Annotated in this window: 27 protein-coding genes (1 of these 27 running past the window's edge); 10 read left to right on the top strand and 17 right to left on the bottom strand. The window is 77.0% G+C overall.

What is annotated here, in order from left to right:
• The 3 genes from ACF1AK_RS22670 to ACF1AK_RS22660 all read right to left on the bottom strand — a co-directional run.
• Positions 1-1,546: the 5' portion of a LuxR C-terminal-related transcriptional regulator gene (locus ACF1AK_RS22670; RefSeq protein WP_391500627.1), read on the bottom strand. The gene continues 1,313 nt to the left of window position 1, outside the view; only the first 1,546 of its 2,859 coding nucleotides appear in the window; its start codon is at positions 1,544-1,546; the stop codon falls past the left edge of the window.
• Positions 1,547-2,002: 456 nt separating this feature from the next.
• Positions 2,003-2,662: a response regulator gene (locus ACF1AK_RS22665; protein WP_391500626.1), complete on the bottom strand. Its 660-nt coding sequence runs from the start codon at positions 2,660-2,662 to the stop codon at positions 2,003-2,005.
• Positions 2,659-3,885 carry a sensor histidine kinase gene (locus ACF1AK_RS22660; RefSeq protein WP_391500625.1) on the bottom strand — a complete coding sequence of 409 codons (1,227 nt, stop codon included), beginning with the start codon at positions 3,883-3,885 and terminating at the stop codon, positions 2,659-2,661. The genes ACF1AK_RS22665 and ACF1AK_RS22660 overlap by 4 nt, the downstream gene beginning before the upstream one ends.
• A gap of 324 nt (positions 3,886-4,209) precedes the next feature.
• Here ACF1AK_RS22660 and ACF1AK_RS22655 point away from each other — a divergent pair, with 324 nt between their 5' ends.
• From ACF1AK_RS22655 to ACF1AK_RS22645, 3 genes are all read left to right on the top strand, one after another.
• Positions 4,210-5,703: an alpha/beta hydrolase family protein gene (locus ACF1AK_RS22655; protein WP_391500744.1), complete on the top strand. Its 1,494-nt coding sequence runs from the start codon at positions 4,210-4,212 to the stop codon at positions 5,701-5,703.
• A gap of 232 nt (positions 5,704-5,935) precedes the next feature.
• Positions 5,936-6,361: a hypothetical protein gene (locus ACF1AK_RS22650; protein ID WP_391500624.1), complete on the top strand. Its 426-nt coding sequence runs from the start codon at positions 5,936-5,938 to the stop codon at positions 6,359-6,361.
• 34 nt (positions 6,362-6,395) lie between these two features.
• On the top strand, positions 6,396-7,361 hold the full coding sequence (locus tag ACF1AK_RS22645) for an LLM class flavin-dependent oxidoreductase (protein ID WP_391500623.1): 966 nt from the start codon (positions 6,396-6,398) through the stop codon (positions 7,359-7,361).
• Between the two features lie 45 nt (positions 7,362-7,406).
• Here the strand turns inward: ACF1AK_RS22645 and ACF1AK_RS22640 are convergent, their stop codons facing one another.
• The 3 genes from ACF1AK_RS22640 to ACF1AK_RS22630 form a co-directional block, all read right to left on the bottom strand.
• Positions 7,407-10,889, bottom strand: a complete 3,483-nt coding sequence (locus tag ACF1AK_RS22640) for a WD40 repeat domain-containing protein (RefSeq protein ID WP_391500622.1) — start codon at positions 10,887-10,889, stop codon at positions 7,407-7,409.
• Positions 10,886-11,305, bottom strand: coding sequence for a hypothetical protein (locus tag ACF1AK_RS22635; protein ID WP_391500621.1), 420 nt, complete (start codon positions 11,303-11,305; stop codon positions 10,886-10,888). Before ACF1AK_RS22635 ends, ACF1AK_RS22640 begins: the two co-directional genes overlap by 4 nt.
• A gap of 311 nt (positions 11,306-11,616) precedes the next feature.
• Positions 11,617-12,057: a hypothetical protein gene (locus ACF1AK_RS22630; RefSeq protein ID WP_391500620.1), complete on the bottom strand. Its 441-nt coding sequence runs from the start codon at positions 12,055-12,057 to the stop codon at positions 11,617-11,619.
• Between the two features lie 350 nt (positions 12,058-12,407).
• Between ACF1AK_RS22630 and ACF1AK_RS22625 the strand changes: the two genes are divergently transcribed.
• From ACF1AK_RS22625 to ACF1AK_RS22610, 4 genes are all read left to right on the top strand, one after another.
• Positions 12,408-13,199 carry a 3-hydroxybutyrate dehydrogenase gene (locus ACF1AK_RS22625; RefSeq protein ID WP_391500619.1) on the top strand — a complete coding sequence of 264 codons (792 nt, stop codon included), beginning with the start codon at positions 12,408-12,410 and terminating at the stop codon, positions 13,197-13,199.
• Between the two features lie 144 nt (positions 13,200-13,343).
• Positions 13,344-14,624 (top strand): esterase/lipase family protein, encoded by a 1,281-nt coding sequence (locus ACF1AK_RS22620; protein ID WP_391500618.1) that lies wholly within the window; start codon positions 13,344-13,346, stop codon positions 14,622-14,624.
• A gap of 16 nt (positions 14,625-14,640) precedes the next feature.
• Positions 14,641-15,687 (top strand): alpha/beta fold hydrolase, encoded by a 1,047-nt coding sequence (locus ACF1AK_RS22615; RefSeq protein ID WP_391500617.1) that lies wholly within the window; start codon positions 14,641-14,643, stop codon positions 15,685-15,687.
• Between the two features lie 205 nt (positions 15,688-15,892).
• Complete coding sequence (locus ACF1AK_RS22610; protein WP_391500616.1) at positions 15,893-16,567, top strand: TetR family transcriptional regulator; 675 nt, start codon at positions 15,893-15,895, stop codon at positions 16,565-16,567.
• A 49-nt stretch (positions 16,568-16,616) separates the two neighbouring features.
• Here the strand turns inward: ACF1AK_RS22610 and ACF1AK_RS22605 are convergent, their stop codons facing one another.
• The gene (locus ACF1AK_RS22605; RefSeq protein WP_391500615.1) at positions 16,617-17,759 is read right to left on the bottom strand and encodes a methyltransferase; all 1,143 of its coding nucleotides are present in this window, start codon (positions 17,757-17,759) and stop codon (positions 16,617-16,619) included.
• Positions 17,760-17,860: 101 nt separating this feature from the next.
• The gene (locus ACF1AK_RS22600) at positions 17,861-18,052 is read right to left on the bottom strand and encodes a hypothetical protein (protein ID WP_391500614.1); all 192 of its coding nucleotides are present in this window, start codon (positions 18,050-18,052) and stop codon (positions 17,861-17,863) included.
• Between the two features lie 112 nt (positions 18,053-18,164).
• On the opposite strand from ACF1AK_RS22600, the gene ACF1AK_RS22595 reads away from it, so the two are divergent.
• Complete coding sequence (locus ACF1AK_RS22595; RefSeq protein WP_391500613.1) at positions 18,165-18,995, top strand: PIG-L family deacetylase; 831 nt, start codon at positions 18,165-18,167, stop codon at positions 18,993-18,995.
• A 94-nt stretch (positions 18,996-19,089) separates the two neighbouring features.
• Here ACF1AK_RS22595 and ACF1AK_RS22590 read toward each other — a convergent pair whose 3' ends face one another.
• Positions 19,090-21,348: a M4 family metallopeptidase gene (locus ACF1AK_RS22590; RefSeq protein WP_391500612.1), complete on the bottom strand. Its 2,259-nt coding sequence runs from the start codon at positions 21,346-21,348 to the stop codon at positions 19,090-19,092.
• A 385-nt stretch (positions 21,349-21,733) separates the two neighbouring features.
• Complete coding sequence (locus ACF1AK_RS22585; protein WP_391500611.1) at positions 21,734-22,027, bottom strand: helix-turn-helix transcriptional regulator; 294 nt, start codon at positions 22,025-22,027, stop codon at positions 21,734-21,736.
• Between the two features lie 162 nt (positions 22,028-22,189).
• Between ACF1AK_RS22585 and ACF1AK_RS22580 the strand changes: the two genes are divergently transcribed.
• Together ACF1AK_RS22580 and ACF1AK_RS22575 are read left to right on the top strand one after the other, a co-directional pair.
• Positions 22,190-22,504 carry a hypothetical protein gene (locus tag ACF1AK_RS22580; RefSeq protein WP_391500610.1) on the top strand — a complete coding sequence of 105 codons (315 nt, stop codon included), beginning with the start codon at positions 22,190-22,192 and terminating at the stop codon, positions 22,502-22,504.
• A complete protein-coding gene (locus ACF1AK_RS22575; RefSeq protein WP_391500609.1) occupies positions 22,501-22,887 on the top strand; it encodes an STAS domain-containing protein in 387 nt (128 codons plus the stop codon). Before ACF1AK_RS22580 ends, ACF1AK_RS22575 begins: the two co-directional genes overlap by 4 nt.
• A 76-nt stretch (positions 22,888-22,963) precedes the next feature.
• Here the strand turns inward: ACF1AK_RS22575 and ACF1AK_RS22570 are convergent, their stop codons facing one another.
• The 7 genes from ACF1AK_RS22570 to ACF1AK_RS22540 all read right to left on the bottom strand — a co-directional run bounded on the left by ACF1AK_RS22570 (position 22,964) and on the right by ACF1AK_RS22540 (position 57,572).
• Complete coding sequence (locus ACF1AK_RS22570) at positions 22,964-23,737, bottom strand: maleylpyruvate isomerase family mycothiol-dependent enzyme (protein ID WP_391500608.1); 774 nt, start codon at positions 23,735-23,737, stop codon at positions 22,964-22,966.
• 184 nt (positions 23,738-23,921) lie between these two features.
• Positions 23,922-24,710 (bottom strand): thioesterase II family protein, encoded by a 789-nt coding sequence (locus ACF1AK_RS22565; RefSeq protein WP_391500607.1) that lies wholly within the window; start codon positions 24,708-24,710, stop codon positions 23,922-23,924.
• Between the two features lie 39 nt (positions 24,711-24,749).
• On the bottom strand, positions 24,750-25,925 hold the full coding sequence (locus ACF1AK_RS22560) for a cytochrome P450 (protein WP_391500606.1): 1,176 nt from the start codon (positions 25,923-25,925) through the stop codon (positions 24,750-24,752).
• On the bottom strand, positions 25,922-26,464 hold the full coding sequence (locus ACF1AK_RS22555) for a nuclear transport factor 2 family protein (RefSeq protein ID WP_391500605.1): 543 nt from the start codon (positions 26,462-26,464) through the stop codon (positions 25,922-25,924). Before ACF1AK_RS22555 ends, ACF1AK_RS22560 begins: the two co-directional genes overlap by 4 nt.
• Before the next feature lie 130 nt (positions 26,465-26,594).
• Positions 26,595-32,222 (bottom strand): type I polyketide synthase, encoded by a 5,628-nt coding sequence (locus tag ACF1AK_RS22550; RefSeq protein ID WP_391500604.1) that lies wholly within the window; start codon positions 32,220-32,222, stop codon positions 26,595-26,597.
• Positions 32,223-32,266: 44 nt separating this feature from the next.
• Complete coding sequence (locus ACF1AK_RS22545) at positions 32,267-42,505, bottom strand: type I polyketide synthase (RefSeq protein WP_391500603.1); 10,239 nt, start codon at positions 42,503-42,505, stop codon at positions 32,267-32,269.
• A gap of 61 nt (positions 42,506-42,566) precedes the next feature.
• Positions 42,567-57,572 carry an SDR family NAD(P)-dependent oxidoreductase gene (locus ACF1AK_RS22540; RefSeq protein ID WP_391500743.1) on the bottom strand — a complete coding sequence of 5,002 codons (15,006 nt, stop codon included), beginning with the start codon at positions 57,570-57,572 and terminating at the stop codon, positions 42,567-42,569.
• Between the last annotated feature and the right edge of the window lie 99 nt (positions 57,573-57,671).

Genomic DNA, 57,671 nt, shown 5'->3' with positions numbered 1-57,671 from the left:
TGGACTTGCCGTTCACGGCGGCCACCAGCAGGGCGGACTCCAGCGAGGTGCGCAGCTCCCGGTCGGCCGGGAGCGGGTCGGCGCCCAGCTGCTGCCGCAGGTCGACGAGGGCCGAGCCGAGCACCCGGACCGCCTCGGGGACGTCGCGCGAACCGAGGGCGGCCTGGCCGTACTCCATCGCGATCGACGCCCGCTCCCGCGCGCCGTCGCTCTCCCCCAGGGCCTGCCGCAGCTGTTCCAGGGCGGCGGCCGGCGCCACCCGTGCCGAGGCCCTGGCCAGTTCGATCCGTACGTTCCTGCGCTCGGTGCGGCCGAGCCCGGCGCCCAGGGCCCGGCGCAGGTAGCGCACCGCCGCCCGCGCCGTCGGCCCGCCGGGCGCCTGGGCGGCGGCCTCGCGCAGCACGGTGAGCATCCACGGCTCCGGCAGCTCGGGCAGCAGGGCCAGCTGGGTCGCGACCTCGGCCGCCGGGCGTCCGGCGTCATTGAGCACCCGGGCCGCGCGCAGCCGCAGCCGTTCCAGCTCCGGGGCCGGCAGATCGGCCAGCACCGCGGCCCGCACCGCCTCGGCCATCGGCGCCCCGGTGCCGGAGCCGATCACCTCGACGCGACGTAACTCCTCCATCGCGAGGGTCAGCCGGGTGCCGCCGAACCCGCACAGCGCCCCGAGCAGGTCGGGGTCGGCGCGGCCGAGGACGGCCAGCGCCCGGGCCACCTCGCGCACCTGGCCCGGTCCGCCGGCCAGCGTGGCGCGGGCGGCCTCCACGCCGACCGCCTCGCCCAGCACCCGCAGGCGGTGCAGCCCGCTCGGGTCGGGCCGCACGCCGGCCGCCGCCAGGGTGGTGAGCAATCGTTCCAGCAGCAGCGGATTCCCGCCGGAGAGCGTGCGGCAGCGGCGCACGAACCGTTCGTCCGGCGGGCCGCCCAGGGCGCGCGCCACCGCCCGGCCGGTCTCGGCCTCGCTCAGCGGCCCCAGCTCCAGCACGCTGCAGCAGCCCTCGGCGAGGATCCCGGTGAGCATCGCCGTGCCCGGGCCCTCGCAGCCGGTGCGTTGGGAGAGCAGCACCAGCAGCGGACGCGCGGCCGCGCGGCGCAGCAGGAAGTGGACGCACCGCAGCGACTCCTGGTCGCACCACTGCGCGTCGTCCAGCACGAGCGCCAGCGGCCCGGCCGCCAGCAGGTCCACGGCGTGCCCGTACACCTCGCGCTGAACCGCGAAGGCGGCCGTCGCCCGGCCCAAGTCCTGTTCCATGCCGAAGAGTTCACGAACGGATTGATAGCCGTTCACGCCCTCGCCCGGATATCCCCCCGGCGCCCGGCCCGCCGCGCGGCACACCGTCACACCGCGCTCCGACACCCACCGGGTCACCTCGTCCAGCAGGCCGGTGCGCCCGATCCCCGCCGGTCCGCGCACCAGGACGGCCCGGGCGACGCCCCCGCGTGCCTGTTCCGCCCGTTCGAGCAGTCCCGCCAGTTCAGCCGCCCGGTCGGTCCCCCGTGTCCCGGTCCTCCGGCCCATGGCGCTGTGCACGCCCATGACGTCTCCCATCCCCGAAACCCTGCATCCCCACCCCCGGTTTGATCGACGCGATCCGGCTCGGCGTCGGCGTGCCGACGAAGCCGGCCAGGCCTGATCGAATCGATAGTAGCCTCACCGCCGGTGATCAATGATCAACTTTGCGCTAAGACTCGGCGGGGCCCCGGCCCGGCGGGCGGGCGGAACATCCCGGCCCCCGGCGCCGTCCCCCCGCCCGGCCGCGGCCCCCGCCCCGGCCGCCGCGGCCAGTCCGCCCGGCGCTGCTTCGTGAACGACCCGGCCCGGACGGCCCCGCCGCCCGGGCCGGGATCCGGACCGGACACAACGGCGCGAACTGCACCATGCGGATCCTCCCAATGTGACGATCCGCTCACCGCCGCCGGGCGTGTCCTCCCGGGGCGTCCGGACCGGGGCGCCCGGCCGGTGGCCGCGGCGCGGAGGGCGGCGGCGACGGCGCGCCGGGGCGCGTCACGCCGGACGGACGAGGCGGTTCTCGTAGGCGAAGACCACGGCCTGGATCCGGTCGCGGAGCCCGAGCTTGTGCAGGATCCGCCCCAGGTGGGACTTCACGGTCGCCTCCGCGAGGTGCAGGGCGGCCGCGATCTCCGTGTTGGACAGGCCGCGGCCCACCTGGACGAGCACCTCGCGCTCGCGCGGGGTGAGCCGGTCCAGCCGCGCGTCACGGCCCGAGCCGCCGCCGGGGAGGTGCGGGCGGAAGTTCTCCAGCAGCAGCCGGGTCACCCGCGGCGAGACCACCGCGTCGCCCGCCGCCACGCTGCGGATCGCGGCGAGCAGTTCCTCGGGCCTGGTGTTCTTCAGCAGGAAGCCCGAGGCCCCGGCGTTCAGCCCGGCGAAGGCGTACTCGTCGAGGTCGAAGGTGGTGAGGATCAGCACCCGGCTCTGCGGGGAGCTCCGCACGACCTGCCGGGTCGCCTCGATCCCGTCGGTCCCGGGCATCCGGACGTCCATCAGGACCACGTCGGGCCGCAGGTCGCGGGCCAGGCGCACGGCCTCGGCGCCGTCCGCCGCCTCGCCGACCGGCGCCATGTCGGGCTGGGCCTCCAGGACCGTGCCGAAGGCCATCCGCAGCAGCGCCTCGTCGTCGGCGATCAGGACACGGATCGTCATGCCGACGCCTCCGCGCCGCTGCGCAGGTCGAGGCGGGTGCGGACCTCCCAGCCGCCGCCCGGCAGCGGTCCGGCCCGCAGCGTCCCCCCGTAGGCGGCCGCGCGCTCGCGCATCCCGGGGATGCCGTGGCCGGACGGCGCGGCGGGGAGCACCGTGCGGGGTCCGCTGTCGGTGACGTCCACGGTGACGGCCTCGGCCGAGCAGCGCACCCGGACCGTCGCGCGGGTGCCGGGGGGCGTGTGCTTGAGCGCGTTGGTCAGGGCCTCCTGCACCAGGCGGTAGACGGTCAGCTGGGCGGTGGCGGGAACGCCGCCGTGCTCGCCGTCCACCTCCAGCCGGGTCGGCAGCCCGGCGGCGCCCATCTGGTCGGCGAGGGAGCGCAGGTGGCCGATGCCGGGCAGCGGGTGGCGCTGCGCGTCCGGCTCGTCGGTGCGCAGGACGCCCAGGGAGCGCCGCATGTCGGTCAGGGCCTGCCGGCCCGTCTCGGAGATCTGGAGCATCGCGGCGGTCGCCTTCTGCGGCGCGCGGTGCTGCGCGTAGACGGCGGCGTCGGTGAGCGCGACCATCACGGACAGGTTGTGGGTGACGATGTCGTGCATCTCCCGGGTGATCCGCGCGCGCTCCTCGGCGACGGCCAGCCGCGCCTGCTGCTCCTGTTCCCGTTCCAGGCGCGCGGCCCGTTCCTCCACGGCCGCGAGGTAGGCGCGCGTGGTCCGCACGTTCACCCCGAGGACGGCGGCGGCGACGGCCGTCGCGGTCACCGCCACGAAGGGGGTCAGGAACGCGTCCGCCGGCGCCCAGCGCAGGCAGGCCAGCAGGACCCCCGCCTCCACGACGGCCCCGGCGAGCAGGGTGCCGCGCCGCCCCGAGTGCGCGGCCACCGTGTACAGCGCCACCAGCAGGGCGATGTCCGCGGGGAGTTGGACGTCCAGCAGCCACTGGACGAGGGCCACCGCGGCCACCACGGCGAACACCGTGCGCGGCGCCCGGCGCCGCCACAGCAGGGGCAGGGTGAGGGCGGCCGTCAGGGCGGCGGCCACCGGCAGCCCGGGCGGCTCGTGCGTGGTCACGACGTTGGCCAGGAGCAGGGCCGGCACCAGCGCGTCCCATACCACCGGCGGCAGCCGGGAGCCCCAGCGCCGGGCCGCGCCCAGCGGCCGCGCCACCCGCTCCCGCCGGCGGGCCGGCCCGGCGGTGGGGGCCTCCACGGCCACCTCGGTCATCACACGTTCCTGTCGGTCGGGCCTCGTCGCGGCCCCGGTCGGGGCCGCCGCCGCGCACGGCCGGAGCCGGGCCCCGGACCGGGCGGCAGGGACCCCGTGGCGCCCGGCGCGCACCGCGGCCCTGTCACGGTAGGCCACGGTGCGGCGCGGCGCATGCGTCCACCGTCGGACGCCGGGGCCGCCGGGTACGACCGCAGGAGGAGTCCCGGTACCGACCGGAGTCGCAGAGCGGCCGCCGCCCCGGCGCGTTCGCCTGCGACTCCGGTGGCACGGCGGGCGGCGCGGACCGCGTCCGCGGTGGCAGGAGGCGGCGCCCCCGGAGCGATGTGGTGGCCCGGCCCCCGCGCCGACGATGACCGGGTGACCGACCTCATCACGGGACTTCAGCTGTCCCCCCTGGAAATCCTCGCCCTGCTGGGCGCCCTCGCCCTGGTGGCGGCGCGCTGGCTGCCGCCCGCCGCCCGACCGCCCGTCACGATCGCGGCCGGCTCGCTCCTCGTCCTGTCCGCGCTGGTGCTGGGCGCCACGGGACTGCGCTGGCAGCTGCTGCCGGTCCTGGCGGGCGGCGCCCTGGCCCTGCCGTTCGCGCTCTCCCCGCTGGTCCGGCGCCGGGCCGGCCGGCGCCCGGCCCGGCGGGCCCGCTGGTGGGTGGCGCTGCCGGGATCGCTGGCCTGCGTCGTCCTGACCGCCACCGGCCCGGCCGCCGCCTGGGCCTTCCCGGTCCCGGTGTTTCCCGGGCCGACCGGCCGCTTCGCGGTCGGCACCCGGGTGGTGCAGTGGACCGACCAGGACCGCCCCGAGACCGCCACCCCCGACCCCGGGGACCGGCGCACCGTCGTGGTCCAGCTCTGGTACCCGGCGCAGCGGAGTGCGCCCGGCGCACCGCGCGCCCAGTACCTCGGCCGCACGGAGCGGGAGGCGCGCACCGTCGCCGACGCCCTCGCGAGCTACTCCGGCCTCCCCGGCTTCCTGATCGACGGCGTCCCGCGGGCCCGCACCCACGCCGTTCCCGACGCCCCGGTGGCCCGCGACGGCGGGCGCTTCCCGGTCGTGCTGTTCTCCCCCGGCCTGGGGGGCGTGCGCACCCAGAACACCGCCTGGGCGGAGGAACTGGCCAGCCACGGCTACGTGGTGGCCGCCCTCGACCACCCGTACGACTCCGCCGCCGTCGTCCTCGCCGACGGCCGGACGATCACCACCGAGGTCGCCTCCACCGGCGACGACGACGAGGACGACCGGCGGGCCGCCGAAACCGCCCGCATCCGGGCCGCGGACCTCGGCTTCGTCCTCACCCGGCTGGAGCGGCTGGACCGGGGCGAGGGCGACGGCGCGCTGACCGGCCGTCTGGACACCGGCCGGGCCGCGGTGACCGGCCACTCCCTCGGGGGCGCCGCCGCGCTGCGGGCGGCCCGCCAGGACGCCCGGTTCGCCGCCGTCATCGACCTCGACGGCTACCCCCGCGATCCCGAGCGGCTCCCCATCCACCAGCCGGCGCTCGCGCTCACCCAGGCCCTCGGACCGGGCACCGACGAGCGCTACCTCCCCCGCCTGACCGAGGTCCTCGATCTCGGCACGGCGACGAACTACCGGCTCACCGTCCCCGGCGCCGCGCACCTCACCTTCATGGACGGCCCGCTGTACCTGCCGCCGGTGCCCTCGCTGGTCGGCTCCCTGGGCCGTACCGAGGGTCCGCGCATCGTCGCCGGCGCCACGCTGGCCTTCCTGGACGCCACCCTGCGGCAGCCGCCCGGTGACCCGGCCGGCGCCCTGGCCGCCTACGGCGAGCTCACCGTCCACCGCCCGGGCAGCGGTCCCTGACGGGGGCGCCGCGGACCTCCCGGAGCCCGCCGCCACCGACGCGGCGCACCTGCTCCGCTCCGGCGGCGGACCCTGCCGCGCAGGGCCCGCCGTCGCAGTGCCTCAGCACCGGACGCCGGCAGGACGTCACGGGACGTCACGGGACGTCCAGGGGCCCGGGCGTCGGGGGGCGGGGTGCTCACGAGGAGGACGGGCGTCACTGCCCGTGCCGGACGGCCGAGGGGGACCACCGATGGACGACGAGGAGAGCCTGCGCCGCTTCGGCCCGCACCCCGCCGGCGCGCACCTCGACGAGATCCGCCGCCTGCCCGTCGGGCACACCGAACGCGAGCGGCACGCTCGGGGCGACGGCGACACCGAGCTGATGAAGCTCTGCTGCGTCCGGCTCTTCCGCAGCGGCGACCTCGACGACGCCCTCCTCGTCCGGAACGCGAAGCAGGCCGGCTTCGACGCCGCGTGCTCGATCGAGACCGGACTCCTCCTCGGCCGTGGACTCGGACCGGCCACGGCCCACCTCGCCGCCCACCCCTCGCCGTCCGCGCCGGCGGCCCCGGAACGGCTCCGCGCGCTCGCCTCGCAGGGCGCGTTCGAGGGGTTCCCGGTGGAGAAGCTCTCGGCCGGCGACGACCGGTACGACGAGGAGGACCGACCCCTGTGACCGGTGGTGCGCGAGGGAGGTAGGTTGGCCGGTCATGACGGCCTTTCGCGTGGGTGTGATGTTCGACCGCTCCTGGGACCCCGCCGGGCTGCCCGCCTTCGCGCGGGAGGCCGAGGCGCTGGGGGTGGACGACCTGTGGGTCGTCGAGGACCTGGGCTGGAACGGCGGGGTCTCGGCGGCGGCGGTGGCGCTCGGGGCGAGCGAACGGCTGCGGGTCGGCATCGGGATCGCGCCGGCGCCGCTGCGCAGTCCCGCGCTGCTGGCGATGGAGGTGGCCACCCTGGCCCGGGTCTTCCCCGGCCGGCTGGTGGCCGGGGTCGGCCACGGTGTGCGGGAGTGGATGCGTCAGGCCGGTGTGGCCCCGCGCTCACCGCTGGCGCTGCTGGAGGAGGCCCTCACCGCGGTGCGGGGTCTGCTGCGCGGCGAACGCGTCACCGTGGACGGGCGTGAACTACGGCTCGACGGCGTGCAGTTGGTCCACCCGCCCGCACCGGACGCGGTCCCCCCGGTGATCGCGGGCGTCGTCTCGCCCAAGTCCCTGGAGCTGGCCGGCCGGGCCGCGCAGGGCACGCTCGTGGCCGAGGGCCACGGCGCGGAGGACCTTCGCGCCGTCCGCGCCGCCGCCGAGCGCGGCGGCGCGGGCGCGGACCACACGGTCACCGTGTTCACCTTCCTCGGCGTGGGGGACGCGGCGGCCCCCGCCCTGCGGGAGGCCGTCGCCGGGCACGCCCGGTGGCTGGGACGCGACGAGGCCGCGACCTTCGCGGCCGGGGGCACGGCGGCCGAGGCGGCGACAGCGCTCCAGGCACTCGGGGAGGCGGGCGCGCAGACGGTGGTGGTCCGGATCTGCGGCCCGGACCCCCTCGGCCAACTGCGCGAGGTGATGACGGCGCTGGGCGGCGAAGACACCCGGCACACCCGGCCGGGCTCCACCACTCCCCCGCCCCGCCGGGCTCCGGCCACCCGGACGCCCACGGCTCCCGGACCCGCCGGGGCGTAGCGACCGGGAACGCCCGCGCCCGGGGCACCGGGCGCGATTCCGCCGTCAGCCGCAGCCCGGCCGGTAGGGCAGCACGGAGAGGTACCGCTGCCACTGCGCGGGCGTCGGGGTGCCGGTGTTCGCGCAGATGCGCTCGACCGACTGCTCGGCTTCCCACGGCCAGAGCCGGACGAGGTGGTCGTCACCGCCGGTGACAACCGTCCGGCCGTCCGGGGTGAACGCCAGGGAGGTGAGTTCCGCGGTGCTGATCGCCAGGGGTTGACCGATCGCGGCAGGACGGGCCGGGTCCGTGACGTCCCACAGGCGCACCTCGGCTCCGGCGGTGGCGAGGGTCCGCCCGTCGGGGCTGAAGGCCACCGCCCGGACGCGGCGGCCGGTGTAGCCGCCGAGCGGTTGGCCGAGGGGGGTGGGGCGGGTGCGGTCGGAGACGTCCCAGAGCTCGATCGCGCCGTCACCGGGAGTGTCGGCGTGACCCGTGTCGGTGACCGTGACGAGGGTCCGGCCGTCCGGGCTGAACGACATCGAACGGAAGCCCTTGGCGAGGGCGGGGCCGGACCGGACCGGACGGTCCGGATCGGTCACGTCCCACAGCTGCGTCGTCTCGCCGGCGTAGCTGCCGGAGGCGGCGAGGGTCCGCCCGTCGGGACTGAAGGCCACGGTGCCGCCCACGCTGACCGCGCCGCTGGGCAGCAGGGCCCGTTGGCGGGGGCGGACCGGGTCCGAGACGTCCCACAGCCGCACGCTCTTCTCCTCGCCGACGATGCCGCTGGAGGTCACGGTGGCGAGGGTCCGCCCGTCGGGGCTGAACTCCACCGCGGTGACGCCGGTGGGGAAGCGCGCGATCTGCCCGATCGAGGCGGGGCGAGCGGGATCGGTCACGTCCCACAGGACCACGCGGTGCTCCGAGAAGACAGCGGTGACCAGCGTGCGGCCGTCCGGGCTGAGCGCGACCGCGCCGACCGGGTCCGTGAAGCCCTCCACCCGGCCGAGCGGCAGCGGCCGCGCCGGATCGGCGGTGTTCCACAGCCGCACCGTCCGGTCGACGGAGGCGGTGGCGAGGAGCCGGCCGCCGGCTCCGAGCCGCATCTGCGTGACGAGGTCGGTGTGGTCGGTCAGCACGGCGGTCGGCAGGTGCCACAGCCGCACGGTGTGGTCGGCGGAGGAGGTGGCGACGGTACGCCCGTCCGGGCCGAACGCCACCGAGGAGACGGTGTCGGTGTGGCCGGCCATCGGCGGGGCGGGGGACGTCGAGCGGCCGGGGTTCGCGGTGTTCCACAGCCGGACGGTGCGGTCCGCGAGGGCGGTGGCGAGCAGACGGCCGTCCGGGCTGAACACCGCGGGACCCCGGGCGTCGGCGGAACCGGTCAGGGCGCCGCCGACCGCGACGACGCGGGCCGGGTCGGCCACGTCCAGCAGTTGCACGCTTCCGTGGTCGGTGACGGCGAGCGTGCGGCCGTCCGGGCCGAACGTCAGTGAGCCGACGCTGTTCCAGATCCTGCCGAGCGGCGCCGCGCGGGCCGGGTCCGCGAGGTTCCACAGCCGCACCCCGTCCTCCACGGACGAGGTGGCGAGGGTGCGGCCGTCCGGGCTGAACGCCACGGTGTTGACGGCCGTCGTGTGCGGGAGGGGCGGGCCCAGCGGCGCCGGGTTCGCAGGGTCCGTCACGTCCCACAGCTGCTCGTCCTCGACGTGCTTGCTGCCGGTGGCGAGGATCCGCCCGTCGGGGCTGAACCGCAGCGGGCCCATGGGGGTGTCGGGCAGCGGCGGTCCGAGCCGGCGGGGGCGGGTCCGGTCCGTCACGTCCCACAGTTGCACCGAGTCGTCGGTGCTGACGCCGGCGGTCGCGAGGGTGCGGCCGTCCGGGCTGAACACCACCGTGCCGGAACTGGAGAGGACCCGTACCGGTTCACCGAGCGGGACGGGGTGCGTGCGGTCCGCCAGGTCCCACAGGCGCAGGGTGCGCGTGGTCGGCTCGTCGGTGGCGACGGTGGCGAGGGTGCGCCCGTCAGGACCGAACGCCACCGTGTGGACGCTGCCGGAGAAGTCGCTCAGGACGGTGGACAGCGGCCGGTTCGCGTCCTCGACCAAGCGGGTTCGGCGCTCGCCGGTGGGGACCAGGCGGTACGCGGCGACGTCCAACCGGGCGGCGAGCGAGGGGTCGGCGGCGCGCACCTGGTCGGCCCGCCCCGCGACCTGGCTGGCCAGCGCACTCTGTTGGCGGACCGCCGCCAGGTCACGCTGGTGGAGCGCGAACGCTCCGGCCGTCACCGTGGCGAGGACGAGCGCCAGGACGGCGGCCCGGCCGGTGCGGAACTGCCGGGCGTAGCGGTCGGCTTCGTGCAGCGTGGCCGCGAACCGCACCTCGCCGGGCCGGGGGGCGGCCGCGGAGATCTCCAGTCGGTTCGCCTCCGGCGCCACCAGCCGGAAGCCCTTGCGGCGGACGGCGAGCAGCTTCGCGTCCAGTCCGGCGACCCCGAGCAGCCGGCCGTCCGCGTCGAGGGCGCCGGTCACCGCGGTGCGCGGGCGCAGCCCGTAGAAGACGTCGCGGAGCCGGGCCGCACCGGACCGGCGGCGCAGCAGGGCCCGGAGCCCGAGCGCGAAGGCGGCACCGAGCGAGGGGCCCTCGATCCGGTCCGGGGCGGCGGGCTCGTCGGACAGGACGATCCGCCAGACCACGCAGCGGCCCTCGCGCCGCGGGCCCGTGAGGCGCCAGGCGTCGTCCAGCGCGGCGGCGAACTGACCGTTGCCGCTGCGGACGCCGTCCATCGTGCGCGGGTCGGGGTACAGGCCCGCGGGTCCGGTGGCGCCCTCGGCGGCCGGCGCTCCCGCGCCCGGCCGGGACGAGCGACCGAACACCACCGGCACCCGGACGACCGGACGCCTGCGCGGTGCGAGGCCGGCCATCATGAGGGCGGCGATCACGAGCAGTGCGGCGGCGGCCGACGACGGCCCGCCCACGGCCGCAGCAGGGCGCAGCCGCTGGAGACGGTGCAGCAGGGCGTCGGTTGCGCCGGCCAGTCGTGGGGAGAGGACGGCGAGGTCCTTGCCGGCGGGCCGTGCCGGTCCGGTCGCCGTGCCGGGGCAGAGCAGCCCGCTGCCCTCCCAGGCCCCGAGCAACCGCAGCAGCGCGTCGTCCTGCTCGCCGCCGTCCTCCGCCGGCGCGGTCAACGCCCTGGCCAGGAGCAGGGGGTGCTCGACCCGCGCGGTCGTCGCGTGTTGGTGGTCCCGGTCCGGGGCGGTCGCCCCGAGCCAGCCGCGCAGGTCCTCGCAGTCACGGCCGGCGAGCCACGCCGGGTCGTCGCGCAGCGCCTCGCTGCAGCAGTTCCACCACAGCGCCGGCTCACCGAGCAGTTCGCGGACCGCGCTCTGCGGCCCGGACGCCCGCTCCAGGACGTGCCCGACCGCGGCCCGGGCCGCGGGGTGCCCGGTCCCCGGCCGGCGCCGGCCGCCTCGGCGTTCCGGAACGGCCTCCGGTGCGGCCCCCGGCCGCCCCTCCGCGCGCTGCCCCGGCTCCGCCGCCCCGGTCACCGCAGGTGCTCGTCGATGACGCGACGAAGACCGGCGTCCGAGAGCAGTGCCCGCACCTCGCGCCAGGCCTCGCGGGTCGCACCGTTGAGCGCGGCGCCGACCGACGCCGCGACCGCCGCGGCGTCCCAGCTGCTGCCCGGACCCACCGGGGCCGGCGCGGAGGCCGCCCAGTCCTCCCCCCTGAAGTCCGGGAGCCGCACGTAGGCGGCGGCGGGGCCGAAACGCGCCCGCGTGACGGGAACGAGCAGCACCCGCTCGGCGCCGTTCCCGGCCGCGTACCTGACCACCGTCATCAGCGGCACGGTGTCCTCGACGCCGGGCACGACCAGTTCCAGGCTGTACTCACGGGCGGGTTCCCCGTGACCGCGCACCAGGAACCGGGCGGTGCCGTCCGGGGAGGACGCCTCCAGCAGCACGGCGTCGCCTCCCGCCGCGGCCAGGCCGCCGGTCCGGGGAAGCCGCGGGAGGGGGAACCACTCCGGAGCCGGCGACGGGGGGCGCCACCGGTCCCGCACGGCCGCCGCCGGCGCCCGGTTCCCGGCCGGTTCCCGGGGAGGGACGGGATCAGCGCCCGGAGGGCCGGAGGGCAGGTCCACGCCGGTGAACGACGCCCGGAACCGCTGCCACAGGGTGTACCCCTCGCGGGCGCGGGCCCCTGCCGGAGGGCGGCGGGCGACCGCGCCGCCGGTGAACGAGCGCCAGGAGCGCCGGAGGACCGAACCGGCCGTCACGACGCCTCCCCGCTCACGGGTGCCGTCCCTCCGGGGGCCACCGGCGCCGCTCCGGCGGGGGCGCGCTGGGCCTCGGCCGGAGTGGTCGCCCGGCCGATCTGGGCCAGGAGGGCCGGCGCGGAGGCTCCGACGGTCACCGCCGCGTACACGCCGGTGACTTCGGTGTGGAGCAGCCAGCCGGCCGCGCCTCCCAGTGCCACCCGCGCGAGTGCGGCGAGCGTGTCCGCGAGGGGATCGACGAACCTGCCGAGCGGAGGGAGCGGGGCCGCGGCCGCCCGTGCCGTGTGCCGCGCCTGTTGCCAGCTGTGCAACCGGCCGTAGGTGACGACCGCTTCGGCGATCAGTCCACCGCCCGCACCGGACGCCACAGCCTCGATCCACGTCAGCATCAACCCGTCCCCGGCCGACTCGTCCAGCAGCACCTGACGGTGAGTCATCGTACGCCTACCGCGCACTCGCGCCGAGGGCCCGGCGGCGGACGGCTCGTCGCCGGGACCGTCACCGGGACGGACGCCGGGACCGCCGGATCCGCGGCCGCACCGCGGATCGTACGAACGGCTGCTGCGCCGTCCTGACGCCAGTGCACGGGCAAGCGGATCCGTGCGCGCCCTGGTCGCTCGCCCGCTTCCCGGCGGGCGGGGCGTGCCTGCTGGCCGCCGTGGTGCCGGCGGCCGTGCCGGGACCGGTTCGGCCCGCGGGCGCTGTGGTGGCGGCCACCACCCTCGGGGGCCCAACTGTGGTACCGCGGGACGTGTGCCCGCCATCGCCGGGTTCCTAGCGTGGCGCCATGGATACCATCGAGAGCACCGGCGGCCCGGCCGCCGCCCCGGGCGGCCGCTTCCTGGCCGGGCGGAAGGTCCTGGTGACGGGTGCGGCCGGGGGCATCGGCCGGGCGTGCGCGGCCGCCTTCGCCGGGGCGGGCGCGCACGTGTACGTCGTCGACCTGGCGGGCGACGCCGCCGAGGACCTCGCGGCGGAACTCGGCGGCACGGCCCACGTGGTCGACCTGTCGGACCCGGAGGCGGTGGACACCCTCCCGGACGACGCCGACGTCGTGGTGAACAACGCCGGGCTCCAGTACGTGGCGCCGATCCACGACTTCCCGGTCGACCGCTTCGCGCTGATCCAGCGCGTGATGGTCGAGGCGCCGTTCCGGATCGTCCGGCGCACCCTGCCGCACATGTACGGGCGCGGCTGGGGGCGCATCGTCAACATCTCCTCGGTGCACGGGCTGCGGGCGAGCGCCTTCAAGTCCGCGTACGTGACCGCCAAGCACGCCCTGGAGGGGTTCAGCAAGGTCGCCGCGCTGGAGGGCGCGCCGCACGGCGTGACCAGCAACTGCATCAACCCCGGCTACGTGCGCACCCCGCTGGTGGAGGACCAGATCGCCGGACAGGCCGCCGCGCACGGCATCCCGGCCGAGGAGGTGGTGGAGCGGATCATGCTCGACCGCACCGCGATCAAGCGGCTCATCGAGCCCGAGGAGGTCGCCCGGGCCGCCCTCTTCCTCTGCGGCCCCCACTCCGGCTTCATCACCGGCACGTCCCTCCCGCTGGACGGGGGCTGGACCGCCCGTTGACGCGTTCCCCGGCAACCGCGTCCTGGCCAGGTGGCCGGTGCCCACAGCGTGACGCCCGAGGTGGCTGCCACCGACATAGGGAGGGAGGCCGGCCGTTCATAGGGTGTCACGCACTGGACCTCGGCGTGGAGGAGTGGACGCGGCATGGGGAGAAGCGGACGTGGTGGGCGCAGCGGCTTCGGCGGGCTGCTCGCGAGCGTGCTCGCGCTGATCGGCGCGGTCCTCCCGGCGGGGCCGGCCTCGGCGGCGGTGCCCGCCCATCTGACGCTGGAGGCGGCCTACGGCAGCGTCGCCAACGGCTGGGACCGTGTCGAGCGCTACCTCGACACCACGCCCGGCTTCCAGCAGGAGCAGTACCCGCCGGACGGCCGCGGCAACCAGGACGGCCAGCGGCTCACCTTCTTCGGCGGCGTCAAGCAGCCCTACTCCGGCCGGTTCCTGCTCTACTCCGCGCCGGGCTGGAACACCGGCGCGCACCAGGTCCCGGTGCTGCTGGTGCACGGCGCCAACGACAACCCCGACCGGGCCTGGGCCAACCCGGGCGAGTCCGGCGGCTACGGCTGCGGCTCCCTCTCCTGCCCGAACACCGGGCTGATGCAGTACCTGTCCGGGCGGGGCTACCGGGTCTTCGCGGTCGGCTTCGCGCACAAGCAGGGCGACAACCTGATGCAGGCCCAGGCGGTCGGCGACGCCGTCGCGCTGATCCGCGCCAAGCTCGGTGTCCCCCAGGTGGACGTGGTGGGCTGGAGCAAGGGCGAGATGTCCGCCCGCTCCTACGTCTCCTCGGTCAAGCCCTCCTGGGGCCGTCCGTACGCGGGCGACGTGCGCAAGCTGGTCACCGTCGGCGGCCCGAACGGCGGCTACGACTACCCCTTCGCCCACGGCTGGGCGCACGACTTCTCCATCTGGCCGCAGTGCGGCGGCCAGGTCAACGCCCCCGCGCCGCACCTGCGGATGACCTGCTACGGCACCTACACCGCGCACCCGGAGTTCTCCTTCGCCCCCTCGGGCGGCTACGACGTCTACCCGGGGCAGCGGCAGATGCTGGCCCGCTGGGACTCGGTGGCCGGCATCGACCAGACCCAGCAGGACTGGTACACCACCTACTACGGCGGGCAGGGCTTCTACACCGACGGCGGCGGCATCCAGGCCGCGATCGACGCCGGCTCGCTGATCGCCCCGCTGCACCGGGCCGGGGTGCCGGCCTCGGTGACGACCTACCTCATGGCGGGCGGCACGCCCAGCGTCGTCGGCATCTTCAACGAGAACCGCGCCCCCAGCGACGGCGTGGTCTTCGTGGCCAGCGCCCTGGACACCACCGGCATCGCCACCGTCGGCGGCACCGCGCTGATCACCCTCGCCAACCACCTGCAACTCGGCTGGGACGGCGCGGCCAACGCGCAGCTCGCCGGCTGGCTGAACTGAGAACAGGACCCGCACCATGCTCACCGACCGCCCGACGATCACCGACCGACCGGTCACCACCGACCGGCTGACCGTGAACCACGCCGAGATCGAGGGCCGCACGGGCGAGCCCGTGGTCCTGCTCCACGGCAACGTCTCCTCCGGCGTCTTCTGGCACCCGACCATGGCGGGCCTGCCGGAGCGCTTCCGCCCGCTGGCCCCCGACCTGCGCGGCTTCGGCCGCACCGAGCCGCTGCCGGTGGACGCCACCCGCGGCCTGCGCGACCACAGCGAGGACGTGCTCTCCTTCCTCCACGCGCTGGCCCTCGGCCCGGTGCACCTGGTCGGCTGGAGCATGGGCGGCGGGGTGGCCCTGCAACTGCTGCGCGACCGCCCGGACCTGGTCCGCTCGCTCACCCTGGTCAACCCGGTCTCCCCGTACGGCTTCGGCGGCACCCACGGGGCGGACGGGCGGCTCAACTCCCCCGACGGCGCGGGCTCCGGCGCCGGCGGCGCGGCCCCGGAGTTCGTCCGGCTGCTGAGCGAGGGCGAGACGGGCGCCGGATCACCGTTCGCGCCGCGGGCGGTGCTGGACAGCGCCTACGCCGCCGAGCCGCTGGCCGACCCGGACCGCTACGTGGCCGCGATGCTGGCCACCCGCACCGGCGAGGACCACTACCCCGGCGACGTCCGCCCGAGCGCCACCTGGCCGGGCTCGGCGCCCGGCGGGCGCGGGGTCCTCAACTCCATGGCGCCGACCCACTTCCGGATCGACGACCTGGAGGTGATCGACCCCAAGCCGCCGGTCCTGTGGATCCGCGGGTCCGCCGACGTGATCGTCTCCGACACCTCGGTCTTCGACCTCGCCCATCTCGGGGCACTCGGCGCGATCCCGGGCTGGCCCGGCGCGGAAACCTGCCCGGCCCAGCCGATGGTCACCCAGACCCGGGCCGCCCTCGACCGCTACGCCGCCGCCGGCGGGCGGGTGCGCGAGGTGGTCGTCGAGGGCGCCGGGCACACCGTGCACCTGGAGCGGCCGGAGGAGTTCCTGACGGCGCTGGTGGAGAACCTGGACGGGGCCTGACGGCAGGGCGGCGTCGAGCGCGACCGCCCTCACGCCCGCGGCCACGGCCTCGCCGGACCGGATCAGTGCTCAAGCGGACACGCGGTGTGAACCGAGCCCACGTCAGCCACTGACACATGTCAACGACACGCATGAGTCAGCCGCTGCTGTCGTCCCCTAAACTGGGAGGTGAGGGACGACCAGCACGCAGCAGGGAGGAGCGGCCGTGCCGCAGACGGAGTCGGTGGCGTCACCGCCGCAGGCCGGAAGACGCCAGCGGAAGAAGCAGAACACCCGTGACGAACTCGCCAGGGAAGCCCTGAGGCTGTTCATCCTCCAGGGCTACGACAACACGACCGTCGACCAGATCGCCGACGAGGTCGACGTCTCCCAGCGCACCTTCTTCCGGTACTTCGCGAGCAAGGAGGAGGTGGCGCTGAGCCCGATCACCGCCATCGACGAGGCCTTCCTCGCGGCGCTGGAGGCGCGCCCGGAGCACGAGTACCCGCTGCAGGCGATGCGCGGCTCGTTCCACTCCGTCCTCCAGCAGGTCCACAGCGGCGCCCTGGACGGCGTGGACCCGGCCCTGCACATGGCGATGATGCAGCTCATCGAGCGCACACCCGGTCTGCTGGCGCAGCACCTGCGGCGCACCGAGGACATGGAGGACCGGCTGGTCGAGGTCATCGCGCGGCGCGAGGGGATCGACCCGGAGGCGGACCCCCGCCCGCGGGTGCTCGTCGCGACCTTCGGGGCGATCGGACGGGTCGCCACCCGCGTCTGGTTCCGCCGGGCCGAGGGCGATCTGCAGAGCATCACGGCGGAGCTGGAGTCCTGCCTGAGCCTGCTCGGCCCGGACCTGTTCGGGGACTGGCGCTCGGAGCGCGCCGCGCCCCGGTGACCGCGCGGGGCGGGGGCGCTGCCCGGCGGCGCCCCCGCCCGGCTGCGGATCAGTCCGCGGTCGCGGTGGCCGGCGCGGCCACCAGCCGCCACAGCGACGTCACTTCGGACGCCCGCGCCGCGTGCAGCGGATCGGTGGTGTCACGGCTGCGCGGATGGACGGGGCTGGTGTCGAGCCGGTCCAGGACCCGCAGGCCCGAGGCCTCGACGAGGTCCGGCAGTTCGGCGCGCGACCGCAGCCCGAGCCGTTCGGCGAGGTCGGAGAGGATCAACCAGCCCTCGCCCCCCGGCTCCAGACGGCCGGCCAGCCCGGCGAGGAACCCCCGCAGCATCCGGCTGTCCGGATCGTAGACCGCGTGCTCGACCGGAGAGGCCGGCCGGCCCGGGACCCACGGCGGGTTGCACACCACCAGCGGGGCGCGCCCGGGCGGGAAGAGGTCCGCCTCCAGCAGCTCGACGCGGTCGAGGAGCCCGAGCCGCGTCAGGTTCTCGCGGGCACACGCCAGCGCGGCGGCGCTCTGATCGGTCGCCACGACGCGCCGCACGCCCCGGCGGGCGAGCACGGCCGCCAGGACGCCGGTGCCCGTACCGATGTCGAAGGCCGACTCGGCCGACGGGAGCGGGGCGCGGGCGACCAGGTCGACGTACTCGCCGCGCACCGGGGAGAAGACCCCGTAGCGCGGGTGGATCCGGTCGCCGAGCGCGGGGACCGGAACCCCCTTCCGGGACCACTCGTGGGCGCCGATGACGCCCAGGAGTTCGCGCAGCGGGACGACGTAGGGCCCCTCGGCGGGCCCGAAGGCCTCGGTGCAGGCGCTGCGCACATCGGGCGCCCTGCGGAGCGGCACGACGTGGCCGCGGTCCACCGGCACCACCAGCATCCCGAGGATCCGGGCCTGCCTCGACTGCGCCTGACGGTGGAGGTGGAAGGTCTCCGCGGAGGTCGAGCCGGGCCGCGGCGGTCTGCGGGCGGCGCGCCGCTTCATCGCCGACAGCAGCTGCCGGGCGTTGTGGTAGTCGCCGCGCCAGAGTAACGCCATGCCCTCGCAGGCCAGGCGGAAGGCCGCGTCGGCCGTCATCCGGTCATCGGCGGCCTGCACCCGTTCCGGGGCCGGCGTTCCGTTCTCGGACCGCCACCGGGCACGGTGCTCCTGGCCGCCCTCGGTCCAGCTGAGTGTTTCCCCAATGCTCACCGAGACATTCTCGTACGTCGACGGAGCGTGCTGCCCGGCCGGGGGCGCGCGGCACCGGACGGCCCGTCAGCCGCCCCGGGGCCGGACCGCCGGGGCGGCGGTCACGGGCCGCCCGGCGCGGCGACGAAGGTGTACGCGCCGAGTTCGAGGAACAGGGCGTCCGCGAGCCCGGGCACGCCGGTGAGGGGCACCGCGAGCCGGCGTTCGCGCTCTCCGGCGTGGGCGGTGACGGGGTTGTAGGCCCGCAGCACGATCCGGGCGTCGCACGGGAGGGGCTGGTCGAACTGGACCACGACCGTGACCGTGGCGGTCGTTCCCCACCGCCGTTGAGGTGCACGGTGCCCCGTTGTCGGTCCCGTGCCGCAGACTGGGGCCGAACACTCGGCAGACCGAAGGATGAGCCCCATGACCGACCGGCCCTTGACGCTGATGGCCGTGCACGCCCACCCCGACGACGAGGCCACCGGTACCGGCGGCGTGCTCGCCCGCTATGCGGCCGAGGGCATCCGCACGGTGCTCGTCACCTGTACCGACGGCGCCTGCGGGGACGGGCCGGGAGGTGTCAAGCCCGGCGAGGCCGGGCACGACCCGGCGGCCGTCGCCGCGATGCGCCGTCAGGAGCTGGAGGCCAGCTGCGAGGTCCTCGGCATCGGCCACCTCGAACTGCTCGGCTACGGGGACTCCGGGATGATGGGCTGGGCCGCCAACGACGCGCCCGGCTCGTTCTGGACGACGCCGGTGGACGAGGCGGCCGCCCGCCTCGCCGACCTGATGCGGCACTACCGGCCCGACGTCGTGGTGACCTACGACGAGAACGGCTTCTACGGCCACCCCGACCACATCCAGGCCAACCGCATCACCGCGAGGGCGCTGGAGCTGGCCGGCACGGCCCCGAAGGTGTACTGGACGACGGCTCCGCGCTCGATGATGGCGCGGTTCGGGGAGGTCATGCGCGAGCTGGGCGCGGAGTGGGAGGAGCCGGAGCCCGGGGAGTCGGAGATGCCCGAGATCGGCCTCCCCGACGAGGAGATCACCACCTGGGTGGACGCCACCGCGTTCGGCGGCCGGAAGTTCGACGCCCTGGCCGCGCACGCCAGCCAGGGCGAGAACATCTTCTTCCTGAAGATGGGCAAGGAGCGGTTCACCGAGCTCATGGGCGTGGAGACCTTCGTCCGGGTCCACGACACCACCGGCGCGGAGCTTCCCGAGAACGACCTCTTCGCCGGACTGCGCTGAGCGGAAGGTGATCCGGCCGGCGAGAGCGCGCGCTTTCGCCGGCCGGATCACCGGGGTCGGTCACCGGGGTCGGTCACCGGGGTCGGGAACCCGGTCAGAAGATGAGCTTCCAGCCGTCGATGCGGCCCGAGTCGCCGCGGTACACGTCCTGCACCCGGAGCCGCCAGGTGCCGTTGCCGGGCTGCGCGGAGGCGTCCACCGTGTAGGTCTCGACGACGTTGTCCGCCGAGTCGTTGAAATTGCTCTTCTTCAGCGAGTACACCGTGCCGTCCGGACCGACCAGGTCGATGACCAGGTCACCGCGCCAGGTGTGCTTGATGTCCACGGCGACCTTGAGGTCGCTCGGCGCCCGGCCGGCGATCCGGTCGACGACGATGTCCGAGAAGACCGCCGGGCCCCCGTCCGGGACCGGCACGGCGGTGGTGTTCGCGAAGATGCCCGGGGAGACCTTCCAGGTGAACGTCGTCGACAGCCTGCTGTGGTGGGAGGCCTTGGCGGTGACGGTGACCGTGGAGGTGGCGGCGACGGCCGGGGTGCCGGTGATGCGGCCGGTGACCGGGTGGAGCGACAGGCCCTCGGGGAGGCCGGTCGCGTGGTAGGTGACGGCACCGGGGTTGAAGTTGACGGCCTTGATCCGCAGCTCGACGGGGGCGCCGACCTCGGTGACCTGGTCGCCGACGGCGTCGAGCAGGAGGCCGTCGACGACGCGCGGGCCGACGTTGACCGCGGCCCAGGCGTTGGCGGTGTTCTGGTACGTCGCGCTGGTCTGCCCGTACAGGTCGGCGGCGGCCTGGAGGGTCGCGACGCGGGCGGCGGCGTAGTCGGTGGACGAGGTCATGTAGGTGGTCAGTGCCCGGTACCAGATCCTGGCGGCGGCGTCCCGGCCGATGGCGGTGACCGCCAGGCCGTCGGAGGTCGCGGAGTCGTAGTCCACGCCGTTGACGGTCTTGGCGCCGCTGCCCTCGGAGGCCAGGTAGAACCAGTGGTTGGCCGGGCCGGAGGAGTAGTGCACGTCGACGGAACCGACGTCGGAGGACCAGTAGTCCCGTGACCTGCCGTCCTTGGAGGGCTTGTCCATGTAGCGCAGCGGGGTGCCGTCGCCCCTGATGTCGATCTTCTCGCCGACCAGGTAGTCGCCCTTGTCCTCGGGGTTGCCGGCCCAGAACTCGATGGCGGCGGCCATGATGTCGGAGGTGGCCTCGTTCAGGCCGCCGGACTCGCCGCTGTAGATCAGGCCCGCGGTGGCCGAGGTGATGCCGTGGGTCATCTCGTGGCCGCCGACGTCGATCGAGGTCAGCGGCTTGACGTTGCCCGCGCCGTCGCCGTAGGTCATGCAGAAGCAACTGTCGGACCAGAACGCGTTGACGTAGTTCTTGCCGTAGTGGACCCGGGTGTGGGCTCCGACGCCGTCGTCCTTGATGCCGTTGCGGCCGTGGACGTTCTGGTAGTAGTCCCAGGTGAGCTGGGCGCCGTAGGCGGCGTCCACGGCGGCGGTCTGCCGGTTGGCGACGGTGCCGTCGCCCCAGGTGTCGGTCGGGTTGGTGAACAGCGTCCTGGTGCCGGTGGTGCCGTTCAGGTCGTAGGTGCTGTGACCGCCGCGGGCGGGGTCGGTCAACGCGTAGCCTCCGCCGGGCACCGGCGAGGTGCCGATGGTGACCTGGCCCGAGTACTTGCTGGTGCCGACGCCGGTCTCGATGCCCTGGTACTCGAAGATCTTCTTGCCCGTGCCGGCGTCGGTGACGACGTGCAGCTCGGACGGCGTGCCGTCCTCCTGCGTGCCCGTCACGATCGTCTCCCACGCGAGCCGCGGGGTGCCGGACGCCGCCCAGACCACCTTGCGGGCGCTGTCGGCGGCCGGCTCCTGCACCTTCGCGCTCGCGGCGCTCTCCAGCGCGAGGCCCTTCGCCGCCTCGGAACCCTCCCCGGCGGTGGTGTCGACGGCGATGTCCGCCTCGGTGGCCCTGGTGACGCCCTTGGTGGAGCCGTCCGGGGCGGTGTGGACCACCAGGTCACCGCCGAGGACCGGCAGTCCGTCGAAGGTCCGCTCGTAGCGGGTGTGCACGGTGCCGTCCGCGTCCTTGGTGACGCCCCTGACGACCAGCGCCTCCTTCGGGCCGAGGTGCAGCGACCTGGCGGCCTCCGCCCGGTCGGCGTCGGCGGCCGCCAGCAGCTCACCGCGCTGCTGGGCCGAGAGCTCCACCGGCAGCGCACCGGCGAACGCCCGCACCTCGGCGGGCGCCCCGGCCGGGGCCTCGTCGGCGGCCGCGACACCGGCGGGCAGAGCAGCCGCGACCAGCGCGGCGCCGGCGATCAACGCGCTTGCGGTGACGGACTTTCGGGAGGATCGAGTCACACGGAACTCCTTCTGCGGCGGCCGGGTCTGGGCGGCCGGAGTCAGCCGGGCGGTCGAGGGCGGTGCCGCCCGGGAGTGCGGGTGGTTCGAGTGGCTGGAACGGTCTTCGACGTGCTCGCCACGCCCTGCGGGGCACGTGCGGCCTGCGAGGGCCGCTGCGGCGACGGGACGGTACAGTGCCAGCTTTGGTGGGAACACGTCACCCGCATGACGGCAAGTTGGCCGAAATCCTCTCGCCACGGGGGTGCTGTCCGGGAAATTGGCCGTCAGCGGGCGGGCCCCGCCGGGGAGGAACGCGGGCGGGGGCCGGCGCCCGGACCCCTCGCGCCCGTCACGGCGCAGGCCCTGTCCCCGGAACGGGACAGGGCCTGCGTGACGGCGGGCTTCAGCGCAGCAGGACCGAGAGGAGCTCGGCGAGGGTGGGGCCCGAGTCCGCGGGATGGCGCAGCTGCTTGCTGTCGATCACCGTGTAGTGATTGGTGCGGCCGTTGCGCTGGTGGCTGAGGTAGCCGGCCTCTTCGAGGTCGGCGATGATCCGCTGGACGGCGCGTTCGGTGAGCAGGCAGCGGGCGGCGAGGTCGCGCACCCGGATGCCGGGATCGCGGGCGATCTGAACGAGCACGCGGGCGTGGTTGGTCAGGAACGTCCACTGCCGCGCGGGAGGGGTGCCGTCGTCCATGGGCTGATTGTACGTCCCACAATTCACGACGATCAAAACACGACAGTAATTTCGTGCAATGGTTGACAGGCATCACCTCGGGGGCGAACAGTGGAGACACGTCAAGACCCGCACCGCCCGCGCAGCGTCCGTCGCGCGGAGCGCCTCCCGGGAGTTGGTCCCGTGACCCAGATGACCCGGCACGAACTGGAACGGCTCACCACGTTCCTCACCGAGCGCATCGGTGTGCCCTGCGAGCACGGCGACCACGCCGGCGAGGTCGAGCCGCTGCGCCGCCGGCTGCGGCATTCCGTCACCGGCATCGACGCCTACCTGGTCGCCGCCGAGGCGGACAGTCCCGCCGCCGTGCACCTCAGGGACGCTGCCCTGGACCTGTGGCAGGGGCTGGAGCGCCTCGCCGCCGCCTGGGCCGACGCGCCGGTCGTGACCGCCGTCGGCGGGGCGCCGGGCACGGGCCCGAAGGAGCGCCGGCCGTGAGCCCATGGCTGACGTGCGACACCACGCGGGTCGGGGGGACCCTGGTCTGCCGCTTCGCCGGTGATCTGAGCATGGACACCGAGGCCCAGGCCGCCGCGGCCCTGCGCCTCGCGCTCGACGAGAGCCCCGCGGTGCTGGCCGTCGACCTCGCCGGCGTGGAGTTCTTCACCTCCAGCGGCCTCAACCTGCTCCTCGTCACCCGCCGCCGGGCGCTGGCCGCCGGCGTCCCCCTCGTCCTGGTCGCCCCCTGCCCGATGGCCCTCCGGGTGCTGGACCTCACCGACGCCGCGCCCCTGTTCCCCGTCCACGCCTCCGCCGAGGAGGCCGACCGCCTCGGCCGCACCGCGTCCGCCCGGCGGCACGCCGCCTCCCGCGAGGGCTGAGTCGAGCGCCGGCTCTCCCCCGGTGACGCCCGCGGGATCACGGGCACCACCGACGCACGCCTCGCACGTGCGCGTGCTACGCGTTCGGGTCCCACCCCGCGAGCTGATCCATCGGCTCGGTGTCGCCGGTGGTCTCCAGGCGGTCGAGCGGGATGCGGTCGTAGAAGTAGAGGACCAGATCGCTCGCCGGGCCCCGCATCGTCATGTCGCCCGGCTCCGCGCCGGCGGCGAGGTCCTCGCAGCGCACGCCGCCGGCGTCGAGGGTCAGGCGCCAGGAGCGGCCCTCGGTCGCGTGCAGGTCGATGGTCGCCGGGTCGAACGGCCAGGGGACGCTCGTCGCCGAGACGGTCGTCAGGAACTCGTCGACGCCCTCGACCGCGACGTCCGCCGGAAGCGGCTGCGCGGTGCCCCGGGTGAGCCGGACGTCGTAGGTGTGGACGGCGATCTCCTGGACCTGGTGCCGGGCCACGGCCCCGCTGGTCTCCGGGGCCTGCGAGCGGCCCCACCAGGTCCAGCAGCCGCGGTCCGGGCCGGCCTCGCGCAGCGCGGCGAGCATCAGCTCGGTCGACTCGCCGAGCCAGGCGTCCAGGGCCGCGCGGTCGCGGGGCGCGGTCGGGGCGCCCTTCGGGTCCGTCCTCGCCGGGGGCTCGGCGCCCGGACCCGCCGCGACGATGGCGGCCTGGCGGCGGCGGCCGTCGCCGAGGTGCTGCGCCAGTTCGCGCAGCGTCCAGTCCGGGCAGCCCGGGACCCGCACGTCGAGGTCGGGGGCGGACGCGATCGCGGCGCGGAACGCGGCCGAGCGGTCCTCGATCAGCCGCAGGACCTCGGGGAACTCCAGGAGTGGGTGCACGGGGGTGGTGTATCACGGCACTCCGGCCGCCGGGTAGCGAATTCGTCGGAGCCCGGTCAGGGGCCGGGAGCCGCCCGCCGGCCCCCGCCCGGCCCGCGGATCCCTCACGCCCGGGCCCGGCGGCTCGGGTTCCTCGACGTCGCCGCAGGTCGACGGACCGCCAGGGGCGCGGGCGGCGGACGGGTCAGGGCCGCGGGGAGGCCGCGGCGGTGCGGAAGGAGGTGAGGGAGTCGATGAGCGCCCTGGTCACGGGGCCCTGTTGGGAGTTGAGGTAGAAGTGGCCGCCGGGGAACGCGTGGAGGCGGAAGCCTCCGGAGGTGACCTCCGACCACCGCTCCGCCTCCTGCCGGGTCACCTGGGGATCGGCGTCGCCGGTCAGCACGGTGATCGGGGAGCGCAGCGGCGGGCCGGCGCGGTGGACGTACGTCTCGACCGCCGTGTAGTCGGCGCGCAGACACGGGAGGATCATCCGCCGGATGTCCTCGTCCTCCAGGAGGGCGCTGTCGGTGCCGTTCAACCGCTGGACCTCGGCGATGACACCGGCGTCGTCGCGCAGGTGCACCGTCTCGTGCCGCGTGGTGGTCGGCGAGCGGCGGCCCGAGACGATCAGGCCGAGCAGGTCGACCGCGCGCTCGGCCTCCAGCCGGCGGGCCGTCTCGTAGCCGAGGACGGCGCCCATGCTGTGCCCGAAGAACACCAGGGGGCGGTCGGTGCGGGGGCGCAGCACCGTGCAGATGGCGTCGGCGAACGCCTCGACGGTGTCCAGGCAGGGTTCGTGGCGGCGGTCCTGGCGGCCCGGGTACTGCAGGCAGAGCACCTCGGTCTGCGGTCCGAGTGCGGCGGACAGCGGCTGGAAGTAGCTGGCGGAGCCGCCGGCGTGCGGGAAGGCGACCAGGGTGACGGCGGCGTCGGGGGCCGGGCGGTACTGGCGGAGCCAGCGCCCGCTCAGCTCCTGGAGGTCGGGGTCGGACATCGGGGGAATCCGTTTCTCGTGGTGGGCCGGTGCGGCCGGTCAGCGGGCGAAGCGCAGCGGCAGCTCGCCGAGCCCGCGCAGGAAGTCCGAGGGGCGCCAGGTCAACCGGGCGGGTGGGACGGCGAGTTCCAGCACGGGGAAGCGGGCCAGGGTCTCGGTCAGCGCGACCCTGATCTCCTGCCGGGCCAGCTGGTGGCCGAGGCAGAAGTGCGGGCCGTGGCCGAAGGCGAGGTGCCCGGTGGTCGGGCGCAGCAGGTCGAAGGCGTGCGGGTCGGCGCGGACGGCCGGGTCCCGGTTGGCGGCCGACGGCAGGAAGCGGACCAGCTCGCCCTTGCGGACGACCACGCCCTCGATCTCGATGTCGTCGAGCGCGACCCGGTTGGTGGTCGACAGCAGGGAGCCGCGATAGCGCAGCGCCTCCTCGCCGGCGCTCGTCACGAGGTCAGGGTCGGCCCGAAGCGCCGCCAACTGGTCGGGGTGGTTGAGCAGTTCGAGCAGGGCGCTGGCGATGACATAGGCGGTGGTGACGTGTCCGGCGAACAGCAGGACGGAGCAGAAGCCGACGAGTTCCTCCCGGGTGAGGGCCTGTCCGTCGTCCAGCCGGGCGCCGACGAGCTCGCTCAGCAGGTCCTCCGTCGGCTGCCGGCGCTTCGCCTCGACCAGGTTGGTGCAGTAGGCGGCGAAGGCGTCCGTCGCGGCGTGGCGGACCGGTGCCGAGGGGGAGTCCATGTTCTTGACCCGGGTGTGGAACACCTCGCGGTCCTCGCGCGGCACACCGAGCAGCTCGCAGATCACCTCCAGCGGGAAGGGGTTGGCGAAGGCGGCCGCGAAGTCGGCCTCGCCCTCGGCGGGCAGGCCGTCCAGCAGGCCGCGGGCGATCTCGGTGAGGCGGGGTTCCAGCGAGCGCACCGCGCGGGAGGCGAAGGCGGCGCTGACCAGCCGGCGGTAGCGCGCGTGGTCCGGATTGTCCTGCTCGAAGAGGACGATCGGGCTGTCCGGGATCTGCGCGGCCTGCGGCGCGTGCCGGTGGAGGTCGCTGGAGAGCCGGGTATCGCCGAGCAGCCGCCGGGAGGTCTCGGCGCCGAGGACGGTCCACGCCTCGGTGCCGTCGGCCTGCCGGGTGCGGATCACCGGGTGACGGCGGGCCAGCTGCCCGAGCTCGCGTTCCGCGTCGGGCAGGGAGGAGATCTGGACGAGGTCCAGGACGGGGATCATGCCTGTGCCTCCGGTCCGTCCGGGGTGGTGCCGGTGATCCGGGGGAGCTCCCGGAGCCACAGGTGCCGGCTCGCGATGCGCCAGCGGTCGCCGTCCTTCTCCAGCAGGTCGACGTACGAGCCGCTGCGGCCGGTCTCGTGGCTGCCGTCGTCGAGGGCGAAGGTGACGGAGAGCAGCGAGCGCGCCTCGGCGGTGGTCCCGTCCAGGCGGACGACGACCGTGTTGCCGGTCAGGTGACGCTGGTGGGCGCCGCGCGTCCCGGTGTGGTGGCGGTACAGCGCGGCCATCGCGACGACGATCCGCTCGCGGGTGGTGACCGACGGCGGGAAGCCCTCGGGGGCCGGGGTGAAGGTGAAGCTCGCGTCCTCGGTGAACAGGTCGCCGAGCGCGTCGAAGTCGCCGGAGTCGTAGTACAGGCTGTAGGCGGCGACGACGTCCTGGATGGCGGCCCGGTCGGCGAGGAAGGCCGCGTCGAGGTGGCCGGTCGAGCCGGGTGCCGGAAGCAGCGGGGCGGGCGTCGCGGGCGTGGTCGGGGGCATGGGTGACGGTCCTTTCGTCGGAGGTGCGGTCCTGCGGTCCTGCGGTCGTACGGCCGTGCGGCCGTGCGGCCGTGCGGTCGTACGGCTGTGCGGCTGTGCGGCCGGCCCGGGGCCGGAGGTCCGGGCGGGGTCACGGGGTGGGCCGGAGCAGCCCCTCGATCCAGGTGCGCACCGCGGCGCCGGTCCGGTCCGCGTGTTCGCCGATCATGGTGCAGTGGTCGCCCTCGACCTCCACGGCGGTGTGTTCGTGGGGCCAGGAGGAGCGCCAGTCCTCGCCGGTCATCGGCTCCTCGGGCGAGCCCGGTACGCAGCGCGAGGGCCGGACGAACAGCGTCGGCACGGTGGCCGGCTCGGGCTCCCAGCCGCGGAACATCCGCCGGTAGCTGCCGATCGCGGTGAGTCCGGTGTAGCCGAGCGCGGTGAACGCCTGGCGGCGCACGATCACCTCGTAGTTCATCGCCTTGCGCATGCGGCGCGACATGGTGGCCGGCAGGTAGGTGTCCAGCAGCACCTGACCGGCCGGCGCGGTGCCGGCCGCCTGGAGCCGACTGGTGACGCCGTGGGCGAGCCAGCCGCTGGAGGAGTAGCCGAGCAGGACGAACGGCTCGCCCTCCGCGCAGCGCAGGGTCGCGTCGGTGAGCAGGTCCAGCAGGACGTCGCGGGAGGCCGCGAGCGGCTCGCCGGGGCGGAAGCCGGGAACGGTCAGCACGGCGGTGCCGCAGAATCCGTCGAAGGCGGAGGCCAGCCGGCCGAACTGGATGGTGCCGTCGACCGGGGCGAACGGCGGGAAGCAGATGAGCCGCGGGTGCCCGCCGCCCTGTGACATCCGCACATGGCCGGCCAGGCCGGCCAGCTGCGCGAGGTCGGCGCTGACCTCCCGCAGGCCGGACGCCCCGACCAGCAGCGCCTCCGCGTCGTCCATCTGCCCGCGCAGGGCCAGCTCGCGGTAGACGGAGCCGAGCAGTTCGTGGGACTCCTCGGTACCCGGCCGCGGCACGTGGCGCGCGGCGGTCCCGTCCGCCAGGACGCGGGCCAGGTGCGCGGCGAGCGCCGCCGGGCCGGCGTGCTCGTAGACCAGGGTGCTGGGGAGGTCGAGGCCGGTGGCCTCGCCGAGCCGCCGGGCGAGCCCGACGGTGGCCAGCGAGTCGAAGCCCATCCCGCGGAAGGGCTGGTCCGGGTCGACGGCTCCGGCGTCGGCGTGACCGAGCTGGGCGGCCGTCTCGGTGCGGACCAGGTCGAGCAGTTCGGCGGCGAGCCGGGCGGGGGAACGCTCGGCGGAGCGATCCCGGAGCGGGTGCGGCGCGGCTTCGGGCGCCGGGCCCGCCGGGCGCTGCGGGCCGACCGCCACGAGGTCGGCGATCAGCGGCCGGGGGCGGGCGGCGGCGTAGCTCTGCGCGAGCCGGGTCCAGTCCACGTCGGCGACCGTCACGCAGGTCAGGTCCTCGTCCAGCGCCTGGCCGAGGGCCGTCAGGGCGGTGGACGGGTCCATCGGCCGCACCCCGAGCCGGCCGAGGTGGCGGCCGGCCTCGCCGTCGGCCATGCCGCCGGCGGCCCAGGGGCCCCAGGCGACGGCGGTGGCGGTGACCCCGCGCTGCCGGCGGCGCAGGGCGAGGGCGTCCAGGTGGGCGTTGGCGGCCGCGTAGGCGCCCTGGGCGGCCCCGCCCCAGACTCCGGCACCGGAGGAGAACAGCACGAAGGCGTCGAGCCGGGCCGTGGCGAACAGTTCGTCCAGCGCGAGCGCCCCGGCGGTCTTGGCGGTGACGGTGGCGGCGATCGCGGCCGGGTCGGTGTCGAGCAGCCGGGCCGGGCCGGCGACACCGGCGGCGTGCAGCACGGTGCGGATCCGCGGGAGTTCCTCGCCCAGGGCCTCGCGGAGCCGGTCGGCGGCGTCCGGGGCGGCGAGGTCGCAGGCGATCGGCACCAGGTCGGCGCCGCCGGCCTTGAGGTCGGCCCGCAGCGCGTCGAGGCCGGGGGTGTCGGGGCCCCGGCGGCCCAGCACCAGCACCCGCTCGGCCCCGCGGGCGGCGAGCCAGCGGGCCGCGTGCCCGCCCAGGGCTCCGGTGCCGCCGGTGATCAATGCGGTGCCGCCGGTGCGCCAGCGCCGGGCGGGGCGGCCGGGGCCGTCCGGGTCGGCGGGGCGGGACAGGCGGCGGCCGAAGGTGCCGAGCGGACGGATCGCGACCTGGTCCTCTCCCCCGGCCTCGGCCAGGACGGCGAGCAGGGTGGTCAGGGAGCGCTCGTCGGGGGTGGCCGGCAGATCGGCCAACCCGCCCCAGCTGAGCGGGTGTTCGAGGCCGATGACACCGCCAAGACCCCAGATCCCGGCGCCCGTCGCGGAGGCCACGTCCTCGCCCAGGACCGAGACGGCCCCGGCCGTCAGGCACCAGAGCGGGGCGGCGATGTCCGCATCCGCCAGCGCCTGGACGAGGGTGGCGGTGGCCGTCACGGCGCGGATGAGGCCCGCCGCGCCGTCGCCCTCCTCCGTGGGCGCCGCCCCGAGCAGCGAGACGACCCCGGCGAGGCCCGGCTCCCCGGCCGACTCGCGGAGCCAGGAGGCGAGTCCGGCCCGGTCGGCGGCCTCGGCGTCGAGCTCGCGGCGCAGGACCCGGGCGCCGCCGGCGGTGAGCGCCTCCCCCACCGCGGCGGCGAGGTCGCCGGCCTGAGTGGAGTGGACGAGGAGCCAGTGCCCGGTGGGCGCGGCGTCGGGGGCGGCGGGCGTCCAGGGCTCCCAGCGCAGCTCGTGGCGCCAGGACCGGGCGGTCCGGGCGGCGCGGTCCTCGGTGCGCCAGGCCGAGAGCGCGGGCAGCAGGTCGCCCAGCGGCGCGTCCGCGGGGACGTCCAGCAGCGTGCTGAGCCGGTCGGGGTCGGACTGCTCCACGGCCTCCCAGAAGGCGCCGTCCGCGGGGTCGGCGGCGGGCGGCGGGGCCGGTTCCGCGGCGGGCGACGCGGGGGCGAGCCAGTAGGGGCGGCCCTGGAAGGGATAGGTCGGCAGGTCCACCCGGCAGGCGCCGGTCAAAGCCGGGGCCCAGTCGACGGGGGTGCCGCGGACGAAGGCGGTGGCGAGTCCCGCCGCCAGGGTCTCCCTCGGGTCGCGACCCCGGCGCTGGGCGGGGACGGTGGCGGTGTCCGTCCCGGCCGTGCACTCCGCGACCATCGGCGTCAGCGCCGCCTCCGGCCCCAGCTCCACGAACACCGACGCACCCACGGCCCGGGCCGAGGCCACCGCGTCCGCGAACCGCACCGGCTCGCACACCTGACGCACCCAGTACTCCGGATCACCCACCTCCGCCGCCGTCGCCAGCCGCCCCGTCACATCCGAGGCGAACGGAATCGACGGCCCCGACAGCTCGATGCCCGCCACCACCTCCCGCAACGGCGCCAACACCGGCTCCATCAGCACCGAATGGAACGCGTGCGACACTGCCAACCGCGACGAACGCCACCCCCGCTCCCCGCACAGCACCCGCACCGCCTCCACGGCCTCCACCTCGCCCGACACCACCACCGACGCCGGACCGTTCACCGCCGCGATCCCCACCGCACCCACCGACCGCTCCGCGAGCAGCGCCACCACCTGCGCCTCGCTCGCCCCCACCGCCAGCATCGCCCCGCCCGACGGCAGCCCGCCCATCAACCGGGCCCGCGCCGCCACCAGGGCGACCGCACCCTCCAACGAGAACACCCCCGCCACGTACGCCGCCACGATCCCGCCCAGCGAATGCCCCAGCACCACCTCCGGCGCCCCCACCCACGAACGCCACAACCGGTACAACGCCACCTCGAACGCGAACAACACCGGCTGCACCACACCCGTGCCGTCAGCACCGCCGCCGCACTCCCCCAACAACACCTCCCGCACCGAGAACGGCACCACCCCCTCGAACGCCCCGCACACCTCGTCCACCGCCGCCGCGAACACCGGGAACGCCGCGCACAGCTCACGCCCCGCGCCCGCACACCGCACCCCCTGACCCGTGAAGACCACGGCATGCTTGCCGGCCGCCCCCGCACCGCGCGGCACCACCCCGGTCACCACGGCCGGGGTCCCGGCCGCCCGGGGCACGCCGTCGGCGAGCGCCGTCAGTCCGGCCGTCAGCTCGGCGAGGTCACGGCCGAACAGCACGGCACGGTGCTCCAGCAGCGCCCGGCCGGTGACGGCGGACCAGGCGACATCGGCGGGCCGGGCCTGCGGGTGCGCGCGGACCCAGTCGCGCAGCCGGGCCGCCTGGGCCCGCAGCGCCTCGGGGGTCCGGGCCGACAGCACCCAGGGAACCAGTCCGCCCACCCCGGCCCCGGAGGGCGGCTCCGGCAGCGGCTCCGCCCGCTCGGGGGCCTGTTCGAGGATCACGTGGGCGTTGGTGCCGCTGATCCCGAAGGACGACACCCCGGCCCGGCGCGGCCGCCCCGTCTCCGGCCACTCCACCGCCTCGGTCAGCAACTCCACCGCGCCCGACGACCAGTCCACGTGCGGCGACGGCTCATCCACGTGCAGCGTCCTCGGCAGCACACCGTGCCGCAGCGCCATCACCATCTTGATCACACCCGCCACACCCGCCGCCGCCTGGGTGTGCCCGATGTTCGACTTCACCGACCCCAGCCACAACGGCTCACCGGCCCGCTCACGCCCGTACGTCGCCAGCAGCGCCCGCGCCTCGATCGGGTCACCCAGCACCGTGCCCGTCCCGTGCGCCTCCACCACGTCCACGTCGTCCGTGGAGAGCCCCGCGTTCACCAGGGCCTGGCGGATGACCCGCTCCTGCGAGGGTCCGTTCGGTGCGGACAGGCCGTTGGACGCGCCGTCCTGGTTCACCGCGCTGCCCCGCACCACCGCGAGCACGGCGTGCCCGTTGCGCACCGCGTCCGACAGCCGTTCCAGCAGCAGCAGGCCCACGCCCTCGCCCCAGCCGGTCCCGTCCGCCGCCGCCGCGAACGGCTTGCACCGCCCGTCCGCCGCCAGGCCGTTCTGCCGGGAGAACTCCACGAAGGCGGTCGGCCGGGCCATCACGGTCACGCCGCCGGCCAGCGCCAGGTCGCAGTCCCCCGCGCGCAGCGCCTGCGCCGCCGTGTGCAGGGCCACCAGGGACGAGGAGCAGGCGGTGTCCAGGGTCACCGCCGGGCCCTCCAGGCCGAGCACGTACGAGACCCGGCCCGAGACCACGGACATCGAGCCGCCGGTCACCCGGTGGCCCGCCACCTCCGGGGCGGCGTCCGGCCGGCCACCGCCGTAGCCGAGCGCGGAGGCGCCGACGAAGACGCCGGTCCGGCTGCGCCGCAGCGAGAGCGGGTCGATGCCGGCGCGCTCCACGGTCTCCCAGGCGGTCTCCAGCAGCAGGCGCTGCTGGGGGTCCATCGCCAGCGCCTCGAAGGGCGAGATGCCGAAGAAGTCCGCATCGAACTCGGCGGCCTCGTGGACGAAGCCGCCCTGCCGGGTGGCGGAGCCGGCGGCGTCGTCCCCCTCGGGCCCGGTCGCCCAGCCCCGGTCGGCCGGGAAGGCGCCGATCGCGTCGGTGCCCTCCCTGACCAGGTGCCACAGGTCCTCGGCGGAGCGGACGCCGCCGGGCAGCCGGCAGCCGGTCGCGACGATCGCGATCGGCTCCCGGCCGGCCTGTTCGGCCTCCCGCAGCCGCTGTTTGGTCTCGCGCAGGTCCGTGGCGGTCATCCGCAGGAAGTGGCGGAGCTTCTCCTCGGTGGACCCGTGGGACCCGTGGGACCCGTTGGACGGGTTCGGCGCGCCGGCCACGGTGGCCTCGGTGGACATGTGTGTACCCCTGTTCGGTTCGAGAATCCGGTGTGAACGGCTGCTCAGGAGATCCCGAACTCCTCCCCGAGGATGTCGAACATCTCGTCGTCGGTGGCGGTGTGCAGGTCGCGCCCGGCCTCGGCCTCCGGGCGCTGCCCGCCCCGCAGCCGCTGCGCCAGCTCGGTCAGCCGGTCGGCGACGCGGTCGCGGTCGGCGGCGCCGGACAGCGCCGCCAGGCCGGCCTCCAGCCGGTCCAGCTCGTCGAGCGCCGAGACGTTGCGCGCGGTGTCGTCGAACAGTTCGGCGCCGAGGTGGTCGGCCAGCGCCTGCGCCGTCGGGTGGTCGAAGACCAGCGTGGTCGGCAGCTCCAGCCCGGTGGCCGCGACCAGCCGGTTGCGCAGACCGACGGCGGCCAGCGAGTCGAACCCCAGGTCGCGGAACGGCCGTCCGGGCTCGATCTCGGCCGGATCGGCGTGCCCCAGCTGGGCGGCGACCTCGGCGCGCACCAGGGTGACGAGCGCGGCGTTCCGGTCGTCGGCGGACAGCCCGGCGAGGCGCTCGCGCAGCAGCTCGGGCGCCCGGGCGCCACCGTCCGGCTCCGGCTCGGCCGGCGCCGGGGTCGCGGCCGCGACCAGCTCCGCGATCAGCGGGCGCGGGCGGGCGGCGGTGTAGCCGACGGCGAAGCGCGGCCAGTCGAGGTCGGCGACGGTCACCCGCTCCAGGTCCTCCTCCAGGGCCTGGCGCAGCGCTTCGAGGGCGAGCTCCGGGTCCATCGCCGTCACCCCGATCCGGTCGAGCGCCGCCGAGACGGCCTCGCCGTCCGACATCCCGCCGCCCGCCCAGCGGCCCCAGGCGACGGCGGTGGCGGGCCGGCCCTCGCCCCGGCGCCGGGCGGCGAGGGCGTCGAGGCAGGCGTTGGCCGCCGCGTAGGCGCCCTGGCCGGCCCCGCCCCACACCCCGGCACCCGAGGTGAAGAGCACGAAGGTCCCGGCCTCGTCCTCCTGCAGCAGTTCGTCGAGCGCGAGGGCGCCGCCGACCTTGGCGGCGACCGCCTCGGCGATGGACGCACGGGTCATCCGGTCGAGCGGCCCGCCGACCTCCGCGCCCGCCGCGTGGACCACGGTGTCCACCCGCAGTCCCCGGCCGCGCAGGTCGGCGAGCAGGGCGGCGAGGGCCTCCCGGTCACTGACGTCGCAGGCGGCGATCTCCACCTCGGCGCCGCCCGCCGCCAGCTCCGCGCGCAGCTCCGCGGCCCCCGGGGCGGCCTCGCCGCGCCGGCCGGCCAGCACGAGGTGCTCCACTCCGCCGCGGACCAGCCACCGGGCGACGTGCCCGCCGAGCGCGCCGGTGCCGCCGGTGACCAGCGCGGTGTGCCCGGGGTGCCAGGGGGTGTCGCGGCGGGGGGCGCCCTCGGCGTGCGGGAACCGGGCGAGGCGCCGGACGAAGGTGCCGAGCGGGCGGATCGCGATCTCGTCCTCCGCCGAGCCCGCGCCGAGCACGGCCGCCAGGAGCGCGCAGGAGCGTTCGTCGGCCGTCCCGGGCAGGTCGACCAGGCCGCCCCAGCGGTCCGGGTGTTCGAGGCCGGCGACGCGGCCGAGCCCCCAGAGGGCGGCGGCCGTCGTACTGGCCGGCGGTTCGCCGAGGGGGGACACCGCGCCCCGGGTGGCGCACCAGAGCGGCGCGTCGAGGCCGGCGTCCCCGAGGGCCTGGACCAGCGTGGCCAGTCCGTCCAGGGCGGCGGTCGGGTCGGCGGGGGCCGGCCCGGGGTCGGGCAGCAGCAGGACGCTGGCGGGCGCGGTCTCCCGCAACCAGGCGGCCAGCTCGGCGCGCCCGGCCGGCACCGTGCCGGGGTCGGGGGCGGACACCTCGGCGCCGGCCGCGGTGAGCGCGCCGGCCACGGTGGTGCGCGGCTCCGCGCCGGCCGGGGCCAGGACCAGCCAGCGGCCGGTGAGCCGGCCGGGCGCGGCGGGGGCGTCCGCCCACGGCTCCCACCGCTCGGTGTAGCGCCAGGAGCGGGCCACCGTGTCGGCCCGTCGGCGGGTGCGCCAGGCGGCGAGGGCCGGCAGGACCTCGTGCAGCGGCGCGTCCTCGGGGACGTCGAGCAGCGCGGCGAGGCCCGCTGCGTCGGAGGCGGTGACGGTGTCCCACAGGGTGCCGTCGACCGGATCGCCGCCCGGGGCGGCGGAGCGCCTGGCGCGGTCGGGCAGCGCGGTGCCGCCGTCCGGGTCGAGCCAGTAGCGACGGCCCTGGAAGGCGTAGGTGGGCAGGTCGACCCGGCGCACGCCGGGCCGGTGCAGCAGTCCGGCCCAGTCCACCGGCACGCCGCGGGCGAAGGCGGCGGCGAGGGCGGCGACCAGCTGCTGCGGACCGCCCGCGCCGCGCCGCAGGGTGTGCAGCACGGTGCCGGGAGCGGCGGCCTCGGCGATGAGGTCCTCCAGGGGCACCACGAGCCCGGGGTGCGGGCTGCACTCCAGGAAGACGGCGTGCCCCTCCGCGAGGGCGGTGCGCACCGCCGCGTCCAGCCGGACGGTCCCGCGCAGGTTGTCGTACCAGTACGGACCCGCCAGCTGCTCGGGCGAGTCGACCGCCCCGCCGGTGACCGTCGAGTACATCGGCACCCGGCCCGGCAGCGGGGCGACGTCCGCCAGCAGGGCGCGGAGGTCGTCGCGCAGCGGGTCCACGTGCCCGGAGTGCGAGGCGTAGTCGACCGGGATCCAGCGGGCCCGGACGTCCTCGCGCTCGCACCGCTCGGCCACGGCGGTCAGCGCCTCGACGGCTCCGGAGAGCACCACGCTCGACGGCCCGTTGACCGCGGCCAGCGACAACCGCGCGTCGCCGTCGACGAGTTCGGTGGCGCGCTCGGCCGGGAGGCCGACCGAGAGCATCCCGCCGCCGGTCCCGGAGAGCCGCCGCAGCGCCCGGGCGCGCAGGACCACCACCCGAACGGCGTCCTCCAGCGACAGCAGGCCCGCCACGTGCGCGGCCGCGATCTCGCCCTGCGAGTGCCCGATCACCGCCGCCGGCCGCACCCCGCACGACTCCCACCAGCGGGCCAGACCCACCATCACCGCGAACAGCACCGGCTGCACCACGTCAACCCGCTCCAGCAACCCACCCGAACCGTCCCGCAACACCTCCAGCAGCGACCAGTCCGTCAGCGGGTCCATCACCCCCGCGCACTCCTCCACCGCCGCCGCGAACACCGGTGACACATCGAGGAGTCCGGCCGCCATCCCCACCCACTGCGAGCCCTGGCCCGGGAACACGAACACCGGGCCGGTGACGGCGGCGCCGGGGCCGCCCGCGTCCCCCGGGACCGCGTTCGCAGCGGTGGAGGCCGTGCCGTCGGCCACCGCCCGCAGGCCGGCGGCGATCTCGGCGCCGTCGCGGCCCCAGACCACCGCGCGGCGCTCCAGGGTGGCCCGCCCGGCGGCCAGCGACCAGGCCGCGTCGGCGAGTCCGGCGTCCGGGCGGGCGGTCAGCCACTGTCCGAGCCGCTCGGCCTGCTCGCGCAGCGCGCCCTCGGTGCGGGCCGAGAGCACCCAGGGCACCACGCCGGCCACGCCCGCGGGCTCCCCGGCGGCCGGCCCGGCGGGGGCCTCGACGGCCGGCGCCTGCTCCAGGATGACGTGCGCGTTGGTCCCGCTGATCCCGAACGAGGACACCGCCGCGCGGCGCGGGCGGTCCAGCTCGGGCCAGGGGCGGCCCTCGGCGAGCAGTTCGACCCGGCCGGCCGTCCAGTCGACGTGCGGGGTCGGCGCGTCGACGTGCAGGGTCTTCGGCAGCGTGCCGTGACGCATCGCCATCACCATCTTGATCACCCCGGCCACCCCCGCCGCCGCCTGGGTGTGGCCGAAGTTGGACTTCACCGAGCCGAGCCACAGCGGCCGCTCCTCGGGGCGGTCCTGGCCGTAGGTGGCGAGCAGGGCCTGCGCCTCGATCGGGTCGCCGAGCACCGTGCCGGTGCCGTGCGCCTCCACCGCGTCGACGTCGGCCGTGGTCAGCCGCGCGTTGGCCAGCGCCTGGCGGATCACCCGCTGCTGGGAGGGCCCGTTGGGGGCGGTGAGGCCGTTGGAGGCGCCGTCCTGGTTGACCGCCGAGCCGCGGACCACCGCCAGGACGGGGTGCCCGTTGCGGCGGGCGTCGGAGAGCCGCTCCAGCAGCAGCATGCCGATGCCCTCGCCCCAGGCGGTGCCGTCCGCGCCGGCCGCGAAGGACTTGCAGCGGCCGTTCGGGGCCAGCCCGCGCTGGCGGGCGAACTCCACGAACACGCTCGGGGTCGACATGACCGTCACCCCTCCGGCCAGCGCGAGGTCGCACTCCCCGGTGCGCAGCGCGTGGCTCGCCCAGTGCAGCGACACCAGGGAGGAGGAGCAGGCCGAGTCGACGGTGACGGCCGCGCCCTCCAGGCCGAGGGTGTAGGCGACGCGCCCGGAGGCGACGCCGAAGGAGTTGCCGTTGCCGATGTACGCCTCCAGCTCGTCGTCGACGTCCTGGACCCGGCCGGCGGCGTAGTCCGAGTACATCAGCCCGGCGAAGACGGAGGTGTTGCTGCCGCGCAGCGAGAGCGGGTCGATGCCGGCCCGTTCGAAGGCCTCCCAGGAGGTCTCCAGCAGCAGGCGCTGCTGCGGGTCCATCGCCAGCGCCTCGCGCGGCGAGATGCCGAACAGCTCCGAGTCGAAGCGGTCGATGCCGCGCATGAACGCGCCCTCGCGGGTGTAGAAGCGCCCGGAGCGGTCCGGGTCCGGGTCGTACAGCCCGGCGAGGTCCCAGCCCCGGTCGGTGGGCAGCGGCGAGACGGTGTCCACACCGTCGGCGACGACGCGCCAGAGGTCCTCGGGGCTCGCGATGCCGCCGGGGAAGCGGCAGCTCATGGCGACGATCGCGATCGGCTCGTCCGCCACCGCCCGGGCCGGGGCGGCGGCCGGCGCCCGGCCGTACTCGGGCAGGCTGAGCAGTTCGGTGCGCAGGAAGCGGGCGAGGGCGGTGGCGCTGGGGTAGTCGAACAGGACGGTCGCGGGGAGCCGCAGTCCGGTCGCGGTGTTGAGGCGGTTGCGCATCTCCAGCGCGGTCAGCGAGTCGAAGCCCAGCTCGGTGAAGGCCCGGTCGGGACCGACCGTCTCGGGGCCGGCGTGTCCGAGGACGACGGCGGCCTGCCGGCGGGTCAGGTCGGTCAGCAGCTGGACCTGCTCGGCCTCGGGACGGCCGGCCAGGCGCTGGGCGAGCCGGCGGGCCTCCTCGCCGCCCGCCCGGCGCCGCGCCGGGACGAGTCCGCTGAGGATGAGCGGCAGTTCGTCGAAGCGGCGCAGCGCGGCCAGGTCGAGCCGGACGGGGGCGAGCAGCGCGTCGTCCTGGGCGAGGGCGGCGTCGAACAGGGCGAGGCCCTGCTCGGCGGAGAGCGCGAGCACGCCGCTGCGGTCGATGCGGTGGCGGTCGGTGGCGCTGAAGTCCTCCCGCATCAGACCGCTCTCCTCCTCCCACAGGCCCCAGGCCAGCGAGACGCCGGGCAGGCCGGCCGCCCGCCGGTGCTGGGCGAGGGCGTCCAGGAAGGCGTTGCCCGCCGCGTAGTTGGCCTGGCCGCGGCTGCCGATGACGCCGGCGACGGAGGAGTAGAGCACGAAGGCGGTCAGGTCGAGGTCGCGGGTGAGTTCGTGCAGGTGGAGGGCGGCGTCCACCTTGGGGCGCAGCACGGGGGCGATGCGCTCGGGCGTGAGGGCGGCGATCACGCCGTCGTCCACGGCGCCGGCGGTGTGCACCACGGCGCGCAGCGGGTGCGCGGCGGGGACGGTGGCGAGCAGGGCCTCCAGGGCCGTCCGGTCGGCGGCGTCGCAGGCCGCGATCTCGACGGTGGCGCCCAGGGCGGTGAGGTCGGCGGCGAGGTCGGCGGCGCCGGGGGCGGCCGGGCCGCGCCGGCTGGTCAGCAGCAGCCGGCGGACGCCGTGGGCCTCGGCCAGGTGCCGGGCGACGAGGGAGCCGAGCGCGCCGGTGCCGCCGGTGACGAGCACGGTGCCGTCCGGGTCGAAGACGGGTCCGGCGGTCCCGGCGGGGGCGGAGGTCCCGGCGGGGGCGCTGCGGGCGATCCGCGGGGCGTACAGGGTGCCGGCGCGCAGGGCGAGCTGTGGCTCGCCGGTGGCGGCGGCGGTCGCGGTGGCGGCGGCCAGGGCGGACACCGAAGCCGGGTCGTCGTCGAGGTCGACCAGGACGATCCGGTCCGGGTTCTCCGACATGGCGGAGCGCACCAGGCCGCCGACGGCGGCGGCGGCGAGGTCGCGCACCGGGTCGCCGGCTCCCACCGAGACCGCCCCGCGGGTCACCACGGCCAGGCGGGTGCCGGTCAGGCGGGGGTCGGCGAGCCAGGTCTGGACGGTGTCCAGGGCGCGGGTGACGGCGGTGTGCACGGCCTGCGCCGGCGGCAGGCCCGGGGCCCCGGCGGCGGGCCAGGGCAGCACGACCACGGCCGGGGCGGGCAGGCCGTCGTCCAGGGCGCGGGCGAGGGCCGCGAGGTCGGTGTGCCGGGACGCGTCCGGAGCGGGGGCGAGGTCGTCGTCCCCGACCACCGCCCAGGTGCCGGCGGCGGGGGCGGCGGGCTGCGCCGGGTGGGGCAGCACGCTCCAGCGCACGGCGTACAGCGGGTCCTGACGGGCGGTGGCGGCGGCACGCAGCTTCTCCGCGGAGACCGGCCGCACGGCCAGCGAGCCGACCTCGGCAACCGGCCGGCCCTCGGGGTCGGCGAGGGTGAGGGTGACGGTCTCCGGGCCGGTGCGCCGCAGCCGCGCCCGCACCGCCGCGGCGCCGGGGGCGAACAGCCGCACGTCGCGCCAGGAGAACGGCAGCGAGACCGGTCCGGCGCCGGGGTCGGCGCGGTCGGCGAAGGCCGCGAGGCCGAGCAGGTGCTGGGTGGCGTCCATCAGCGCCGGGTGGACGCCGAAGCGGTCGGCGTCGTGGGCGACGGCCTCGGGCAGCGCGATCTCCCCGTACACGTCCTCGCCGTGGCGGCCGGCGGCGCGCACGCCGAGGAAGGCCGGCCCGTAGGCGACGCCGGCGTCGGCGAGCCAGTCGTAGAAGCCGTCGAGCGGGACGGCGCCCTCCTCGGCCGGCGGCCGGAGCGGTGGCCCGGCGGGGGCGGCGCCGTCGGCGCGGGCCACGGTGCCGACCGCGTGACGGGTCCACGGCTCCCCGCCGTCGCCCGTGTCGGGCCGCGAGTGGATCGCGACGGCCCGCCGGCCGCCGGCGTCCGGGGCCTCCAGCCACAGCTGGAGCTGGAGGGCGCCGCGCTCGGGCAGGACCAGCGGGGCCTCCAGGGAGAGTTCCTCGACGAGTTCGCAGCCGGCCCGTCGGCCGGCGTGCAGGGCGAGCTCCAGGAAGGCGGTCCCCGGCAGCAGCACGGTGCCGAGCACCACGTGGTCGCCGAGCCAGGGATGGCTGTCGAGCGAGAGCAGACCGGTGAACAGCGAGCCGTGCCCGTCCGCGAGTTCGACCATGGCGCCGAGCAGCGGGTGGTCCGCCGGGCCCTGCCCGAGGCCGGTCGCGTCGGTGACCCCGACGCCCGCGTCCAGCCAGAACCGGCGGCGCTCGAAGGCCTGGGTGGGCAGCTCGACCCGGCGCCGGCCGAGCGCGGCCGGGTCGGTGACGGGGCCCGCGGTGAGCGCCGCCCAGTCCACCGCCGTGCCGCGCACGAAGGCCCGGCCGAGCGCCGTCAGGACGCCCCGGGCGGTGGGGCCCTCGCGGCCGGCGGTGGGGATGACGGCGACCGTCCGGTCGGTCTCCTCGGCGGCGAGGCACGCGGTGACCATCGGGGTCAGCACGGCCCCGGGGCCGAGTTCGACGAACTCGCTCGCCCCGGCCGCCCGCAGCGCGCCGACCGCGTCGGCGAAGCGGACGGTGCCCCGCAGGTTGGCGACCCAGTGGGCCGGCTCGCGCAGCCGTTCGGGGGCGGCGAGCGCGCCGGTGACGGTGGAGACGAGCGGGATCCCCGCGCGGCGCGGGCGCAGACCGTCGACGACGGCGGCGAACTTCGTCAGCACCGGGTCCATCAGTTCGGAGTGGAAGGCGTGCGAGACCGGCAGCCGGGTGTGCCGCCAGCCGCGTTCCGCGCACACGGCGCGGACCTGCTCGACGGCCTCGGCGGTGCCGGAGACCACCACGCTCGCGGGCCCGTTGACGGCGGCCAGGCCGACCCCGGCCAGCGGGGCCAGGACGGCGGCGGTCTCGGCCTCGCCCGCCCCGACCGCGAGCATCGCGCCGCCGGCCGGCAGCGCGGCCATCAACCGGGCGCGGGCGGCGACCAGGGTGACGGCGTCCTCCAGGGTGAGCGCCCCGGCCACGTGCGCGGCGACGATCTCGCCCAGCGAGTGGCCGGCCACGAAGTCGGGCGCCGGCGCCCACGCGGTCCACAGCCGGTAGAGGGCCACCTCGTAGGCGAACAGGGCCGGCTGGGCGACGCCGGTGTCCTCGGCCGGCGCCGACGGCCCGTCGGGCTCGCCGAGCAGCACCTCGCGGACGGAGAACGGCGTCACGCCCTCGAAGGCGGCACAGACCTCGTCCAGCGCGGCGGCGAAGACCGGGAACGCCTCGTACGCCTCGCGCGCGGCACCGCGGGTCCGGGTGCCCTGGCCGGTGAACAGCACGGCGGTGCGGCCGGTCCGGCGCGGCACGGCGCCCTGCGGCGCGTCCCCGCCGCCGTCCGCGACCCGGCCCAGTTCCGCGGCCAGCTCGGCGGTCCCGGTCCCGACCAGGACCGCCCGGTGCTCCAGCACGGCCCGTCCGGAGGCCAGTGACCAGGCCACGTCGGCCGGCCGGGCCGCGGGGTGCGCGAGCGCCCAGTCGCGCAGCCGGGCGGCCTGGGCGCGCAGGCCGGCCTCGGTGCGCGCGCTGACCACCCAGGGCACCGGGGCGGGCGACGGCACGGCGCTCTCCGGCTCGGCGGGCGCCCGGTCCTCGGCCGGCTCCTCCTCGATGATCACGTGGGCGTTGGTGCCGCTGACCCCGAAGGAGGAGACGCCGGCCCGGCGCACCCGCTCCCCCGCCGGCCAGGCCACCGGCTCGGTCAGCAGCTCGACCGCCCCGGTCGCCCAGTCGACCATGGGCGTGGGCTCCTCGGCGTGCAGGGTGCGCGGCAGCAGGCCGTGGCGCAGCGCCAGCACCGTCTTGATCACCCCGGCCACGCCGGCGGCGGCCTGGGTGTGGCCGAGGTTCGACTTCACCGAGCCGAGGCGCAGCGGCCGGCCGGCCGGCCGGTCCTGACCGTAGGTGGCCAGCAGGGCCTGGGCCTCGATCGGGTCGCCGAGCACCGTGCCGGTGCCGTGCGCCTCGACCGCGTCCACGTCCGCCGGGCTCAGCCGGGCGCCGGCCAGGGCCTGGCGGATCACCCGTTCCTGCGCCAGGTCGTTGGGCGCGGTCAGCCCGTTGGAGGCGCCGTCCTGGTTGACCGCCGACCCCCGCACCACGGCGAGCACGGAGTGCCCGTGGCGCCGCGCGTCGGAGAGCCGCTCGACCAGCAGCATGCCGACGCCCTCGCTCCAGCCGGTGCCGTCGGCCCCCGCCGAGAAGGACTTGCACCGTCCGTCCGCCGCCAGTCCGCGCTGGCGGGCGAACTCGTCGAAGGCGCCCGGGGTCGCCAGGACGGTGGCGCCGCCGGCCAGCGCGAGGTCGCACTCGCCGGCCCGCAGCGCCTGGCAGGCCAGGTGCAGGGCGACCAGCGAGGAGGAGCAGGCCGTGTCGACGGTGACCGCCGCGCCCTCCAGGCCGAGGGTGTAGGCGATCCGGCCGGAGGCGACGCTGGTCAGGCTGCCGGTCAGCAGGTGGCCCTCGACCTCCTTGGGGACGCTGGGCAGCCGGGACAGGTAGTCGCTCGCGATCACCCCGACGAAGACGCCGGTCCGGCTGCCGCGCAGCGAGGTCGGGTCGATCCCGGCCCGCTCGACCGCCTCCCAGGAGGCCTCCAGCAGCAGGCGCTGCTGCGGGTCCATCGCCAGCGCCTCGCGCGGCGAGATCCCGAAGAAGCCGGGGTCGAAGTCGGCCGCGTCGTCCAGGAACCCGCCCCGGTAGGAGCCGCCGGCCGCGCTCTCGGCGTGCTCCCAGCCGCGCCCGGAGGGGATGCCGGTGATGGCGTCGCCGCCGGTGCGCACCAGCTCCCACAGCTCCTCGGGCGAGCCGACCCCGCCGGGGTAGCGGCACTGCATGCCGACGATCGCCACGGGCTCGTGCCACCGGTCCTCGGCGTCGCGCAGGAGCGTCCGGGTCTCGTGCAGCTCGTTGGCCGCACGCCGCAGGTAGTCGCGCAGTTGCTCTTCGTTCGCCATCGTTGGTCTGCTCCGTGAGTGTCCGCGAGGGACGGGGATGCCCCAGCCCCGTGATGGGTGGTCAGCGATCGGTGGCGCGGTCGATGAAGTCGAACATCTCCTCGTCGGGGGTGGCCGAACCGAACGCCTCGTGCACGACGGGGGCCTCCGGCTCCGCCGGGTTCTGCGGGCCGTCCCCGGCGAGCTCCCGCAGGCGCTGCGCCGCCTTGGCCCGGTCCTGTCCGTCCAGCAGGGCGAGCATCTCCTCGACCCGGTCGATCTCGCCGAGCACGGACTCCCAGGAGACGGTGTGCTCGCGGCGCAGCAGGGTGCGCAGGTGGCGGCCGAGGGCGGCCGGGTTCGGGTGGCTGAAGACCAGCGTGGCCGGAAGGGCCAGGCCGGTCGCGGCCCGCAGCCGGTTGCGCACCGCGAGCGCGGTGAGCGAGTCGAAGCCGAGGTCCTTGAAGGCCGTCCCGGGGTCGATCTCCTCGGGGTCGGCGTGGCCGAGCACGGCGGCGGCGCCGGTCCGCACCAGGTCGACGAAGGCCTGCTCCTGCTCCTCCTCGGGCAGGTCGAGCAGGCGGGCGGCGAGGGCGGGGCCGGTCTCGGCCGGGCCGGCCGACGGGCCGCGCCGGCGGTCCGTCACCAGACCGGCGAGCAGGGGCGCCACGCCCGGGTCGCCGCGGCGCACGGCGGCGGTGTCGACGGCGAGCGGGGTGAGCGCGGCCTCCGGGCGGCCGAGCGCCTCGTCGAACAGCGCCAGGGCCTCGCGTTCGCCGAGGGCCACCAGCCCGTCCGGGCGGGACTGTCCCCCGGCGTCGGCGGAGGCGTCGGCGTCCGGGGCCGCCCACGGCCCCCAGGCCAGCGCGAGGCCGGGCAGCCCCCGGGCGCGCCGGTGCTGGGCCAGGGCGTCGAGGAAGGCCGCACCGGCGGCCTGCCCGGCCCGGTCCGGATCGCCGGCCTGGCCGGCCCAGGAGCCGTGCAGGACGAAGGCGGCGAGGTCCAGGCCCTCCGTCAGTTCGTGCAGGTGCCAGGCCCCGTCGACGACCGGGCGCAGCCCGGCCCCGGTGTCCGTGCCCGCCTCGCCGTCACCGCCGTCGCCGCGCGGGGCTTCGGCCGCGTGCACCACGGCGCGCAGCGGGTGCTCGGCCGGCACGGCGGCCAGCAGCGCGGCCAGGGCCTCCCGGTCCGCGGCGTCGCAGTCGGCGAGTTCGACGGCGGCGCCGAGCCCGGTCAGCTCCTCGGCCAGGACGGCCGCCTCCGGTGCCGTGGCGCCGGGGCCGGCGAGCAGCAGCCGGCGCACGCCGTGGACGGCCACCAGGTGGCGGGCGGTGGCGGCGCCGAGGCGGCCGGCCGCGCCGGTCACCAGGACGGTGCCGTCCACCGGGAGGGCCGGCTGCTGCGCGCCGACGGCGGGCGCCCGGCCGAGCACCGGCACGAGGACCTGTCCGGCCCGGACGGCGAACTCGGTCAGGCCCGCGTCCACGGCCGCCGCCAGGGCCTGCGCGGAGGCCTCGTGCGCGTCCAGGTCGGCGAGGACGATCCGCTCCCGGCCGGTCGAGCGCAGCAGCCCCCACAGGGCGGCGGCGGCCGGGTCGGCGACGCGGTCGCCGGGGTCGGCGAGTACCGCGCCCCGGGTGACCAGGACCAGGCGGGTGCCCTCGAAGCGCCGGTCCTCCTCGTGGGCGCGCAGCACCGCGCGCACGGTGCGGATCCGCTCGCGGACCGCCCGCGGCAGCGGCTCGCCGTCCGCCGGGGCGTCCGGCAGCAGGGCGATGCGCGCCGGCACCGGCAGCCCGGCCGCCACCGCGTCGCCGAGCGCCGTCCAGTCGGGGTGGGCACCGGCCGCGAGCTCGCGGGCGAGCGGGCCGGCGGCGCCGAGCAGGGCCCAGGCCCCGCCCGGCGCCCCGGCGGGCGGCTGCTCCGGCGCCGTCCACTCCAGCCGGGCGAGCGCCGGGCGCTCGCGGCCCGCCGCGCGCAGGTCGGCGGCCGACCAGGAGCGCAGCCGGACGGACTCGATCGTCGCGACGGACTGCCCCTGCTCGTCGGCGAGGTGCACGGCCAGGGTGTCCGGGCCGGTGGCGCGCAGCGTGAGCCGGACGGCCGGGTGCGCCCCGGGCACGGCGGTGACGCCGTGCCAGGCGGACGGCAGGCGCACCCGGCCGTCGGTCCCGGGCTCGCCGGGGGCGAGGCCGAGCAGGGCGGCCTCCAGCAGGGCCGGGTGCAGGTCGTGGCGGGCGGTCTGCGCCTCGCCGCCGGTGTGGGCGGTCTCGGCGAACAGTTCCTCGCCGCGGCGCCAGGCGGCCCGCATCCCGGCGAAGGCCGGGCCGAGCCGCAGGCCGGCGCGGGTGAGCCTCTCGTAGGCGTCCGCGACGGGGAGCGGGGTCGCGCCGATCGGCGGCCACGGCTCGGGGCGGGCGGCCGGGCGGTGGCCGCCGGGGGCCAGCGTGCCGGTGGCGTGGCGGGTCCAGGGGGCGTCGGCGGGCGCGTCCTCGGGCCGCGAATGCACCCGCACGCCGCGGGCGCCGGTGCCGTCCGGCACCTCCAGGGCGACCTGCACCCGGACCCCGGCGGTCGCGGGCAGCACCAGGGGGGTGTGGACGGTGAGTTCCTCCAGCACCGGGCAGCCGCTCTCGTGGCCGGCCCGCAGCGCGAGGTCGACGAGCAGACTGCCGGGCACGGCGGCGGAGCCGAGCGCGAGGTGGTCGGCCAGCCAGGGGTGCGCGGCGGTGGAGAGCCTTCCGGTGAAGACCGTCCCGGAGCCGTCGGCGAGTTCGACGCCGGCGCCGAGCACGGGGTGCTCGACGGCGGACTGCCCCCAGCCGGCGCCGGCGGACCCGGTGGCGGCGGTGGGCTCGATCCAGTGGCGGCGGCGCCGGAAGGGGTAGCCGGGCAGGTCGACCCGCCGCACGCCGGCGTGGGCGAGCAGCCCCGGCCAGTCGACGTCCAGACCGCGGGTGTGGGCGTCGGACAGTGCGGTGACCAGCCGGTCCGCGCCGCCGTCGCCCCGGCGCAGGGTGCCCAGCACCGCGGCGGGGACGCCGAGCCCGTCGAGGGTGTCCCCGACCGGCACCAGCAGGCCGGGGTGCGGGCTGCACTCGACGAAGGCGTCGTGGCCGTCCGCGGCGGCCGCGCCGACCGCCTGCGCGAACAGGACGGTGCGGCGCATGTTCTCGAACCAGTAGGCCGCGTCCAGCGGGGTCGTGTCGTCCAGCAGCGCGCCGGTGACGGTGGAGTACATCGGGACGCGGCCCGGCAGCGGGCGCAGGTCCGCGAGCAGGCGGGTGATCTCCTCGCGGGCGGGGTCCATCTGCGCGGAGTGCGAGGCGTAGGCGGCGGGCACCCAGCGGGCGCGGGTGCCGGCCGCCTCGCAGCGGGCCGCGATCGCGGCCAGCGCGTCCTCGTCGCCGGAGAGCACCACCCCGGTCGGACTGTTGACGGCACCGAGCGACACCAGGCCGGCGGCGCCGGCCGCGTCGATCCCGGCGCTCGCCTGCTCCGGGGTCAGGGCCACCGCGAGCAGGCCGCCGTGGCAGGCGTCGACCGTCTGCACGGCCCGTACCCGCATCACCGCGACCCGGGCGGCGTCCGCCAGGGAGAGCCGGCCGGAGACGTACGCGGCGGCGGCCTCGCCCTGGGAGTGGCCGATCACGGCGGCCGGGCGCACCCCGCAGGACTCCCACCAGCGGGCGAGGCCGACCATCACGGCGAACAGGACGGGGTGCAGGACCTCGACCCGGGCGAGCAGCCGCTCGGTGTGCTCGTCGGTGCCGCGCAGCACGTCGAGCAGCGACCAGCCGCTGACCAGCGGGTCGACGGCCTCCGCGCACTCGGCCACCGCCTGCGCGAACACCGGGCTGACGTCCAGGAGTTCGGCCGCCATGCCGAGCCACTGGGAGCCCTGGCCGGGGAAGACGAAGACCGGTCCCGGACCGGAGACCAGGACACCCGGGGCCTCCACCGCTCCGTCGGCCACCTCGCCCAGCGAGGCGAGCAGGTCGGCGGTGTCGCGGCCGCGGGCCACCGCCCGGTGGTCGAAGGCGGCCCGGCCGGTGGCCAACGACCAGGCGACGTCGGCGGGTTCGGCCTCCGGGTGGCGCAGGAACCAGTCCCGCAGCCGGGCGGCCTGGGCGCGCAGCGCCTCGCCGGTGCGGGCGGACAGCGGCCACGGCACCACGCCGGCCACGCCCGGCGCCTGCGGGGCGGGGCGTGCGGCCCGGTCGGGCTGCGGCTCCTCGTCGGGGGCCTGTTCGAGGATGATGTGCGCGTTGGTGCCGCTGACGCCGAAGGAGGAGACGGCGGCGCGGCGCGGGCGGCCGGTCTCCGGCCAGGCCCGGTGCTCGGTGGCCAGCGCGACGTGGCCGGAGGCCCAGTCGACGTGCGGGGTCGGTTCGTCGGCGTGCAGGGTGCGCGGCAGTTCGCCGTGGCGCAGCGCGAGCACCATCTTGAGCACGCCCGCGATGCCGGCGGCGGACTGGGTGTGGCCGATGTTGGACTTGATCGAGCCCAGCCACAGCGGCCGTTCGGCGGTGTGCTCGCGGCCGTACACGGCGAGCAGGGCCTGCGCCTCGATCGGGTCGCCGAGCCGGGTGCCGGTGCCGTGCGCCTCGACCGCGTCGACGTCGCCCGGGGTGAGCCCGGCGTTGCCGAGCGCCTGGCGGATGACCCGCTGCTGGGACGGCCCGTTGGGCGCGGTGAGCCCGTTGGAGGCGCCGTCCTGGTTGGTCGCGGAGCCGCGCACGACGGCGAGGACGCGGTGCCCGCGGCGCCGGGCGTCGGAGAGCCGCTCGACGAGCACGAGGCCGGCGCCCTCGCCCCAGCCGGTGCCGTCGGCCGCCGCCGCGAACGGCTTGCAGCGGCCGTCCGGCGCCAGTCCGCGCTGGCGGCTGAACTCGACGAAGGCGTGCGGCGAGGTGAGCACCGCGACGCCGCCGGCGAGCGCGAGGTCGCACTCCCCGGAGCGCAGCGCGGCGGCCGCGAGGTGCAGGGCGACCAGCGAGGAGGAGCAGGCGGTGTCGACGGTGACGGCCGGGCCTTCGAGGCCGAGCACGTAGGAGACCCGGCCGCTGATGACGCTGGTGGCGGTGCCGGTGAGCAGGTAGCCCTCCTGGCCCTCGGCGACCGCACCCGAGGCGGTGTGGTAGTCCTGCGCCATCGCGCCGACGAACACGCCGGTGGCGGAGCCGCGCAGCGAGGTGGGATCGATGCCGGCGTGTTCGAAGGTCTCCCACGCGGTCTCCAGCAGGACGCGCTGCTGGGGGTCCATCGCGGCGGCCTCGCGCGGGGAGATGCCGAAGAACTCGGCGTCGAAGGCGACGGCGTCGTCGATGAAGCCGCCCTCGTGCACGTAGGACTTGCCGGGGCGGTCGGGGTCGGGGTCGAAGAGGGTGTCGAGGTTCCAGCCCCGGTCGCGCGGGAACGGCGTGATGGCGTCGGCGCCCTCGGCGAGCATCCGCCACAGGCCGTGCTCGTCGGAGACGCCGCCGGGGTAGCGGCAGCCCAGGCCGACGATCACCACCGGGTCGTCGGCGGCGTCGGCGGCGTCGGGGGTGCGCGGCGCGGGCAGGGCGGGCGCGAAGTGGCCGGGGGCGCCGAGGAGTTCGGCGCCGATGTGCTCGGCGAGCACCTCGGGGGTCGGATGGTCGAAGACCAGGGTGACGGGCAGCCGCAGGCCGGTCGCGGCGGCGAGCCGGTTGCGCAGTTCGACGGCGGTGAGCGAGTCGAAGCCGAGCGCCTTGAACGGGCGTCCGCGCTCGATCGTCTCGGCGCCGGCGTGGCCGAGGACGGCCGCGGTCTCCTGGCGGACGAGGGTGGTGAGGGTCTGCCGGCGCCGGTCCTCGGGCAGCCGGGCCAGGCGCTGCGCGAACGCGGCCGTGTCCGGGTCGGGGCCGGCGGCGGCCCGCCGGGGCCGGGAACCCGGCAGGGAACGCAGCAGGTCGCGCAGCAGGGCGGGGACGCCGTCGGCCCCGCGCAGCGCGGCGAGGTCCAGGTGGGCGAGCACCGCGGCCGGGTGGTCGGCGGCGCGCGCGGCGTCGTACAGCGCGAGCGCGTGGCCGGTCTCCAGGGCCGCGACGCCGGTGCGGGCGATGCGGTCGAGGTCGGACCGGTCGAGGTGGCCGGTCATCCCGCTGGCCTGCGCCCACAGGCCCCAGGCCAGCGAGGTGGCGGCCAGGCCCCGGGAGCGCCGGTGCTGGGCGAGTGCGTCCAGGTAGGCGTTGGCGGCCGCGTAGTTGGCCTGTCCGGCGCCGCCGAAGGTGCCCGCCATCGAGGAGAAGAGCACGAACGCGGCGAGGTCCCGGCCGAGCGTCAGCTCGTGCAGGTTCCGGGCGGCGTCGGTCTTGGGGCGCAGGACGCGGTCGAGCTGTTCGGGGGTGAGCGCGTGCACGGCGGCGTCGTCGATGACGCCGGCCGCGTGCACCACCGCGGTGAGCGGGTGCCCGGGGTCGACGGTGGCGAGCAGGGCGGCCAGCGCCTCCCGGTCGGCGGCGTCGCAGGCCTCGATCCGCACCTCGGCGCCGAGGGCGGTGAGGTCGGCGGCGAGGTCGGCGGCGCCGTCGGCGGCCGGGCCGCGGCGGCTGGTGAGCAGCAGGTGCCGGGCGCCGTGTGCGGTGACGAGGTGGCGGGCGAGCAGGGCGCCGAGGGTGCCGGTGCCGCCGGTGATCAGCACGGTGCCGTCGGGGTCCGCGGCGGCGCCGGTGACGGTGGGCGGCAGGGTCAGCACGATCTTGCCGGTGTGCCGGGCCTGGCTCAGGTGGCGGAAGGCGGCGACGGCGTCGCGGACGTCCCAGGTGGTGACGGGCAGCGGGGCGAGCGTGCCGTCGGCGAACAGGGCGCCGAGTTCGGTCAGGATCTGCTGGATCCGGTCGGCGCCCGCGTCCATCAGGTCGAACGCCCGGTAGTCGGTGCCGGGGCGGTCGGCGGTCACCGCCGCGCGGTCGCGGATGTCGGTCTTGCCCATCTCCAGGAACCGGCCGCCGGGGCCGAGCAGCCGCAGCGAGGCGTCGACGTACTCCTGGGCGAGCGAGTTGAGCACGAGGTCGAAGCCCCGCCCGGCGCGGGCGGTGCGGAACCGCTCCTCGAAGCCGAGGTCCCGGGAGGAGGCGAGGTGCTCGTCGTCCAGCCCGAGGGCGCGCAGCACCGGCCACTTGGCGGGCGAGGCGGTGGCGTACACCTCCAGGTGCCAGTGCCGGGCGAGTTGCAGGGCGGCCATGCCGACGCCGCCGCTCGCGGCGTGCAGCAGCAGCGACTCGCCGGGTTGCACCCGGCCGAGGTCGACCAGCCCGTAGTAGGCCGTGAGGTACACCACCGGCACGCTCGCCGCCTGCGGGTACGTCCAGCCTGCCGGGACGGGCGCGAGCAGGCGGCGGTCGGTCACCGCCAGCGGGCCGGTGCCGCCGGAGAACAGGCCCATGACGCGGTCACCGGGGGCGAGGTCGTGGACCTCGGTGCCGACCTCGACCACCACGCCGGCGCCCTCGCCGCCGGGCGGGCGGGTGTCGGCGACCATGCCGAGGGCGACCACGACGTCGCGGAAGTTGAGGCCCGCGGCGCGCAGCGCGACCCGGACCTCGCCGGGGGCGAGCGGACGGACGCCGTCCTCGTGGGGCACCAGGGCCAGGCCGTCGATGGTTCCGGTGCCGGTCAGGTCCAGGCGCCAGGCATCGGTGCCGGCGGGCACCGCCAGGCGCTCCGCCGGGCCGCTCCGGGCGAGCCGGGGCGCGGCCGCGGTGCCGGAGCGCAGGGCGAGCTGGGGCTCGCCGCAGGCGAGGGCCGCGCCGAGGGCGGCGTACGAGGCGGGATGCCGGTCGAGGTCGACCAGCACGATCCGGCCGGGGTTCTCGGTCTGGGCGGAGCGCACCAGGCCCCAGACCGCGGCCGCGCCGAGGTCCTCGACCGCCTGCCCGTAGGGGCCGGGCACGGCGCCGCGGGTGAGCACCACCAGCGGGGTGGCGGCGAACCGTTCGGCGGCGAGCCAGGACTGCAGGAACGCCAGCACCTGCCGCGTGGCGGTGCGGACGGCCTGCGGGCCGCCGTCGGTGGCGCAGCCGAGCGCGACGGCGTCGGGCAGCGGGGCGTCCGGGTCGAGCGCGGCCGGGTCGGCGAGCGCGGTGACGGTGGCCCCGGCCGCGCGCAGGGCCGCCTCGGCCCCGAGTCCGTCGGGCCCGGCCAGGAGCCAGCGGCCGAGCGGGGCGGACTGCGGCAGCGTCAGCGGCGGCCAGGCGACGGGGTGGAGGTCCTGCGCGGCACCGGTCGGGGCGGGGGCGAGGGCACCCGCGGTGAGCGGCCGGGAGAGCAGCGTTCCGACGGTGGCGACGGGGGCGCCGGCCGGGTCGGTCAGGGCGAGGGTGACGGCGTCCGGGCCGGTGCGGCCGAGCCGCACGCGCAGGGTGCGGGCGCCGACCGCGTACAGGCGCACGCCCGTCCAGGCGAACGGGAGGCCGACCCCCCGGCCCTCGTCCTCCGCACCGTCGAGCGCCCCGGCGGTGTGCAGGGCGGCGTCGAGCAGCGCGGGGTGGAGCGCGAACCGCCCGGCGTCGTGGTCGTCCCCGGGCAGGGCGACCTCGGCCAGCAGGTCGTCACCGTGCCGCCAGGCGGCGCGCACCGCGCGGAACAGCGGGCCGTACCGGTAGCCGGCGGCAGCCAGGCGCTCGTAGAGGCCGTCGGTGTCCAGCGGTTCGGCGCCGGGCGGCGGCCAGGCCGCGTCGTCGGCGGCGGGTTCCTCGCCGGGCCGGCCCGGCGCGAGGACGCCGGCGGCGTGCCGGGTCCACGGGCCCGGCTCGGCGGTGTCGGGGCGCGCGTGCACGGTGAGCGCGCGGCGCCCGTCCTCGTCCGGGGCGTCGAGGTGGACCTGGAGCTGGACGGCCCCGCGCTCGGGAAGGGGCAGCGGTGCTTCCAGGGCGAGTTCCTCGATCACCGTGCAGTCGGCCGACTGCCCGGCCTGGAGGGCGAGTTCGACGAGTGCCGTGCCGGGGAGCAGCACCGTGCCGAGGACGGCGTGGTCGGCGAGCCAGGGATGGGTGGGCAGCGAGATCCGGCCGGTGAGCAGGTGCCGGTCGTCCCCGGCCTGGGCGAGGGCGGCGCCGAGCAGCGGGTGGTCGGCGGAGCGCAGGCCGAGCCCTTCGGCGTCGGCGGCGGCCGGGGCGGGCTCCAGCCAGTAGCGCTCGCGCTGGAACGCGTAGGTGGGCAGGTCGGTGCGTGCCGGCGTGCGGTGCGCGTGCAGCGCCGCCCAGTCGACGGGCACACCGCGCACGGACAGGCCGGCCGCCGCGGTCAGCAGGCGCGCCAGGCTGTCCGCGTCGCGCTGGAGCGAACCGACGACCAGGGCGTCCGTCCCGGACTCCTGGGCGGTCTGCTCGACGGCCGGGGCCGTCACCGGGTGCGGGCTGGTCTCGACCAGCGTGGTGAAGCCGTCGCGCAGCAGCGCGCGGGTGGCCCGCTCGAAGGCGACGGTCTCGCGCAGGTTGCGGTACCAGTACCCGGCGTCCAGGGCGGTGCCGTCGAGCGGCTCGCCGGTGACGGTCGAGTAGAACGCCACCGCCGGGGTCGGCCGCGGGGCGATGTGGCCGATGCCGGTGAGGAGTTCGTCGCGGACGCGCTCGACGGCGGCGGAGTGTGCGGCGTAGTCGACCGGCAGCCGGCGGCTCCGCAGGCCCCGGGCCTCGCACCGCTCGTGCAGCACGTCCAGGGCGGCGGCGTCGCCGGAGACGACCACCGCACCGGGACCGTTGACGGCCGCGATGCCGATCCGGCCGGGCAGGCCGGCGATCAGCTCCTCGGCCTGTCCGGCGGACGCGGCCAGCGACATCATGCCGCCGCCGCCCGCGATGGCGCGCAGGGCCCGGCTGCGCAGCGCGACGATCCGGGCGGCCTCCTCCAGGGTGAGCGCGCCGGCCACCTGGGCGGCGGCGATCTCGCCCTGCGAGTGGCCGACGACGGCGGCCGGTTCGACGCCGAGCGAGCGCCACACCGCGGCGACGGACACCATGACGGCGAACAGCGCGGGCTGGACGACGTCGACGCGTTCCAGCGGGGCGGCGCCGGGCCGCCGGCGCAGCACGTCGAGCAGCGACCAGTCGGTGTGCGGGGCGAGGGCGGTGTCGCAGGCGCGGATGTGCTCGGCGAACACCGGGGACTCGGTCAGCAGCCGGGCGCCCATCCCGGCCCACTGGGAGCCCTGCCCGCCGAAGACGAAGACCGTCCGGCCGGGCTGCCCGGCGGCGCCGGTGACCAGCCCGGGGTGTGCCGCGCCGGTGCTCAGCGCATCGAGTGCGGCGAGGAGTCCGGCCGGTTCGGCGGCGACGAGCGCGGCGCGGTGGTCGAGCGCGGCCCGGGTGGTGGCGAGCGCGTGGGCGGTGTCGGCGGGCTTGGCGTCGGGGCGCTGCGCCAGGTGGGCGCGGAGCCGGGCGGCCTGGTCGCGCAGGGCGGCCGGGGTCGCGGCGGACAGCGGCCAGACCAGCGCGGACGGCTCCGGCTCCGGATCGGGGAGCGGCGCCGCGGCCTCCCCGGCCGGGTCGCCCTGTTCCAGGATCACGTGCGCGTTGGTGCCGCTGACGCCGAAGGAGGACACCCCGGCCCGGCGGGGCCGGCCGTCCTGCGGCCAGGGCGCCGGCTCGGTGAGCAGCGAGACGGCGCCGGACGCCCAGTCGACGTGCGGGGTGGGCGCGTCCACGTGCACGGTGGCGGGCAGTTCGCCGTGCCGCATCGCCATGATCATCTTGATCACGCCGGCCACGCCGGCGGCGGCCTGGGTGTGGCCGAGGTTGGACTTCACCGAGCCGAGGCGCAAGGGCCGGCCGGCCGGCCGGTCCTGGCCGTAGGTGGCCAGCAGCGCGTGCGCCTCGATCGGGTCACCGAGGGCCGTACCGGTGCCGTGCGCCTCGACCGCGTCGACCTCGGCCGGGGTGAGCCCGGCCTGGGCGAGCGCGTCGCGGATCACCCGCTCCTGGGCGAGGCCGTTGGGCGCGGAGAGGCCGTTGCTCGCGCCGTCCTGGTTGACCGCGCTGCCCCGGACCACCGCGAGGACGGGATGGCCGTGGCGCCGCGCATCGGAGAGCCGTTCGACCAGCAGCAGGCCCACGCCCTCCGACCAGGCCGTGCCGTCGGCGCCGGCCGCGAAGGACTTGCAGCGCCCGTCCGGGGCCAGACCCCGTTGGCGGGAGAACTCGACGAAGGTCGACGGGCTGGACATCACCGTCACCCCGCCGGCCAGCGCGAGGTCGCACTCGCCCCGGCGCAGCGCCTGGCAGGCCAGGTGCAGCGCGACCAGCGAGGAGGAGCAGGCGGTGTCGACCGTCACGGCCGGGCCCTCCAGGCCCAGGGTGTAGGCCACCCGGCCGGAGGCGATGCTGCCGGCGCTGCCGTTGCCGAGGTAGCCGTCCACCCCCTCGGGGACGGCCGCCAGCCGCGACGCGTAGTCGGCGTACATCAGGCCGGCGAAGACCCCGGTGCGGGTGCCGCGCAGCGAGCGCGGGTCGATGGACGCCCGCTCGATCGCCTCCCAGGACGCCTCCAGCAGCAGGCGCTGCTGCGGGTCCATGGCCAGCGCCTCGCGCGGGCTGATCCCGAAGAACCCGGGGTCGAAGCGGTCGGCGTCGTGGAGGAACCCGCCCTCGCGGACGTAGCAGGTGCCGGGGTGGTCCGGGTCGGGGTGGAACAGGTTCTCGACGTCCCAGCCGCGGTTGTCGGGGAAGGCCGAGATGGCGTCGGCGCCCTCGTGGACCAGCCGCCAGAGGTCCTCCGGGCTCGCCACCCCGCCGGGGTAGCGGCAGCCGGCGGCTACGATCGCGATCGGCTCGTCGGCCGCCCTGGCCGGGGCGGCGGCGCGGCGGCCGCGCGGCGCGTCGAGCAGTTCGGCGCGCAGGTGGCGGCCGAGGGCGCCCGCGGACGGGTGGTCGAACAGCACGGTGGCGGGCAGGCGCACGCCGACCGCCCCGTTCAGCCGGTTGCGCAGTTCGAGCGCGGCGAGCGAGTCGAGGCCCAGTTCGCTGAACGCCCGGTCCGGGTGGATCGCCCCGGCGTCCGGGTGGCCGAGGACGGCGGCGGCGTGGGTGCGCACCAGGTCGACCAGCTGTCGTTCCTGCTCGGCCGCCGGGGCGGCGGCCAGCCGGCGCACCAGCGCGCGCCCGGTGTCCGGGGCCGGGCGCGCGGTCCCGGGCCGGCGGGCGGCCAGCCCGGCCAGGACGGGCGGCAAGTCGTCCCCGTCGAGACGGGCCGGGTCCAGCCGGACCGGCGCCAGGACGGCCTCCGGGCGGGCCAGCGCCGCGTCGAACAGGGCGAGGCCGAGGCCGGTGTCCAGCGGCTCGACGCCGAAGCGGGCCAGCCGGTGCCGGTCGCTCGCTCCGAGGTTCGCGGTGAGCGCGCTGTCCTGCGCCCACAGGCCCCACTGCAGCGAGACGGCGGGCAGGCCGAGGGAGCGGCGCCGCTGCGCGAGCGCGTCGAGCACCAGGTTGGCGGCGGCGTAGGCGGCCTGGCCCGGGTTGCCGGTGAGGCCGGCGGCCGAGGAGAAGAGCACGAACGCCCGCAGGTCCAGACCGGCCGTCAGCTCGTGCAGGTGCAGCGCCGCGACGGCCTTGGGCCGCAGGACGCGCGTCACCCGCTCGGGGGTCAGCGCCGGGAGCAGGCCGTCGTCGGTCACGGCCGCCAGGTGGACCACCGCGGCGAGCGGGTGCTCGGCCGGGACGGCCGCGAGGACCCGCGCCAGCTCGGCGCGGTCGGCGACGTCGCAGGCCGCGAAGGCGGCCTGCGCACCGGCCGCGGCGAGCTCGGCCCGCAGCTCCGCGGCGCCGGGGGCGTCGGCGCCGCGCCGGGACACCAGCAGCAGGTGCCGCACGCCGTGCGCCGCGACGAGGTGCCGGGCCACCAGGGCGCCCAGGGTTCCGGTGCCGCCGGTGACCAGCACGGTGCCGCCGTCGGCGAGCTCCGGCGGGGTGGGCGCGGCCGGGAGGGCCGGTGCCCGGTGCAGCCGGGGCACCAGCAGGGCCGCGCCGCGCAGCGCGGCCTCGGGCAGGGCGCCGGCCGCGGCGATCGCGTCGAGCCGGGCGTCGGTGCCGGTGCCGGCGGGGTCTGCGGGGTCGGTCGCGGCGAGGTCGGTGGCGGCGGGGTCGGTGCCCGTCTCCAGGTCGAGGAGCGCGAAGCGGTCGGGGTGCTCCGAGCGGGCGGCCCGGAGAAGGCCCCACACCGCGGCGGCGGCCGGGTCCGGCACCTCGGTGCCGTCCGTGGCGAGGGCGCCGCGGGTCGTGACCACCAGGCGCGCGGCGGCGAACCGCTCGTCCGCCAGCCAGGCCTGCGCGACGGCGAGCGCCTCGCGCACGGCCGCCCCGACGGCCTCCGGTCCCGCCGCCGGATCCGGTCCGGGCCGGGGGGCGAGCAGGACCGCGCCGGGCAGCGGCGCGCCGTCGGCGAGCGCCGCGGCCAGCGCGGCGAGGTCCGGGTACCGGGGGGCGCCGAACCGTGCCGCGAAGGCGGCCTGCTCCGGGCAGCTCCCGCCGCTCCCGCCGCCCACGACCGCCCAGCCCGTGGGCGGGTCGACGGCCGGAGCCTGGACCCACTCCAGGTCGAAGAGGTGCTCCCCGGCGGGCGCGGCCGCCGTCGGCAGCTGGTCCCGGGAGAGCGCGCGCACCGTCAGGGTCTCGACGGAGAGGACGGCCCGGCCGTCCGCGTCCACCGCCGCGATGGCGATCCGGTCGGCGTCCAACGGCAGCAGGCGCACCCGCAGGGCCCGGACGCCTCCCGTGTGCAGCCGCACGCCGCGCCAGGAGAACGGCAGCCTCACCCGGACGCCGGGGGCGTCGGCCGCCTCGGCCGCCGCCTCGGTCGCCGCCGGGGCCAGCCCGAGCGGATGCAGGGCCGCGTCGATCAGGGCCGGGTGCAGCCCGAACCGGCCGCCGGCCGCCTCCTCGGGGAGGACGATCTCGGCGAACAGCTCGGAGCCGCGCTGCCAGGCCGCCCGCAGCCCGTGGAATGCCGGGCCGTACCGCACCCCGGCGTCGGCGGCATCGGCGTACAGCTCGTCCACCTCGACCGGGTCCGCGCCGGCCGGCGGCCAGACGGCGAGCGCCTGCTGCTCCGGGGTGCCCGGGGCGTCCGCCGTGCCCTGGCCGGGCGTCAGCGCGCCGGTGGCGTGCAGCGTCCAGGCGTCCTCCGGCCCGGCGGGCCCCTCGGTCCGCTCGGGGTGCTCGGGGCGCGCGTGCACGGTGACCGGCCGCAGGCCGGACGCGTCGGGCGCGCCAACGGTGATCTGGAGCTGCACTCCCCCGGCCGTCGGCACGGCCAGCGGTGCCACCAGCGTCAGTTCGTCCACGTGGGCGCAGCCGAGCCGGGCGCCGGCGTGCAGCGCGAGTTCGAGGAAGGCCGCCCCGGGCACCAGCACGGTGTCGAGCACCGCGTGGTCGGCGAGCCACGGGTGGGTGTCGAGCGAGAGGCGCCCGGTGAACAGCACGCCGTCGCCGTCCGCGAGGCCGACCACCGCGCCCAGCAGCGGGTGGTCCACCGCGCTCTGCCCCAGACCGGCGGCGTCGCCCGCGCCGGTGCCGGCGTCCAGCCAGAAGCGCTGCCGCTCGAACGCGTACGTCGGCAGCTCGCCGGTGCGGCGGCGGGCGGTGGCCGCGTCGATGCCGTTCACCGCCGTCCAGTCGACCGCTCCGCCGCGGACGAACAGCCGGGCCAGCGCCGTCCGGAGGGTCCCGATCCGGTCCCGGTCGCGGTGCTGGGCGGGGACGGTGGCGGTGTCCGTCCCGGCCGTGCACTCCGCGACCATCGGCGTCAGCGCCGCCTCCGGACCCAGCTCCACGAACACCGACGCGCCCTCGGCCCGGGCCGAGGCCACCGCGTCCGCGAACCGCACCGGCTCGCACACCTGACGTACCCAGTACTCCGGATCGCCCACCTCCGCCGCCGTCGCCAGCCGCCCCGTCACATCCGAGGCGAACGGAATCGACGGCCCCGACAGCTCGATGCCCGCCACCACCTCCCGCAACGGCGCCAACACCGGCTCCATCAGCACCGAATGGAACGCGTGCGACACCGCCAACCGCGACGAACGCCACCCCCGCTCCCCGCACAGCACCCGCACCGCCTCCACCGCCTCCACCTCACCCGACACCACCACCGACGCCGGACCGTTCACCGCCGCGATCCCCACCGCACCCACCGACCGCTCCGCGAGCAGCGCCACCACCTGCGCCTCGCT

Source organism: Kitasatospora sp. NPDC015120 (genome assembly GCF_043080305.1).
Taxonomy (GTDB): domain Bacteria; phylum Actinomycetota; class Actinomycetes; order Streptomycetales; family Streptomycetaceae; genus Kitasatospora.
This window is presented reverse-complemented; position numbering and strand designations above follow the sequence as displayed.

What these genes read in the sequence shown, in the direction of transcription:
- ACF1AK_RS22630 (WP_391500620.1), bottom strand. Translation starts at nt 12,057, where the DNA reads ATGACTCACCGTCAGGTGCTGCTGGACGAGTCGGCCGGGGACGGGTTG.
- ACF1AK_RS22560 (WP_391500606.1), bottom strand. Translation starts at nt 25,925, where the DNA reads ATGATCCCCGTCCTGGACCTCGTCCAGATCTCCTCCCTGCCCGACGCG.
- ACF1AK_RS22550 (WP_391500604.1), bottom strand. Translation starts at nt 32,222, where the DNA reads ATGTCCACCGAGGCCACCGTGGCCGGCGCGCCGAACCCGTCCAACGGG.
- ACF1AK_RS22615 (WP_391500617.1), top strand. Translation starts at nt 14,641, where the DNA reads ATGCTCACCGACCGCCCGACGATCACCGACCGACCGGTCACCACCGAC.
- ACF1AK_RS22585 (WP_391500611.1), bottom strand. Translation starts at nt 22,027, where the DNA reads ATGGACGACGGCACCCCTCCCGCGCGGCAGTGGACGTTCCTGACCAAC.
- ACF1AK_RS22595 (WP_391500613.1), top strand. Translation starts at nt 18,165, where the DNA reads ATGACCGACCGGCCCTTGACGCTGATGGCCGTGCACGCCCACCCCGAC.
- ACF1AK_RS22565 (WP_391500607.1), bottom strand. Translation starts at nt 24,710, where the DNA reads ATGTCCGACCCCGACCTCCAGGAGCTGAGCGGGCGCTGGCTCCGCCAG.
- ACF1AK_RS22620 (WP_391500618.1), top strand. Translation starts at nt 13,344, where the DNA reads ATGGGGAGAAGCGGACGTGGTGGGCGCAGCGGCTTCGGCGGGCTGCTC.
- ACF1AK_RS22625 (WP_391500619.1), top strand. Translation starts at nt 12,408, where the DNA reads ATGGATACCATCGAGAGCACCGGCGGCCCGGCCGCCGCCCCGGGCGGC.
- ACF1AK_RS22545 (WP_391500603.1), bottom strand. Translation starts at nt 42,505, where the DNA reads ATGGCGAACGAAGAGCAACTGCGCGACTACCTGCGGCGTGCGGCCAAC.
- ACF1AK_RS22655 (WP_391500744.1), top strand. Translation starts at nt 4,210, where the DNA reads ATGTGGTGGCCCGGCCCCCGCGCCGACGATGACCGGGTGACCGACCTC.
- ACF1AK_RS22650 (WP_391500624.1), top strand. Translation starts at nt 5,936, where the DNA reads ATGGACGACGAGGAGAGCCTGCGCCGCTTCGGCCCGCACCCCGCCGGC.
- ACF1AK_RS22660 (WP_391500625.1), bottom strand. Translation starts at nt 3,885, where the DNA reads ATGACCGAGGTGGCCGTGGAGGCCCCCACCGCCGGGCCGGCCCGCCGG.
- ACF1AK_RS22555 (WP_391500605.1), bottom strand. Translation starts at nt 26,464, where the DNA reads ATGCCCCCGACCACGCCCGCGACGCCCGCCCCGCTGCTTCCGGCACCC.
- ACF1AK_RS22665 (WP_391500626.1), bottom strand. Translation starts at nt 2,662, where the DNA reads ATGACGATCCGTGTCCTGATCGCCGACGACGAGGCGCTGCTGCGGATG.
- ACF1AK_RS22645 (WP_391500623.1), top strand. Translation starts at nt 6,396, where the DNA reads ATGACGGCCTTTCGCGTGGGTGTGATGTTCGACCGCTCCTGGGACCCC.